Annotated in this window: 57 protein-coding genes (2 of these 57 running past the window's edge); 31 read left to right on the forward strand and 26 right to left on the reverse strand. The window is 71.5% G+C overall.

The features are described from left to right. The 3 genes in view from YWW_RS35660 to YWW_RS0102225 are tightly spaced (each overlapping or abutting the next) and all read left to right on the forward strand, a layout consistent with a single transcriptional unit that may run on beyond the window. On the forward strand, positions 1–88 hold the 3' portion of the coding sequence (locus tag YWW_RS35660; protein WP_155829827.1) for a hypothetical protein. It extends 71 nt beyond the left edge of the window; only the last 88 of its 159 coding nucleotides appear in the window; the start codon falls outside the window, past its left edge; it ends in the stop codon at positions 86–88. Next, complete coding sequence (locus YWW_RS35665) at positions 85–312, forward strand: hypothetical protein (protein ID WP_155829829.1); 228 nt, start codon at positions 85–87, stop codon at positions 310–312. The genes YWW_RS35660 and YWW_RS35665 overlap by 4 nt, the downstream gene beginning before the upstream one ends. Continuing rightward, a complete protein-coding gene (locus YWW_RS0102225; RefSeq protein ID WP_026928811.1) occupies positions 309–1,604 on the forward strand; it encodes a type 2 periplasmic-binding domain-containing protein in 1,296 nt (431 codons plus the stop codon). Before YWW_RS35665 ends, YWW_RS0102225 begins: the two co-directional genes overlap by 4 nt. A gap of 302 nt (positions 1,605–1,906) precedes the next feature. Here the strand turns inward: YWW_RS0102225 and YWW_RS0102235 are convergent, their stop codons facing one another. Then, entirely contained in the window at positions 1,907–2,977 is a 1,071-nt protein-coding gene (locus YWW_RS0102235) for a flavin-containing monooxygenase (RefSeq protein WP_026928812.1), read from the reverse strand. Positions 2,978–3,040: 63 nt separating this feature from the next. On the opposite strand from YWW_RS0102235, the gene YWW_RS0102240 reads away from it, so the two are divergent. The 4 genes from YWW_RS0102240 (at position 3,041) to YWW_RS0102255 (ending at position 6,521) form a co-directional block, all read left to right on the forward strand. Further along, a complete protein-coding gene (locus tag YWW_RS0102240; RefSeq protein ID WP_026928813.1) occupies positions 3,041–3,355 on the forward strand; it encodes an ArsR/SmtB family transcription factor in 315 nt (104 codons plus the stop codon). Positions 3,356–3,747: 392 nt separating this feature from the next. Beyond that, entirely contained in the window at positions 3,748–4,545 is a 798-nt protein-coding gene (locus YWW_RS33650; protein WP_155829831.1) for a class I SAM-dependent methyltransferase, read from the forward strand. A 369-nt stretch (positions 4,546–4,914) separates the two neighbouring features. Next, positions 4,915–5,364, forward strand: coding sequence for a hypothetical protein (locus tag YWW_RS0102250; protein ID WP_026928814.1), 450 nt, complete (start codon positions 4,915–4,917; stop codon positions 5,362–5,364). Positions 5,365–5,396: 32 nt separating this feature from the next. Continuing rightward, positions 5,397–6,521: a hypothetical protein gene (locus YWW_RS0102255; protein ID WP_026928815.1), complete on the forward strand. Its 1,125-nt coding sequence runs from the start codon at positions 5,397–5,399 to the stop codon at positions 6,519–6,521. 263 nt (positions 6,522–6,784) lie between these two features. Here YWW_RS0102255 and YWW_RS0102260 read toward each other — a convergent pair whose 3' ends face one another. Beyond that, positions 6,785–9,517 (reverse strand): AfsR/SARP family transcriptional regulator, encoded by a 2,733-nt coding sequence (locus YWW_RS0102260; RefSeq protein WP_051325275.1) that lies wholly within the window; start codon positions 9,515–9,517, stop codon positions 6,785–6,787. 214 nt (positions 9,518–9,731) lie between these two features. Between YWW_RS0102260 and YWW_RS27855 the strand changes: the two genes are divergently transcribed. The 5 genes from YWW_RS27855 (at position 9,732) to YWW_RS0102285 (ending at position 14,049) form a co-directional block, all read left to right on the forward strand. Then, positions 9,732–11,234: an FAD-dependent monooxygenase gene (locus YWW_RS27855; protein ID WP_051325276.1), complete on the forward strand. Its 1,503-nt coding sequence runs from the start codon at positions 9,732–9,734 to the stop codon at positions 11,232–11,234. Then, positions 11,231–11,851 carry a TetR/AcrR family transcriptional regulator gene (locus YWW_RS0102270; RefSeq protein ID WP_026928817.1) on the forward strand — a complete coding sequence of 207 codons (621 nt, stop codon included), beginning with the start codon at positions 11,231–11,233 and terminating at the stop codon, positions 11,849–11,851. The genes YWW_RS27855 and YWW_RS0102270 overlap by 4 nt, the downstream gene beginning before the upstream one ends. A gap of 386 nt (positions 11,852–12,237) precedes the next feature. Continuing rightward, complete coding sequence (locus YWW_RS0102275) at positions 12,238–12,564, forward strand: YbaB/EbfC family nucleoid-associated protein (protein ID WP_026928818.1); 327 nt, start codon at positions 12,238–12,240, stop codon at positions 12,562–12,564. A gap of 4 nt (positions 12,565–12,568) precedes the next feature. After that, positions 12,569–12,901, forward strand: a complete 333-nt coding sequence (locus tag YWW_RS0102280; RefSeq protein WP_026928819.1) for a hypothetical protein — start codon at positions 12,569–12,571, stop codon at positions 12,899–12,901. Then, the gene (locus YWW_RS0102285; RefSeq protein ID WP_026928820.1) at positions 12,898–14,049 is read left to right on the forward strand and encodes a hypothetical protein; all 1,152 of its coding nucleotides are present in this window, start codon (positions 12,898–12,900) and stop codon (positions 14,047–14,049) included. Before YWW_RS0102280 ends, YWW_RS0102285 begins: the two co-directional genes overlap by 4 nt. Before the next feature lie 186 nt (positions 14,050–14,235). On the opposite strand, the gene YWW_RS0102290 is transcribed toward YWW_RS0102285, so the two are convergent. Then, positions 14,236–15,312, reverse strand: a complete 1,077-nt coding sequence (locus tag YWW_RS0102290) for a bifunctional NAD(P)H-dependent oxidoreductase/GNAT family N-acetyltransferase (RefSeq protein ID WP_035697428.1) — start codon at positions 15,310–15,312, stop codon at positions 14,236–14,238. A gap of 31 nt (positions 15,313–15,343) precedes the next feature. Here YWW_RS0102290 and YWW_RS0102295 point away from each other — a divergent pair, with 31 nt between their 5' ends. Further along, the gene (locus YWW_RS0102295) at positions 15,344–15,820 is read left to right on the forward strand and encodes a MarR family winged helix-turn-helix transcriptional regulator (protein WP_081687128.1); all 477 of its coding nucleotides are present in this window, start codon (positions 15,344–15,346) and stop codon (positions 15,818–15,820) included. A gap of 120 nt (positions 15,821–15,940) precedes the next feature. Here the strand turns inward: YWW_RS0102295 and YWW_RS0102300 are convergent, their stop codons facing one another. Together YWW_RS0102300 and YWW_RS0102305 are read right to left on the reverse strand one after the other, a co-directional pair. Then, positions 15,941–16,141, reverse strand: a complete 201-nt coding sequence (locus YWW_RS0102300; protein WP_026928823.1) for a hypothetical protein — start codon at positions 16,139–16,141, stop codon at positions 15,941–15,943. Between the two features lie 80 nt (positions 16,142–16,221). Then, positions 16,222–17,061 (reverse strand): helix-turn-helix transcriptional regulator, encoded by an 840-nt coding sequence (locus YWW_RS0102305; protein WP_026928824.1) that lies wholly within the window; start codon positions 17,059–17,061, stop codon positions 16,222–16,224. A 129-nt stretch (positions 17,062–17,190) separates the two neighbouring features. Here YWW_RS0102305 and YWW_RS0102310 point away from each other — a divergent pair, with 129 nt between their 5' ends. After that, a complete protein-coding gene (locus YWW_RS0102310) occupies positions 17,191–18,015 on the forward strand; it encodes an oxidoreductase (RefSeq protein WP_035697426.1) in 825 nt (274 codons plus the stop codon). Between the two features lie 54 nt (positions 18,016–18,069). Here the strand turns inward: YWW_RS0102310 and YWW_RS37675 are convergent, their stop codons facing one another. Continuing rightward, the gene (locus YWW_RS37675; RefSeq protein WP_035697424.1) at positions 18,070–18,423 is read right to left on the reverse strand and encodes a MerR family transcriptional regulator; all 354 of its coding nucleotides are present in this window, start codon (positions 18,421–18,423) and stop codon (positions 18,070–18,072) included. 86 nt (positions 18,424–18,509) lie between these two features. Here YWW_RS37675 and YWW_RS0102320 point away from each other — a divergent pair, with 86 nt between their 5' ends. Next, on the forward strand, positions 18,510–19,229 hold the full coding sequence (locus YWW_RS0102320) for an SDR family oxidoreductase (protein ID WP_026928826.1): 720 nt from the start codon (positions 18,510–18,512) through the stop codon (positions 19,227–19,229). A gap of 76 nt (positions 19,230–19,305) precedes the next feature. Here YWW_RS0102320 and YWW_RS27865 read toward each other — a convergent pair whose 3' ends face one another. After that, entirely contained in the window at positions 19,306–20,721 is a 1,416-nt protein-coding gene (locus YWW_RS27865; RefSeq protein WP_051325277.1) for a glycoside hydrolase family 6 protein, read from the reverse strand. 296 nt (positions 20,722–21,017) lie between these two features. Here YWW_RS27865 and YWW_RS33655 point away from each other — a divergent pair, with 296 nt between their 5' ends. The 3 genes from YWW_RS33655 to YWW_RS0102340 all read left to right on the forward strand — a co-directional run bounded on the left by YWW_RS33655 (position 21,018) and on the right by YWW_RS0102340 (position 23,123). Then, positions 21,018–21,929: a hypothetical protein gene (locus YWW_RS33655; protein ID WP_155829833.1), complete on the forward strand. Its 912-nt coding sequence runs from the start codon at positions 21,018–21,020 to the stop codon at positions 21,927–21,929. Positions 21,930–22,041: 112 nt separating this feature from the next. Further along, positions 22,042–22,398 (forward strand): VOC family protein, encoded by a 357-nt coding sequence (locus YWW_RS0102335; RefSeq protein WP_026928827.1) that lies wholly within the window; start codon positions 22,042–22,044, stop codon positions 22,396–22,398. Between the two features lie 74 nt (positions 22,399–22,472). Beyond that, on the forward strand, positions 22,473–23,123 hold the full coding sequence (locus YWW_RS0102340) for a VOC family protein (RefSeq protein ID WP_026928828.1): 651 nt from the start codon (positions 22,473–22,475) through the stop codon (positions 23,121–23,123). A 140-nt stretch (positions 23,124–23,263) separates the two neighbouring features. Here the strand turns inward: YWW_RS0102340 and YWW_RS0102345 are convergent, their stop codons facing one another. The 3 genes from YWW_RS0102345 to YWW_RS0102355 form a co-directional block, all read right to left on the reverse strand. Further along, positions 23,264–23,548 (reverse strand): hypothetical protein, encoded by a 285-nt coding sequence (locus YWW_RS0102345; RefSeq protein ID WP_155829835.1) that lies wholly within the window; start codon positions 23,546–23,548, stop codon positions 23,264–23,266. A 92-nt stretch (positions 23,549–23,640) separates the two neighbouring features. After that, positions 23,641–24,063: a hypothetical protein gene (locus YWW_RS0102350; protein WP_026928830.1), complete on the reverse strand. Its 423-nt coding sequence runs from the start codon at positions 24,061–24,063 to the stop codon at positions 23,641–23,643. Next, complete coding sequence (locus tag YWW_RS0102355; RefSeq protein WP_155829837.1) at positions 24,060–24,482, reverse strand: hypothetical protein; 423 nt, start codon at positions 24,480–24,482, stop codon at positions 24,060–24,062. The genes YWW_RS0102350 and YWW_RS0102355 overlap by 4 nt, the downstream gene beginning before the upstream one ends. A gap of 297 nt (positions 24,483–24,779) precedes the next feature. Between YWW_RS0102355 and YWW_RS27875 the strand changes: the two genes are divergently transcribed. The 3 genes from YWW_RS27875 to YWW_RS0102370 all read left to right on the forward strand — a co-directional run bounded on the left by YWW_RS27875 (position 24,780) and on the right by YWW_RS0102370 (position 28,137). After that, on the forward strand, positions 24,780–26,063 hold the full coding sequence (locus YWW_RS27875; RefSeq protein ID WP_035697420.1) for a hemolysin family protein: 1,284 nt from the start codon (positions 24,780–24,782) through the stop codon (positions 26,061–26,063). Between the two features lie 126 nt (positions 26,064–26,189). After that, positions 26,190–27,359, forward strand: a complete 1,170-nt coding sequence (locus YWW_RS0102365) for a hypothetical protein (RefSeq protein ID WP_035703918.1) — start codon at positions 26,190–26,192, stop codon at positions 27,357–27,359. Positions 27,360–27,510: 151 nt separating this feature from the next. Then, positions 27,511–28,137, forward strand: a complete 627-nt coding sequence (locus tag YWW_RS0102370; protein ID WP_211228400.1) for a CatB-related O-acetyltransferase — start codon at positions 27,511–27,513, stop codon at positions 28,135–28,137. A 19-nt stretch (positions 28,138–28,156) separates the two neighbouring features. Here YWW_RS0102370 and YWW_RS0102375 read toward each other — a convergent pair whose 3' ends face one another. Further along, positions 28,157–29,170 carry a LacI family DNA-binding transcriptional regulator gene (locus YWW_RS0102375; RefSeq protein ID WP_026928834.1) on the reverse strand — a complete coding sequence of 338 codons (1,014 nt, stop codon included), beginning with the start codon at positions 29,168–29,170 and terminating at the stop codon, positions 28,157–28,159. Positions 29,171–29,304: 134 nt separating this feature from the next. Here YWW_RS0102375 and YWW_RS36760 point away from each other — a divergent pair, with 134 nt between their 5' ends. Together YWW_RS36760 and YWW_RS36765 are read left to right on the forward strand one after the other, a co-directional pair. After that, a complete protein-coding gene (locus tag YWW_RS36760) occupies positions 29,305–30,012 on the forward strand; it encodes a ThuA domain-containing protein (protein WP_026928835.1) in 708 nt (235 codons plus the stop codon). Then, a complete protein-coding gene (locus tag YWW_RS36765) occupies positions 29,997–31,079 on the forward strand; it encodes a Gfo/Idh/MocA family protein (RefSeq protein ID WP_026928836.1) in 1,083 nt (360 codons plus the stop codon). The genes YWW_RS36760 and YWW_RS36765 overlap by 16 nt, the downstream gene beginning before the upstream one ends. Here the strand turns inward: YWW_RS36765 and YWW_RS0102390 are convergent. Together YWW_RS0102390 and YWW_RS0102395 are read right to left on the reverse strand one after the other, a co-directional pair. Further along, a complete protein-coding gene (locus tag YWW_RS0102390) occupies positions 31,076–32,062 on the reverse strand; it encodes an LLM class flavin-dependent oxidoreductase (protein WP_026928837.1) in 987 nt (328 codons plus the stop codon). The genes YWW_RS36765 and YWW_RS0102390 overlap by 4 nt on opposite strands. A gap of 174 nt (positions 32,063–32,236) precedes the next feature. Next, positions 32,237–33,169 (reverse strand): NADP-dependent oxidoreductase, encoded by a 933-nt coding sequence (locus YWW_RS0102395; RefSeq protein ID WP_026928838.1) that lies wholly within the window; start codon positions 33,167–33,169, stop codon positions 32,237–32,239. A gap of 129 nt (positions 33,170–33,298) precedes the next feature. Between YWW_RS0102395 and YWW_RS0102400 the strand changes: the two genes are divergently transcribed. The 4 genes from YWW_RS0102400 to YWW_RS0102415 all read left to right on the forward strand — a co-directional run bounded on the left by YWW_RS0102400 (position 33,299) and on the right by YWW_RS0102415 (position 36,744). Beyond that, positions 33,299–33,814 carry a MarR family winged helix-turn-helix transcriptional regulator gene (locus YWW_RS0102400; protein ID WP_026928839.1) on the forward strand — a complete coding sequence of 172 codons (516 nt, stop codon included), beginning with the start codon at positions 33,299–33,301 and terminating at the stop codon, positions 33,812–33,814. Positions 33,815–34,103: 289 nt separating this feature from the next. Beyond that, positions 34,104–34,937 carry a CPBP family intramembrane glutamic endopeptidase gene (locus tag YWW_RS0102405; protein ID WP_026928840.1) on the forward strand — a complete coding sequence of 278 codons (834 nt, stop codon included), beginning with the start codon at positions 34,104–34,106 and terminating at the stop codon, positions 34,935–34,937. Then, positions 34,934–36,088 carry a histidine kinase gene (locus YWW_RS0102410; RefSeq protein WP_026928841.1) on the forward strand — a complete coding sequence of 385 codons (1,155 nt, stop codon included), beginning with the start codon at positions 34,934–34,936 and terminating at the stop codon, positions 36,086–36,088. Before YWW_RS0102405 ends, YWW_RS0102410 begins: the two co-directional genes overlap by 4 nt. Beyond that, a complete protein-coding gene (locus YWW_RS0102415) occupies positions 36,085–36,744 on the forward strand; it encodes a response regulator (protein ID WP_026928842.1) in 660 nt (219 codons plus the stop codon). Before YWW_RS0102410 ends, YWW_RS0102415 begins: the two co-directional genes overlap by 4 nt. A gap of 2 nt (positions 36,745–36,746) precedes the next feature. Here YWW_RS0102415 and YWW_RS0102420 read toward each other — a convergent pair whose 3' ends face one another. Beyond that, positions 36,747–37,667, reverse strand: coding sequence for an RNA polymerase sigma-70 factor (locus YWW_RS0102420; RefSeq protein WP_026928843.1), 921 nt, complete (start codon positions 37,665–37,667; stop codon positions 36,747–36,749). Positions 37,668–37,860: 193 nt separating this feature from the next. On the opposite strand from YWW_RS0102420, the gene YWW_RS0102425 reads away from it, so the two are divergent. Continuing rightward, positions 37,861–38,346, forward strand: coding sequence for a carboxymuconolactone decarboxylase family protein (locus YWW_RS0102425; protein WP_026928844.1), 486 nt, complete (start codon positions 37,861–37,863; stop codon positions 38,344–38,346). Here YWW_RS0102425 and YWW_RS27880 read toward each other — a convergent pair. Continuing rightward, positions 38,310–39,692 (reverse strand): MATE family efflux transporter, encoded by a 1,383-nt coding sequence (locus YWW_RS27880; protein WP_081687129.1) that lies wholly within the window; start codon positions 39,690–39,692, stop codon positions 38,310–38,312. The genes YWW_RS0102425 and YWW_RS27880 overlap by 37 nt on opposite strands. A gap of 157 nt (positions 39,693–39,849) precedes the next feature. Here YWW_RS27880 and YWW_RS0102435 point away from each other — a divergent pair, with 157 nt between their 5' ends. Beyond that, positions 39,850–40,761, forward strand: coding sequence for a hypothetical protein (locus YWW_RS0102435; protein WP_026928845.1), 912 nt, complete (start codon positions 39,850–39,852; stop codon positions 40,759–40,761). Here the strand turns inward: YWW_RS0102435 and YWW_RS0102440 are convergent. Then, the gene (locus YWW_RS0102440) at positions 40,749–41,486 is read right to left on the reverse strand and encodes a helix-turn-helix domain-containing protein (protein WP_026928846.1); all 738 of its coding nucleotides are present in this window, start codon (positions 41,484–41,486) and stop codon (positions 40,749–40,751) included. The two genes, YWW_RS0102435 and YWW_RS0102440, sit on opposite strands and share 13 nt — an antisense overlap. Positions 41,487–41,519: 33 nt before the next feature. Further along, the gene (locus YWW_RS0102445; RefSeq protein ID WP_026928847.1) at positions 41,520–42,386 is read right to left on the reverse strand and encodes a LysR family transcriptional regulator; all 867 of its coding nucleotides are present in this window, start codon (positions 42,384–42,386) and stop codon (positions 41,520–41,522) included. A 187-nt stretch (positions 42,387–42,573) separates the two neighbouring features. Here YWW_RS0102445 and YWW_RS0102455 point away from each other — a divergent pair, with 187 nt between their 5' ends. Next, positions 42,574–43,011 (forward strand): VOC family protein, encoded by a 438-nt coding sequence (locus tag YWW_RS0102455; protein ID WP_026928848.1) that lies wholly within the window; start codon positions 42,574–42,576, stop codon positions 43,009–43,011. 60 nt (positions 43,012–43,071) lie between these two features. Here YWW_RS0102455 and YWW_RS0102460 read toward each other — a convergent pair whose 3' ends face one another. Continuing rightward, positions 43,072–43,692, reverse strand: coding sequence for a VOC family protein (locus YWW_RS0102460; RefSeq protein ID WP_026928849.1), 621 nt, complete (start codon positions 43,690–43,692; stop codon positions 43,072–43,074). 134 nt (positions 43,693–43,826) lie between these two features. On the opposite strand from YWW_RS0102460, the gene YWW_RS0102465 reads away from it, so the two are divergent. Next, positions 43,827–44,210 (forward strand): helix-turn-helix domain-containing protein, encoded by a 384-nt coding sequence (locus YWW_RS0102465; protein ID WP_026928850.1) that lies wholly within the window; start codon positions 43,827–43,829, stop codon positions 44,208–44,210. Between the two features lie 7 nt (positions 44,211–44,217). On the opposite strand, the gene YWW_RS0102470 is transcribed toward YWW_RS0102465, so the two are convergent. The 8 genes from YWW_RS0102470 to YWW_RS33670 form a co-directional block, all read right to left on the reverse strand. Then, positions 44,218–44,805, reverse strand: coding sequence for a ClpP family protease (locus YWW_RS0102470; RefSeq protein ID WP_026928851.1), 588 nt, complete (start codon positions 44,803–44,805; stop codon positions 44,218–44,220). Further along, entirely contained in the window at positions 44,802–45,431 is a 630-nt protein-coding gene (locus YWW_RS0102475) for a ClpP family protease (RefSeq protein WP_026928852.1), read from the reverse strand. The genes YWW_RS0102470 and YWW_RS0102475 overlap by 4 nt, the downstream gene beginning before the upstream one ends. Before the next feature lie 90 nt (positions 45,432–45,521). Next, positions 45,522–48,431, reverse strand: a complete 2,910-nt coding sequence (locus tag YWW_RS33660; RefSeq protein WP_051325280.1) for an Hsp70 family protein — start codon at positions 48,429–48,431, stop codon at positions 45,522–45,524. 44 nt (positions 48,432–48,475) lie between these two features. After that, the gene (locus tag YWW_RS33665) at positions 48,476–50,695 is read right to left on the reverse strand and encodes an Hsp70 family protein (protein ID WP_051325281.1); all 2,220 of its coding nucleotides are present in this window, start codon (positions 50,693–50,695) and stop codon (positions 48,476–48,478) included. Positions 50,696–50,747: 52 nt separating this feature from the next. Further along, complete coding sequence (locus YWW_RS0102490; RefSeq protein WP_026928853.1) at positions 50,748–51,410, reverse strand: hypothetical protein; 663 nt, start codon at positions 51,408–51,410, stop codon at positions 50,748–50,750. A gap of 55 nt (positions 51,411–51,465) precedes the next feature. Then, on the reverse strand, positions 51,466–51,837 hold the full coding sequence (locus YWW_RS0102495; RefSeq protein WP_026928854.1) for a hypothetical protein: 372 nt from the start codon (positions 51,835–51,837) through the stop codon (positions 51,466–51,468). Next, on the reverse strand, positions 51,834–52,811 hold the full coding sequence (locus tag YWW_RS0102500) for a hypothetical protein (RefSeq protein ID WP_026928855.1): 978 nt from the start codon (positions 52,809–52,811) through the stop codon (positions 51,834–51,836). Before YWW_RS0102500 ends, YWW_RS0102495 begins: the two co-directional genes overlap by 4 nt. Positions 52,812–53,046: 235 nt before the next feature. Then, a protein-coding gene (locus tag YWW_RS33670) for a hypothetical protein (RefSeq protein WP_155829839.1) crosses the window boundary here: on the reverse strand, positions 53,047–53,763 show its 3' portion. 114 nt of this gene lie beyond the right edge of the window; only the last 717 of its 831 coding nucleotides appear in the window; the start codon falls outside the window, past its right edge; it ends in the stop codon at positions 53,047–53,049.

Below are 53,763 nucleotides of genomic sequence, written 5' to 3' on the forward strand. Positions count from 1 at the left end.
ACGCCTGCGTGAGCAGGAGCAGGAGATCGAGATCCTCGCAAAAGCGACGGCCTGGTTCGCCGGTCGAAACCCGAACGGTTCGCGTTGATCGCCCAGATCGACGCGGCGAACCAGGCCCGACCCGCCGACAAGCGGGTCTCGCTGCGGCGCGCCTGCGCGCTGCTGGAGGTCAGCGCCTCCGGCTACTACGCCTGGAAAGGCCGCGCTCCCTCCCGGCGCGACTCGCATCAGCCGCGGCCGATCCGGACCCGTCACAGCGCTGCTGACACGTCCCCGCCAGACCCCTACCCGATGATGAGGACACCACGATGACCACTCCTGCGAACCGATCGCCGATCAAGCGACGCTCCCTGTTCAAAGCCACCGGTATCGGCACCGCCGGAGCCGCCGGGCTCCCCCTCGCCGCCGGCTGCGGTGACGTCAGCGGTGGAGAAGGCAACGTCCAAGAACTCGACCAGACCCTCGACATCCTGCCCGAGTACAAGGAATGGCCGCTCCCGGCCCAGCCCGACCTGATCGGCGAACCCCCGCACCACCCCAGCGCCTTCCTGAGCTTCCCCGATCCGGTGCCCCAGGCGATCCCGAACCCGCCGAGCAACTCCGGCACCTACCAGGTGTACGTCCCCGACTGGGGTCCGGCGATGAGCAAGGACGACCCGTACTTCGACGCCATGCAGGAAGCCGCGGGCGGGACCAGGATGGAGTTCGTCCAGAACCCGGCCGGCACTTACGGCGACGCCGCCGTGCAGTGGATCAGGGCCGAGGAGTTCGGCGACGCGATCTTCCTGCAGGCCTACATGTCCGGGGCCGACGCCAACTTCAACGAGACCGTCATCAACCGGTTCGCGAACCTCACCGACCACCTCTCCGGCGACATCTCCGAGCGCTGGCCGCTCCTGGCCGATCGCGGCGACGACGCCGGGAGATGGGCCGTCTCCGGGACCGACTGGATGCCCCCGGCCTGGTTCGGCCTCACCGCCGGCAGCGGCTGGATGTGGGACGGCTCGGGCATGGTCCACAACTTCGAGCGACCCGAGTACAAGGACTACGTCGAGTTCCACCGCACCCTGACCGACGGGCAGCTCCGGCACCCGGGCGTGGGCACCGCGGACTTCGACCACCGGGCCGCGCAGCGGTCCGGTGAGGTCGTCTTCGACCAGGACGGCTGGAACCGCTGGCCCGAGCTCACCGCGGAAGTGCGCACGACCGGTGAGAACCCCGACTTCGAATACGACGCGGACGGCAAGCCCGCCTTCACCGAGGCCGGGAACCTCTCGAAGCAGGACTCGTTCGCCTACACCGCGATGAGCGGCGTCACCCAGGTGTTCATCGGCGGCCCCGCCGACGTCGTCGAGGCCCGGTTCGCGTTCGACGAAGCCATGCAGCCGTACCTGGACGAGAACCTGTTCAAAGGGCTCCGGCTCACCGCCCCCGAAGCCGGCGGCAACGCCACGACCGTGTTCAACGAGAAGGTCCAGAACATCATCTACGGCCGGGCCGAACTCAGCGAGTTCGACGCCGCGGTCGAGACCTGGAAGGCCGAGGGCGCTGAGGAATCCCGCGAATTCTACGAGCAGGCCTACAGGCAGCTGCACGGCGAGTAGCCGCTGCCGACCGTCACCGCGAAGGAGAGACCATGAGTGCGAGACCACTCGCTCTGGCCGCCGAACTGCGTCGCCGCACCGTCCTGGCTGGCGCCGCCCTCGGCGTGCGCGACCTGCGACGGGTTCTTCTTCCGCGACCAGCACATCGCCGTGGTCGGCGGTGATGTCGCCGAGCAGGACCGGGAGGGCGTAGAAGAGCGCGCCCCAGCTGGTGACCTGGGTGGCGCACAAGGCGACGAGCACACGCCGCGGCACCGGTCGGTGGTCTCGGGGGCGCGGTGCGGGCGGGCATGGGGTCAGGCCTATCCGATCTCCTTGCGGGAGTTGAACACCAATGGCGCCAAGGAACGGACGACGCGGGTGGCGTCACGTCCGACGCCGCGGATGCTCGCTGAGGAGAGGCTGCGTTGCCATTCCAAACCCACGAATCCGAGGCCGGGTACGTCGGTGGCGAGTCCGCCCCGATGGCGAGGGTGTCCGTGCGCGTCGAGGACGTCGAGCCCGGTGAGGTAGTCGAGGGCGGGGCGGTAGCCGGTGGCGAGGATGAGGGCGTCGATCCTCTCGCCGGTGCTGTCGCTCCAGCGCACCTGGTCGGTCTCCAGCGAGTCGAACATGGGCCTGTGGTCGGGGCGCCGGTGGGCGATGGCGGCGCGGTAGCGGCCGGTGTCCAGGACCGGGACGGTCGGCGGGTGGGTCAGGAAGCGGCCGACGGGGGCGGTGTCCAGACCTGTGACGGTGTACCAGAAGTGCAGGTCCCGGCCGAACGGTCGCTGTGGCGCGAAGCGAAGTCTCCCGCGGGTGGTGACAGTGACTCGGGCGTGCTCGGCGAGTTCGGCGGCGATCTGGACTGCGGAGTTGCCGCCGCCGACGACCACGACCCGCTGACCGGTGAACGGCTCGGGCCGCTTGTAGTCGGCGGCATGTATGACCGTTCCGTTGAATCCTTCGATGCCGGGCAGGGCGGGCCGGTAGGGGTTGGTGAACCCTCCGGTCGCGGCGACGACGGTGCGGGCGTGGAGCTCTCGACCATCGGCGAGATGGGCGGTGAAGATCCCGTCGTGGTGTTCGACCGTTCGGACGTGGTGGCCGGTGCGGATGTCGGCGTCGAGCTCCTTGGCGTATGCAGCGAGGTAGTCGATGACTTCGTCGCGGTGGGGGTAGCGGTCGGGATCTCCGGGGAAGGGCTTCCCGGGCAGGGATGAGTAGCGGGCTGGGGAGAAGAGGGTCAGGCTCTCGTAGTAGTGGGGCCAGGCGCCGGTCGGGGCGTCGCCGGCTTCGAGGACGACTGATGCGACCCCCGACTTGCGGAAGGCGTGGGCGGTGGCGAGGCCGGACTGGCCGGCGCCGATGACGAGGGCGTCGATGGGGTCCATGGCCGCATCATATCGTCATTCCATGATTTCACGAAATGATGATATGAAGTTAGGCTGGGACTCATGGCGACTGCGACCACTGACCCGGCCCCACCCGTTCCCGACGAGCCGACGGCGCGGTTCTTGAAGGCTCTCGCGTCCGAGGCCCGCCAGCAGGTGATGGTGCTGTTCGCCGACGGTGCCGAGCTGAGCGTCGGCGAAGTGGCCGAGCGGTTGGGCATCGGCCAGTCCACCGCCTCGCAGCAACTCGCGCAGCTCAAGGACGGCGGGCTGCTCACCAGCCGCCGGGAGGCGAAGACGGTCTACTACCGGGCGGACAAGGTCCGGATCGGTGCCGCGCTTGATCGCCTCCGCGCCTTCCTCGACGGCTGCTGCTAGCCGCCGTGACGCTGTGTTCGCAGTCGCTCGGGGTTGCATCCGGTATTGAGGTGCGGGTTTGCGGCTATTGCCTGCGGTGCGATGCCTCCGCTTTTCCGGACACCCCATGTGGTCGGGGTTGCGGTATGGTCTCGCGTTTTGTGGCAGCCGATCCGAAATCCGGCCGGCCCGAACCCCGGAACGCGCCGGGAACCCGACTTCGGCGCCGGTGACGTCGGCACAGACCCCGGTAGCGTGAAGAACAACACAGTCGTCCGCCGCCGACCCGACTCGCACGGAACCGGGCACGCTCATCACCGCGCGGGTATGGCGCCGGGATCAGGCCGGCGCGCCGTGGGCACGGGCCCGATATTCCTCTTTCGCTATGGGTGCGTCGCGGGTACGCTGTCGCCGTGAACGATGACGTTTATCGATACAACGAGGCCCGCTGGGAAGCCCTGGTAGCGAGGGACGCCTTGTTCACCCGACCGATGCTCGACCTGGACGCGGCGAAGGCTCGGGAATACCTGGGCCTGACACGGCTGGGCCTGCCCGGTGACCTGGCGGGCCGCACAGTGCTGTGTCTCGCCGGCGGCGGCGGGCAGCAGTCGGCGGCCTTCGCGCTGCTGGGGGCCGAGGTGACGGTGCTGGACATCGCCGCCGGGCAGCTCTCGCGCGACCGCGCAGCCGCAGCGCATCACGGGGTCGACGTCCGTACCGTCCAGGGCGACATGCGAGACCTGTCGGCCCTCTACGGCTCCTCGTTCGATCTGGTCTGGCATCCGTACTCGCTGACGTTCGTCCCCGACTCGCGGGTGGTCTTCGGTGAGGTCGCGAAGGTCATCGGCAGCGGCGGCCACTACTACCTGATGTGCGCCAACCCCTGCTTCTCCGGGCTCACGCATCATGCGTGGAACGGGGAGGGCTATCTGTTGCGGCAGCCCTACACCGATGAGGCCGTGACCAGTTACCCCGACCAGGACTGGGTCTACGACCAGACCGCCCACGACCAGCCCGTCGACCGGCCCGTGGAGTACCGGCAGACGCTGAGCCGGATCGTCAACGGCCTGATCGGGGAAGGCTTCACGCTGACCTTCCTCTCAGAGGTCCGAAACGATGCCGACGCCGGCGCCCCGGCACCGCAGCCGGGCAGTTGGGAGCACTTCACCTCGGTGGCACCACCGTGGCTGGAGTTCGTCTGGCGGCACTGACCAGGTGTCCCGCGGCGGAGCCCGCGGATATGGCGCCAGGAGGCGGCCGAAACGCTCGCGAGTCGCGGGACCGCCGCCGACACTTGATCGAGGCCGTCACCTTGTTGTGGATCAGATCCAGGCCTGACTCGCCAACCGCTGGGGACGCTATGCCGTAGGCCGCTGCGAGTCTCTTCTGAAGTGCCGTTGCCGAACGCCAGGGCGAGCTGCCGGCGTCGGTCGGCCGTCGACTGCCCCTGGCCGCTCGCCTTTCCAAGACCCTCACAGCGGGACCTTCGGTGCTCCGCGTCCGGCGAGCCCGTATCGAGTTCGTAATGGATTCGTATCGCCGGTGTGCAGGCTGCATACAGCAAGCGAAGGAGTGCGGCCATGGGTGGCAGAAAGATCGATCCCGACGAGATTCGAAGCGTAGCGGACAAGGAGGTCGAACATGTCGCCGAGCTCTACGACGACTTGGTCAGCCTGACGGCGGGGGCGGGAGTGGCCCGCGACGGCGCGTTCAGTGATTCGAAGGGGAAGATCCACGCCTTCGGCGACACCTGGGACCAGTGCTTCAAGCTGTTCTACAACTGCCTGTACGAGACCGCTGCCGCGAGCGAGTCGTACAAGAAGGCCCTGAAGCAGGTCGCCGAGGTCGCCGAGGACGACGAGGCCATGTTCGAGCCCAGCTTCGAGGACGCCATGGACGGCGAACTCCACTCCGAATACGAGACCGCCGAAGAGCAGGTGAAGGACCAGGGCATCGACCCGGGGACGGAGGAGGCCGACATCTACGACCTGGAGGAAGCCCCGAATTCGCAGAACGAGGGCCCGAGGTAGCCGGAACGGCCCGTGACGGAAGGAGACGGAAGATGGTCGAAGGAGCAGGCGGGGAGGACCTTGACCTGGACGAGGTCCCGACCAAGGAGGAGATCCTGGAGCTCATCGAGAAGCTCCGGGAGGCGTTCATCGCCATGAAGGTCAGGGCGCTCTGCAAGAAGCAGTGGAAGGACCTGACGATCACCGAAGAGGATCAGGCGCCGATCGGAGCGGTCGGCGAGACCGTGGACCGGGGTCACATCTTCGAATACTCGGATGATCAGTACGCTCATGAGTTCGACTCTCCTGATGGGGAGTCGGCCACGGGCCAGGACCGCCGTTGGGAGCGGGTGTGGAAGGTCAAATGGTCGTCGTACACCGATTGCCCGGTGGACGCGGACTGCGATGACCAGACCGCCTGGGGGCTCGGCGTCCAGGCGAAGGAATGGGCCGACACGGAGCTGCAGGAGTGGTCCGAGCGCTTCTCCGAGCTGCTGGAGGACGGCGACATCGCCTCGACCGAAGTCCTCTACCTCGGGATGGAGAAGGTCCATTCGACGCTTTACTCCGCCGCCGACTCCGGTGCGGACGGCTCCTACCAGGCCATCTACGCGCTCAGTGAGGACGGCAGCGAGGACTGGCAGGGCGAGGACGCGAAGCTGGCCCATGAGGAGTACGGCGGAGTGATCAAGCAGGCCGGGGACAATCACACCGCCATGGCGCAGATCCTGCGCGACCATGCGAACAACGACCTGGCACTCCAAGCGGCCGTGCATTGCGCCCTCCGCGACTGCGTCAAGCAGGTGCACAACACGATTCGCCAGAAGACGTATCTGGACCACTACGAGGAATGGGACGTTCTCGGCCATGCGAGCGTGTCCGTCGGGGGCGTCGCGCTGAAGTTCGCCACCAGAGCACTGGGGTGGGTCGGCTTCATCCTGACCGTGGCCGACTTCGCCGGTGTCAAGGTGACGATCGAGACCACGATCGAACGGGAGCTGAACGAGAACCAGTTCGAGGAGATCAGGTCCACCGTGATGGACGTCCTGGACGAGACGGAGTCCCTGATCGAGGACACCCGTGAGGAGCTGAAGCGGGAGATCGAGACGGCCTTCGATCCCTTCTTCTACGGAGTCGCCAGCGGCGACCCCGCCTATATTCCGGGCGGGGGCATCTGATGACCGCCTTGCCGCTCGGCGATCAACCGCCCCGAGCTGGCGACCGCATTCCCCGGGCCGCTGCGCGGGAATGGATGCGGGCAGGCGTGAGTTCGCCCGGTGACCTCTGGGATGGTTTGATATCGCTTGGGGCGCAACGGCAGTGCGGGACCGGTTCAAGCGACCATATGAGTGGCGAGATCTGGTGAGCGCCGAGGCGAACCGTGCCCGGCCTTGATGCGGCCGGTCAACCTGCGGTTTCTTGATCGGCGCTGCGATGAGGGTCAGCCTTCTTGAAGGCGTCGGAGTTTATCCTGCAGTTCCTCGTGGAGCTGAGGTGAGATGCCGGCCCTCACGAGGCCGACCGCTTTGCGCCACACCGCTGCCGCGGCGTCCAGATTGCCGAGTGCGAGGTGAGCGTCGCCCAAGCGTGAAAGCGCCTCCGCTGTGGCCTTCTCGTCTCCGAGCTGCTCGAACCGCTCGATCGACTCCTCGAAGAATCCGATCGAGCGCTCCGCATCGCCGTTGTGCAGGTGGATGTACCCGATGGTGTCCGCGACGTTGGCGATGTGGTTGACGTCGTCGAACCGGTAGGAGGCCTGGTAAGCGCGGGTGGCGTACTCGAGTGCGTTGTCGTACTCACCGCTCGCCGCGAGATACCACCCGACCGTATTGAGCATGACCGCCTCACCGTGCCCGTTGCCCAGCGACTCGACGGTCCGCAGTGCCCGGTGCGCGTGTTCAAGGGCTTCGGCGGTCCGTCCTTGCGCGTGGTACATCATGGCGAAGGTCCGGTCGATGTGGGCCGAAAGCACCGGGTCGAGGTCGGCGCACAATGCCGTGGTCTCGCGCATGAGCGCGAACGCCCGGTCGTGATCGCCGTTCCTGGAGTAGGACTGGGCCAGGTAGCGCAAGAGATGCGCCTGCCCCGTGAAGTCCCCGAGGCGTCTGGCCGCATTGACGCCGAGTTCCGTGAGTTTTATGCCTTCGCGCCAGTGACCGCACCCGTCCGAGAAGTGGACCACCGCCCAGGCCAGCCGCCATGCCGGGACGTCGAACCCGGTCGCCGCCGCGGACCGGATCAGCGCGCTGATCACCGCGTACTCGGCCGTGAACCAGGCCAACGCCGCCTGCCTGTCCTCGGCCTCCTCATGCGCGACACCGGGGACGGGCGGGGCGTGCTCGATCGGGTCGCGAGTCGGGTCGATCGCGAGTGCGCAGTCGTGAGCGGACCGCACATAGTGGTCGAACATCCTGTCGAGCGCCGAAGCGCGCTCATCCTCGTCGAGTTCGTGCGCGAGTTCGGCCGTGTAGGTCCGAACGAGGTCGTGGCAGGAGTACCGGCCGGGTTCGTGCTCGCGGACGAGCTGCGCGGATTCGAGTGCCCGCAGCAGCCGCCGCGCCTTCCCCCGGTCGATCGCCGCGAGACTCGCGACCGCCGCCACCGTGTAGTCGGGGCCGGGATGGAGCCCGAGGAGTCGGAACACCCTGGCGCTCTCGGGATCGAGGGCCCGATACGACGAGGCGAACACCGTCCGCAGGTCCGCGGCGGGGTCGCCTCCGGCGAAGGCGTCGAGGTCGGCGCTGAGTTCGTCGGCGAGGGCGTCCAGTGGGAAGTCGGGCCGAGTCGCCGCCCGCGCGGCCGCGATGGCCAAGGCCAGGGGGAGGCCGCCACACGCTCTCGAGATCCGTTGCACCGCTGAATGGTTCGCTGCGACGGTCGCCTTGCCCAGGCGGTTCTCGAGCAGTGTCATCGACTCGCCCTCCGAGAGCTGTCCGAGGACGACGGGGCGGGCCGAGTGGGTCGCGGCGAGGCCTGCCAGAGAATTCCGACTCGTCACCACGGTCACGGCGAGTGCGCCGCCCGGCAGCAGTGGCCGGACCTGGGCGGCGTCGCGGGCGTTGTCGAGGACGACGAGCACGCGGCGGTTCGCGACCAGGCTTCGATAGAGCTCGACCTGGGCCTGAGGGTCGGAAGGGATGCGCGAGGGCGCGACGCCGAGGGGTTCGAGGAAGTGCCGTGCCGCGTCGCCGGGTTCGAGCGGTTTGCTCTGCGGGTCGAAGCCGCGGAGGTTGACGTGCAGTTGACCGTCGGGGAAATGCTCGGCGACCTGGCGTGCCCAGTGGACGGTGAGGCTGGTCTTCCCCGCACCCCCGGCGCCGGTCACGAGCGCGACGAGCGGCTCGCCCTCCGATTTGAGCATGGCGTCGAGTCGCCGCAGGTGTTCGGTGCGGCCGGTGAAGCCGCCGATGCCCGCCGGGAGCTGCGCGGGGATCGCGGCGGGTTCGGTGCGGGCGGGGTCGAGGCCGGAGTCTTCGCGCAGGAGCGCCGTGTGCAGCTCGCGCAGGTCGGGAGTCGGGTCCACACCGAGGGCGTACCCGAGCCGCTCGGCGAGTTCGGCGTAGGCGGTCAGGGCCTCAGGGGTGCGGCCGGTGCGGTGGAGCGCCAGCATGAGCTGCGCGGTGAACGGCTGGCGCAGTGGGTGTTCGGCGACGAGGCGGCGCAGCTCGGAGGTCAGTCCCTCGTGGAGTCCCAGGTCGAGTTCGAGTGCTATCCGCTGTTCCAGCAGCGAGAGCCGCTCTTCTTCGAGTTCGGCGGCGAGGCCGCCGACGAGCAGCCCGCCGATGCCGCCGAAGGCGGGTCCGCGCCACTCGGCGAGCGCGGAGCGGACCGATTCGAGGGCCCCCGGGAGATCGCTCCCTTCGCGGCGGTGCCGGGCCTCGGTGGCGTGCGCGCGGCTGCGGAGCAGGTCGAGTTCTTCCGCGGCGACGTCGAGGCGGTAGCCCTGGCCGACCGTGCGGAGCCGGTCGCGGCCGGCTCCCAGGGCGCGGCGGAGGCCGCTGACGACGTTCCGCACCTGCTGGCGCGCGGTCTCGGGCGGGGTGTCGTCCCACAGGGCCCGTTCGATCCGGTCGATGCCGACCAGGCGGCCCGACTCGTGGAGCAGCACGGCGAGCAGCCGCCGTTGGTGGGGGCCGCGCAGGGGGAGGACCCGGTCGCCGCTGCGGACCTCCATCGGCCCGAGTATCCGGAAATCCACGGCGCCCCCATTGTTCCGATTCTGCCGCTCATGAGGAGTTTCCCATGTCGGGCAGGTGAACGGGGGACGAGCGGGCGGTGGTGTCCATCTGCCCGGCCGCGGCGCCGCGGGGCGGTGTTTGACCCGGGCGGGATCTTGCGCCTAGTATTTGTATACGCAGTCGTTTGCGTATTCAAATTGAGGTGATGCCATGGACGGTGCACGAGTCTTGGTGGCCGGAGCCGGGCCGAGCGGGCTGACCCTCGCCTGCGGGCTTGCGGCCCAAGGAATTCCGGTGACAGTGGTCGACGGCGCCGAAGGCCCCTCCCCGACCTCGCGCGCCAACATCCTCCACGCCCGGGGCGTCGAGGTCCTGACCCGGACCGGGGCCATCGGCGATCTCGTCGAGCGGTCGCTCGAGCCGATCGGCATCACCATGCACGCGGGTGCGAAACCGCTGGTGACCATGCAGTTCTCCGAGGACGACAAGGAGCACTTCCAGGCGCTGTTCATCTCGCAGGCGCTCATCGAGGAGGAGCTGCGGAGGCGGCTCGGCGAACTCGGCGTCGCGGTCGAGTGGGGCCGCCGGGTTCTCGGCGCGGACCAGGGCGGCGACGGCGTCACCGTCGCGTTCGAGGGCGGGCGGAGTGAGCGCTTCGACTGGGTCGTGGGCTGCGACGGCGCCCGCAGTGCCGTCCGCGAAGCCGCCGGAATCGCCTTCCCCGGCGTCGAAGTGGTCGAGCAGTTCCTCCTGGCCGACGTCCACGCCGACTGGGACCGCGAGCGGAACCGCTCGGCCGGCTGGTTCCACGACGACGGCCTGTTCCTGACGATCCCCATGCGCGACAAGGAAGACGACCTGTGGCGCCTCATGGCCTCGGTCGAGAAGAGCGACCGCCGGCTCGAGCCCGAGGACATCGTCGCCGCATTCGAGAAGCTGGTGCCCGAGCGCTCCGGGGACCACGGCCTGCGCATCAAGAGCGCCGTGTGGACCTCGGTCTTCCGAGTCCAGCGCCGCCTCGCCGACGACTACCGGCGCGGACGCATCCTGCTCGCCGGGGACGCCGCGCACATTCACAGTCCCATCGGCGGACAGGGCATGAACACCGGCATCGGCGACGCCGAGAACCTGGCGTGGAAGCTCGCCCTGGTCGCCTCCGGCCGGGCCGGCGAGGAACTGCTCGACACGTACGGGGCCGAGCGGCGCCCGCTCGCGACCGAGGTGCTCAAGCGGACCACCGACAACACGAAGCTCCTGGTGGGGGACACCGCGGTACGGCGAGTGCTGCGGGACCTGTTCTTCGTGCCGCTGCTGAACCTCGATGCGGTGCAGCGCCGGGCCACGCGCGTCAACTCGCAGCTGTGGGTGACGTACCGGAAGGGCCCGCTCGGCGGCGGGGGCCGCGGCCGGGGCGCCCGGCCCGGCGACCGGATCCCCGACCGCGACTGCACGCGGGCCGACGGCGCGAAGACCCGCCTGTTCGACGTCCTCGGACCGGCCTGGGCGCTGCTCGTCCCCGGTGCGGAGGGCGACGATCCGCAGGTCCCCGCGGTGATCCGCGCGTGCCTCGGCGACAATGTCGAAGTGCTGCACACCGACACCGATGACCTCCTGCTGGTGCGCCCCGACGGCCATCTCGCCTGGCGCGGGACCGACCCCGCGGAGGCCGCCGCCAGGCTCCGCGACGCCTTCGCGCTCGGGGGCGGGCGATGAGCGGCTCCCCGGCGGTGCGGAACGACGGCCCCGGCCGCCCCCGCGATCCTGCTGCCGACCAGGCGATCCTCAAGGCCGCCATGGACCTCCTCGTCGAGCGCGGCGTCGAGCACACCAGCATCGAGCAGATCGCCAAGCGCGCCGGGGTCGCCAAGGTCACCGTCTACCGCCGCTGGAGCTCTAAAGAGGACCTGTTCGCGCAGGCCATCGAGGCCGCGCGCGACGAACTCCCGAACGTCACCGACGCCCGCCGGCCCGGCCAGAAGCTTCCCGACCTCATCGGCGAACTCCTGCCTCGCTGGGGCGAGCTGCTGGCCGAGCCGCGCTTCCGCGCCCTCACCGCGCGGCTGCTCGGGGCGGGACCGAGCCACCCGCGGCTGCTCGAGGCGTATGTGAAGCACCACGCCGAGCCGCGCCGCCTGCGAGCCCGGGCCGCGATGCTCCAAGCGCAGGAGGACGGCGTGCTCGAGGCGGACGCCGACGTGGACATGCTCATCGACATGATGACCGGGGCGGCCGTGCAGCGGCTGCTGCTCAGTCCGGAGCCCGCGACCCCGGAGGAGATGACGGCGTACCTGCGCCGACTCCTGCGCCAATGCGGGTTCACCGTCGCCTGAGCGAAGCCGCATCGGTTCGAACGCGCTGGGGCGGCGACCGGGTCGACCCGGTGCGCCCGAGCGAAGAGGCGACCACGTCCGCCCGCATGCGGGGTCGCCTGCCGCCCGGTCGGTCCGTGCATCAGATTCTCAAGGCGGCCGGTGGCCGGGTCCTCGGCCGGCCGCGGGCCCGGCACGGGGCCTCGGAGCGATCTGTTGCAGTTCGATAAAGAAAACCGATGGGAGCGTGACCGGTCTACCTGCCACGGGGCCCGCGCCCCCGCTTCGAAAGGCCGCGAAGCGCACCAAGCTGTAACCACGGATGGGTAAGTTCACGCCGTCGCAGACCCGTTTCGAGAAAGGCGCGCGGAAACATGCCATCCGTGTTCGAAGACCCAGAAGGATACATGCGGGAATTCGAGAACCGCATAAACACCATGGTCGAGAAGGCGTCCTCCCTGGACGAGGCGCTCGGGGCGACCGCGGCCACCGCGAGATCCGAAGGCGGCGAGGTGCGCGTCACGGTGGGCGTCGGCGGCGCCCTCCAGGAGATCCACCTCAACTCCAAGGCGCAGACGCTGAGCCCCAGGGCCCTCGCCGCCATGATCAAGGAGACCTACGACGAGGCGGCGGTCCAGGCCGGCGACGCCTCGGCCCGGGCGCTCTCCGACGTGTTCGGGGAGGACAGCGAGATCGTCCAGCAGGTCAGAGCGAACCGTCCCCCCGAGGAGTAGCCGCGTGCAGGACCGCAACGACATCCCCTCCGCCGAGGCGTTCGAAACCCACGCCGCGGGCATCAAGTCCAAAGTAGTCGAACCTGTGGCGCAGGCCTTCGACGCCGCCCAGCAGAAGGGGTTCGGCGACGTCCTCGACTTCGGGATCGTCAACCTGCCGTTCGCGGGCGGCGCCGCCGACCTGGCGGGCAAGGCCACCGAGGCCGTCGGCCTGGCCCGCGAAGGCACCGAGGAGCTCGCCGCCAGGATCAAGGAGACCGGCCAGGCCTACCACGACAACGACGACGCCGTCGCGGACGCGTTCAACAAGTTCACCAGCGAGACGGAGCAGCAATGAACGACCTCATCGTCGAACCCGACAAGTCCGTGCCCGGCGCCGGCACCTTCACCGGCGCGAAGGCCCTGCACAGCGCGCAGCTCCTCGCGAACTCCGAGACCGACCTGGAGAAGGGCCTCAACGGCACGGTCATGGCGCTGGACATCATCGGCATGGTCCTCAACCCGCTCATGGGATTCATGAAGGCCGGCGTCGGTTTCCTCATCGAGCACGTCGGGCCGCTCCGGGACTTCCTCGACATGCTGGCGGGCGACCCCGTCTCCATCAACGCCACCAAGGACACCTGGAAGAACATCCAGGCCGCGCTGGACCAGGCGGCCACCGACCTCATCGGCGACGCGGGCACCGTGGCCGACTGGACCGGCGACGCCGCCGACGCCTACCGGGGCAGGATCGCCGACTTCGAGGCCGCGATCCGGGCCGGAAGCTCCGCCTCCGGGAGCATCGCGAAGTACATGGAGGTCATGGGCATCTGGACCGCGGTCACCCGCGCGCTGGTGCTGGAGCTCATCTGCGAGTTCGTGTCCCGCGCCATCATGTACGCGCTCGCGGCGCTGGCGGCCTCGTGGTTCACCTTCGGCGGTTCACTCGCGGCCATGGTCGCGGGGGTCATCGCGGACGCCATGGTCCTCATCGCCAAGATCTCGACGCACTTCGTCAAGCTCGGCAACGCCATGTCGAAGCTCGCGGGCCGCTTCCCCAAGCTCGCCGGCTCGCTCGACGACGCGGGCAAGGCCGTGTCGAACTTCGGGACGAAGGGGTACAACAGCAGCGTCAAGAAGAACATCGCCATGCACAACAAGATGTTCAATCAGCAGCAGACGGCGATCGAATACGGCGACATCAGCAAGGGAATCGGCGGCTGGATGGGGGGCCACCAGGGTGCCAACCAGAAGACGATCTACGACACGCTTCGAGGCCCCTTCGGCTCCGGCAACATCCCCGGCACCGGCGGTCTCAGCCCCGTCTACAAGGACAAGGTGATCCCGCCGACGTCCATCCGCGGGCACGAGGTCACCGGCGGCAAGAGCGTTGCCGAGATCATCGGCGGCTACCCGCTGACCGGTGTCAAGGGCGGCATGAAAGGCGCCCCCGCCGCGACGCAGGACCCTTCGCAGGGCGAACCGCAGGGCCAATCGCAGCAGTGACCGGCGGCCCGGCGGCGGAACGAAGGGCCCGGGGCCGCCGAAGGCGGCCCCGGGCCTGATCGCGGCCGGACGCGGAACAACCGTCACCCGACCGGGTTGAAGACCCGGCGACCGGGCGGACTGTCGGCCGACGTCGAACCGTTCGCGAGCGAGCCGGTCAGAGGGCGGCGCCGCTCCGCCGAGGAGTCATCGCCGCTCACCGGGGAGGTCTTTGGCAAGGCAGATCGTCCCCTCCGGTCCGGCGAGTGATGTCGGCCGGTAGCCCGTGTTCCGGTAGAGGGCGATGTTCCGCAAGCTCTTGGCCCCGGTGAACAGCACGGCTCGGCGGCAGTCCGGTTCGGCGGCGAGCTCGGCGGCGCGCAGCAGCCACCGGCCCAGACCTCGGCCTCGCAGGTCGGGAACGACGGCGAGCCGACCCAGGTGCCAGTCGGTCCCCACAGGGCGGGTCCGCACCATGCCGAGCAGTCGGCCGTCGAGCCGGATGCCGGTGGCGTTCCAGCTCGTGAGCCACTCGCGCACCTCCTCCGGCGACTCGCGCAGTGCCGGAATGGCCGTGGTGTCGTTGGCCACGGCCTCTTCGACCCAGCAGCACCGTTGCAGCACAGTGACTTCCGGGGCGTCGTCCGGGGTCAGCCGCCTCGCGTGGGACCCTGCCAACGGGCCGGGCACGGCCCCGGCTCGGGCGTGTTCGCGCATCGGCCGCAAGGCGTGGGCGAGGCGGACCAGCTCGTCCAACATGGCGGCACCCGCCGCGTCGCGGGCGGCATCCGGCCGCAGCCGCCCGTGCTCCACCGAATCGCCGATGCGGATCGCGACCGTGGCGCCCAGCGGGACCAGGCGCAAGGCGCTCACCACCTGCTTGGCGTGCTGGACCGACCGGGTCCCGGCCGAGGTGTTGCCGTAGCCGACGAAGCCGATCGGCTTCCAGGCCCACTCGTCGCCGAGGCAGTCCAGTGCGTTCTTCAGCGTGGCGGGCATCCCGTGGTTGTACTCCGGTGTGACCGCGATGAACCCGTCCGCCGCGTCGACGATGGCGCTCCACCGGCGAGTGTGCTCGTGCCGGTAGACGCCCGAGGAAGGATGTTCCTCCTCGTCCAGGAACGGCAGGTTCAGATCGCCGAGGGCCACCGGTGTGAGCTTGACGCCGATTTCCGCGGCCCGAGGGGCGATCGCGTCGATCAGCCATCGCCCCACGGCCGGGCCGAGGGCGCCCGGACGGGTGCTGCACGTCAGCACGGCGACCCGAAGCAATTTCATTGACATGGAAACGAAGTGTACGTGGTAAGTTGATTACATGTCAACGACATCGTCGGCGAGGACCGTGCCCTGGTTGAACCCCGACGAAGACCGGGCCTGGCGGGCCTTCCGGCGGCTCATGGTCGCGGTCCAGACCGGCACGGCCCGCGACTTGGCCGCGATCGGGCTCTCCGAACCCGACTACGAGGTGCTGAGCACACTGTCCGAACGCGACGCCCACACCAGTACGCTGAGGGAGCAGGCGGAGAAGATGGGCTGGTCGCGGAGCCGGCTGTCCCGGCACGCGAGCCGCATGGAGGCGCGCGGTCTGCTGCGGCGCGCACCCGACCCGGCCGACGGCAGGGGCTGCCTGCTCGTGCTGACCGCGCGGGGCCTCGAAGTCCTCGAGGACGCCGCGCCCGCCCACGTCGAGTCGGTGCGGCGCCACTTCATCGATCGGCTCACGCCGGAAGACCTCGCCGCCCTCGAGCGAATCGCCGGGAGCGTCCACGGAGCTCGTCGGCATTTCCCTTGAGTCACCGACGTCGACGAGCGGCGCGGATGTCGTCGGTGAGGTCCACGATCCGCCGGTGGCCCGAAGCCGCCTGGCGCGACAGCCGCATTTCGTTGCGCCTTCGGCAGCGGGGTTGCCGTGTCAGTCATCGCCGATGGCGGTGATGACGGCTTGGACGACCTGGTCGATCCGCCGCGGGGCCTCGTCCGGGTCCGGGCTGCCCGCGTCGAGCCAGATCATGATCGCCTCGACGGCGACGGTGAGCGACAGCCGTGAGGCCCACAGCCGCCACCGCTCGTCCGCGCCGGCCTCGGCGAGGTGGCCGTAAACGAACCGCGCCATCTCGTCGCGGAGCCGGTCGATGTCGTCGCGGAACTTCCGTTCCCGCCGGCGAGTCGAGCCTTCCGAGGGCCGGCCGCGGGTCAGCCGGTCCGGCGTTCGCGGTCGCGGGTGGCGGCCAGCGTGCCGAGCAGCGAGAGCGCCTCGGCGCTGGCCGAGCCGGGCTCGGCATGGTAGACGATCAACTCCTGCCCGGGCGCGGACTTGACGTCGAAGGCGTTTATCCGCAGCGTCAGCTCTCCGACCTCCGGATGGTCGAACCGCTTGCTCTCGAGCCGTTTGCCGCGCGCGTCGTGGCGTTCCCAGATCTCGGTGAACGCCGGGCTTCGGTCCAGCATGGTCCGCAGGACCTCGCCGACGCGCGGGTCTTCGGGGAACATGCCGTGCAGGATCCGGAAGCCGGCGACCGTGTAGGACGCGGTGCGGTCCCAGTCGGAGTAGAACGTTCGGGCGTTCGGGTCGAAGAACATCTTCATCAGCAGGTTCGGTCCCTGCCGGAAGCCGTCGAACAGCGCGTACGCCAGGCGGTTTCCGGCGAGCACGTCATAGGCGCGGCCGAGCACGATCGCGGGGTTGTCGGACCACATGTCCATGAGCCTCAGCAGACCGGGGTCGACCTGCTCGGCGGCGGCCGCGTCTGTCGGCTTCGGTCCGAGACCGGCGATTCGGAACAGGTGCAGCCTGGCGTCGTCGTCGAGCCGCAGCGCCCGGCCGAGGGCGTCGAGGACCTGCGCGGACGGCTTCCGCTCCCGGCCCTGTTCGAGCCGCACGTAGTAGTCGAAGCTCACCTTCGCCATGGCCGCGACCTCTTCGCGGCGCAGCCCGGGGACCCGCCTGACCCCGTGGGACGAGACGCCGGCCGTTTCGGGGTCGACCTGGGCGCGGCGGGCGCGCAGGAACTCGCCGAGTTTGTTCTCGACCATGCCTCCATGGTAGGTCCGCTCGGCCGAACGAGCCTGGGTGCGGCACTCCCAGGCGGATCGCTGCCTTCCCCGGCGGCGCGGACCGTGTGAGTGTGGTTCGCGCAACCACAGAGCCGAGAGGATTCGATCATGAAGAGTTGGCTGATCACCGGCGCGTCCAAGGGCTTCGGGCGCGCCTTCACCGAGGCCGCGCTGGAGCGCGGTGACCGGGTCGCGGCGACGGCGCGCGACATCGCGGCGCTGGCCGACCTCGAAGCACGGTATCCGGAGCTGGTCGCCCTGCGACTCGATGTCACCGACGCCGCTGCGGTCCGGGACCGGGTCGCCGAGGCCGAGGAGCGGCTCGGGGCCTTGGACGTCGTGGTGAACAACGCCGGATACGGTCACTTCGGCGCCGTGGAGGAGGTCACGGACGCCGAACTCCGCGACCAGCTGGAGACCAACGTGTTCGGCGCCATGCGCGTCGTACGGGCCGCGCTTCCCCGGATGCGGGAGCGGGGACGCGGGCGCATCGTGCAGGTCTCCTCCATCGGCGGCGTGGGCGCATTCGCCAATCTGGGCGCCTACCACGCGTCGAAGTGGGCGCTCGAAGCGCTCAGCGAGTCACTCGCGAACGAGGTCGCGCGGTTCGGCGTCGAGGTCACCATCGTCGAGCCGGGCGGATTCGCGACCGACTGGGCGGGCCCCTCGGCGCGGTGGAGCGAGCCGCTCGCGGCGTACGACCCGATGCGGGACGAGGCGGCGGCCAGGCGAGGCACGCAGGCGCCCGGCGATCCCGCCGCGGCGGCTCGAGCGCTGCTGGAGGTCGTCGACGCTCCCGAGCCGCCGCTGCGCGTCCTGTTCGGGGCGCTCGCGCCGGGGATCGTCTCCGGCATCTACGAGCGTCGGCTCCAGGAGTGGGAGGCGTGGAGGGAGATCGCGGACCGCGCGCAGGGGACGGCCCCGCCGGCGTAGGCCCTCTGGGGCGGCCGCGTGCGGTCGCGGCGTCCTGGAACGACGGTCGACGGCTCAGTCCGATCGCCGCTCGTCTCCGATGAAGGCGAGCACCGATTCGAAACGGTCCTTCGTCTCGGCGATGGCGCGGTACTCGGCCTCGATGCGGGCGTGCTCCTCGTGGATGACGGCCCTCTGCTCGGGAGTGATCTCGTCGGGGCCGCCGCACCTGCGGAGCTTCGCGATGGCCCTGCTGGGGAAGCCGTTCCTGAGCATCATCCGGATCCAGAGGACCTGGTCGACCGCGTCCCGGGTGTAGATCCGCTGGCCGCTCGCGGTCCGCTCGGGCCGGAGGAGTCCTTGCTCTTCGTAGTACCTGATGGCGCGTACGGTCGCGCCCGTCGCCTCGGCCAGTTCCCCGATGCGCATCCGCGTCCTCCCGAGTCCTCGATCGATGTGGCGTCTGCCACTGCTGCTTGCCCCTGACGCCGACGTGAGGTCATAGCTTCGACCACATGGAAATCCAAGGATCAATCGCACTCGTCACCGGCGCCAACCGCGGCATGGGCCGCCATTTCGCGCGGCAACTCCTAGAACGCGGCGCGGCCAAGGTCTATGCCGGGTCGCGCCGGACCGAATCGATCGACCTTCCCGGGGTCGAGGCCGTGCTGCTCGACATCACCGATCCGGCGTCGGTCGCGGCGGCCGCGAAGACCGCCGCCGACGCGACCCTCCTCATCAACAACGCGGGGATCGCGACGTTCGAGAACCTCCTCGACGGTTCCGAGGACACGATCCGGCGGGAGATGGAGACCAACTTCTTCGGCACGTTGAACATGGTCCGGGCCTTCGCGCCGGTGCTCGGGGCGAACGGCGGCGGAGCGGTGCTCAACATGCTGTCGGTGCTCTCGTGGCGCTCGGCCGGGATCGGGCACGCCTACTCCGCGGCCAAGGCCGCCTCGTGGAGCCTCACCAACGGCGCCCGGCTCGAACTCGCGTCGCAGGGGACGCAGGTGGTCGGTCTGCACGTCGCCGGGGTCGACACCGACATGCTCGCCGGCATCGAGGCGGACAAGAGCGATCCCGCGGACGTCGTTCGGGCCGGACTCGACGGCATCGAGTCGGGCGCCCTGGAAGTCTTGGCCGACCGGAACGCGGTGGAGCTCAAGGCGGTCCTGAACGCCGACCCGAGCGTCGTCTACCCGGAGCTGGCCCCGGCCGGACCGACGCGCTGACCTCGACTGCTCCGCGCCGTCGGATGGGAAGTCCGGTCGGTCCGCGCTCGACGGACCGGGCCGGTCCGGGTCCGTCTCATTCGGCGGCGGGGCTCAGCGGCGGCCAGGCGTTCGCCAGGAGCTGCTCGAAGTGCCCCTGGAACCACTCGCCGCGCGGCGGGGCGTCCCGCAGCGAGCCGTATTCGGGGGCGCAGGTCGCATTGTAGCCAGAGCCGGGGACGAGGATGGGGCCGTCGGTGCCGTCGGACAGGCCCGGCGGCTGGATCCAGGCGTAGGCGTGCAGGTTCGGGTCGGCGGTCGGTTCGGCCTGCGGCCGGGCGCCGAGGCCCGCGCCGGCCTGGTTGCAGCGGTGCTGCTTGCTGATCCGGCGGTCGATGCGCGATTCGTCCACATAGGTGGTGGGGTCCGAGCTGCCGCTGGTGGCGGTGGGCCGGTCGGGTCCGCCCCAGCCGTTGCGCGAGGTGTCGATGACCACGCCGAGGTCCTCGTCGAAGCCCGCGCCGACGAGCGCGTCGCGGAGGTCGAGGGCGAAGCCCTGCTCGTCGATGTAGGAGTTGTAGTCCACCCAGTGGGTCTGCTCGACCGGCATGCCGCTGACCACGTCGTCGGCGTCGAAGTACGGTTCGACGGTCGCGGCGTAACCGGCGGTGTTGGCGGCGATCCCGGTGACGTCGCCGGGGTCGACGCCCATGGCGAGCAGCTGGCCGAACAGCTCGACGGCGTTGCCGAACTCGTCGTAGGCGGGGTTCGCGTCCTGCCATCCGATCACGGCGTGGTCGGCCGCGTCGAGGTAGTTGTGGACGCCGACGGCGGCGAGCTCGGTGACGGCGTAGGCGATGCCCTCCATGTAGTTCCCGTTGTCCCGCATCCTGTTGCACTCCTCGGTGGCGTAGGGGCTGGGATCGGTGTGGGCGGCCAGGTTGGGGATCGCGTACGGCTCCACCACCGCCACGACGTCCAGGTCGTCGTACGCCGGGTCGCCGATGATCTCGGCGATCGGGTCGACGAACTCGGATTTGTAGCGGTCGATCTCCTCGGGGCCGAGCTCCCCGTACGAGCGCAGTGCGGCGCAGTCCCGGCCGGGGAGGTTGTGGAGGACGATCTGGACCAGGTCGTCGCCTTGGGCCGTCGCCACGTCGAGGTGGTCCGCCAGTCCCATGCCGGAGGGGCCCTCGCCGGGGACGGCGCCGATGCTGTCGAGCCACACGGCCGTCGCCTGCTCGGCGACCTCGGCGGTCGCGCCGCCGCTGTAGGCCTGGGCCGACCATTCGGGATCGATGTAGACGTCGGCGCCCTCGTACGGGTTCGCCGCCTCGGGTCCGGGATCGCCGTGACCGCAGTCCTCGCCGGTGTCGGCTTGGAGGTCCGGGCCCCGGTCGCGGCAATGGCCGTTCGCGCCGACCGGGGCGGCGGCCGAGAAGACCGTGATGAGGCTCGCCGCGAGTACGGCGGCGGCGAGGAGGGACGCGTATTTTCGACCACAAGGGAACATCAGTCGAGTGTCGCAATCTTATTGATGTTTGTCAATCTGTAGTGGTCATCCGCGTCGCTCGACGAGCGCCGGGGGGCTTCGGCGGCTCTGGACAGGCTTGACGACCACCGGCGCGGTGCCTCCCGTCGACGGCGGATGCAGCTGTCGGCCCGAGACGCCGATCCGCTGGTCGCGCTGAGCCGCGAGCCCACCGCGTCCCGACGACGCCGCACCGGGCGCGGCCGTCACCTGCACGGGGGGCGCGGTCCCCCTCCCAGGGGAGGCGCGAGGCGCGGGCCTCCCTGAAGGCTTGCCCCATGCCATTGCGACGCTTGACGCCGTTCCTGCTCGCCGTGTACGCGGCCATCCACGTGTGGTGGGCCGTCGCCGGCGCGCCGGACTTCGACTCCTTCGGCGAGTCGTTCATCCCCGGGGCCTGGACGCCCGTCGCCATCGCCGTGGCGGCCCTGGCCGCGAACCTGCTCTTCCCGCGGGCGTCCCGCCGCCCCTGGGCCGGGGTCGTCCTCGGCTGGGCGGCCGGGGGCGGCATGGTCCTCTACTCGTTCATGTTCATGCTGGACCTCGCGTCGATGCTGTTCGGCGAGTTCGCCGCCGCGGACCGGACCGGATTCCTCATCCGCGGCCTCGGCGTCACCTGCGGGCTGCTCACCGTTCTCGGCACGATCGCGGCCCAGCGCCGGGCCCGCGGCGCCTGCCCGCGGTGCGGGCGGTCGCCTGCCGCGCATCCCGGCGCTCCCTGGGCCGGCCCGGCCCCGTGGTGGGCGTACGCCGGCGCCTACGGCGCACTGGCCGGGGCCGCCGCGCGGCTCGCCGCCGAACTGCTCGTGGGGCTGCCGTGGTCGCCGACGGAACCGGCGGTCATCGTCTTCCTCGTCGTCTACCTGGCCGCGGGGTCGCTGCTCCCGCTGGCCCTCGCGCACCGGTGGGGCCGGATCTGGCCCCGGTGGGTCGTGCCGCTCGCCGGACGGAAGGTGCCCCGATGGGTCGTGCTGGTACCGGCGTTCCTGGTGGGGAGCGGACTGGCGGCCTACTTCGGACTCGTCGGCGGCACCTACATGATCCGCGGCGAGTTCGGCTCCGAGTACCCCGCCTGGTGGACCCTGATGGTGATCCCCGGGTACACCGTATGGGGCCTCGGTCTGCTGGTGGCCGCCGTGTTCTACCTGGAGGCCACGAAACCGCCGTGCCCGGAGACGTCATGGGCGTGATCGCCTTCGGCGATCCGGAGCCGGCGCAGCGCCGCTCGGCTGAGGCGTTCGCCGAGTTCTGTCGGTGGTCGGTGACAGGATGAAGGCATCGACTTCCCGATAGGAGACAGCAATGCGCGGAAAACCCTCATGGTGGGACATCCTGGTCGACGATCTCAAGGTGGCCCAGGACTTCTACGGCGCCGTGTTCGGCTGGACCTTCCCGATGTCCGGGCCCGACTTCGTGGTCGTGTTCGACGGCACCGAGCAGGTCGGCCAGCTCTATGAGTCGAGCGAGCGGGTCGGTCGCGGGATCCGGATGTACTTCGACACCGACGATCTGGAAGGCGTCCTCGCGAAGGCCGCGAACGCGGGCGGCACGGTCAAGACCGAACGCACCCTGATCAGCCCGGAGATGGGCTGGTACGGCGAATTCGTCGATCCGAGCGGGGTGACGATCGGCCTCCACACCGACGTCCCCGCCGAATAGCGCGGAGGCGGAGCGGCCCGACCGGCGCCCATTCGAACGGGCTCTGTGTCGGTGGGCCTTCCTACGATGACGCCATGACGGTTTTCATCACTCCGAAGCAGTTCCACGAGGCCGACGGCGTCGACGACTGGCGGGTGCTGTGGTCGGTGGCGTTCGCGCTGTATCGCACGGGCGATTTCGCCACCGGCGTGCGGCTCGTCGCGGAGATCGGCCGCCTCGCCGAGGCGGCCGGACACCACCCCGATCTGAACCTCCGCTCCACGGTGCTGGAGGTGCGCCTGGTCACCAGGGAGCGCTGGGCGCTGAGCGAGGCCGACCTCGAGCTGGCCCGGCGGATCTCCGCGGCGGCCGAGGCGCTCGGCGTCCGGGCCGACCCCGGCTCCACCCGCACCTGGGAGTTCGCGATCGACGCGCTCGATGTGGACAAGGTCCGGGCGTTCTGGTGCGCCGTGCTCGGCTACGAGATGGTCGGCGAATGCGACATCGCCGACCCGGACGGGCTGTACCCGCCGGTCTTCGTCCAGCAGATGGACGTCATGCGGGAAGGGCGCAACCGCATCCATATCGATGTCGGTGTCCCGCACGAGCAGGCGGAGGCGCGGGTCGCCGCGGCGCTGGCCGCCGGAGGCAGGATCGTCACCGACCGGTTCGCCCCGATGCATTGGACGCTGGCAGATCCGGAAGGCAACGAGGTGGACCTCGCCACCTGGGTCGGCCGCGACTGACCGGAACGCCGGCCGGCCGCCGAGACGGCGGACGCGTCCGAGTGCCGCGGCGCGGGGAAGCCGCCGCGGACGGCGGGCGTGTTCTGCCGGTCGTTCGCGGTGCGCAGTGGCGCTGCCGCGCGGCTCGCGAGGCGAACGGCTCACGCCTCGGGCCGCGAGCCGCCCCGCATCCTCGCCCACGCCTCCCGGAGCCGCCGGCGCGTGAAGTAGACGCCGCCGAGGATCAGGACCACGAACGGGATCGCGATGGGCAGCACCGTCGTGAAGCCGATGACCAGCGCGACCATCTCGATGCCGATGAAGGACGCGGCGCCCATGTAAGCGAGCGTCGAGACCGTCTGGAGGCGGTAGACGACCAGTGCCATCCGCTCTCTGAATCCGACTGGACGCGAATCCGGGGGAGCGGCATCGCCATCTGGTTCCATCGGTCATGTATACGTGCGCGACGCGGCTCGCCGCCACCTCGTCCCCCCGCGTCGGCGACGGAGAGGCCGCCCTGCGCTGAACGGACGTCCGCTCACGCTCCGGCGCGCGGCGCGGCCGCGGCGTTCCCGCGGATCCTGTTCCGCACCAGGACTCCGGTGCGGTGGGCCAGGATGATGAGGGCCAGTCCGTTGAGGGCGTGCACCAGGAACAGCGATTGGCCCCACAGCGTGCCGGGGACGTTGACCAGGGCCATGCCGTGCTGGAGCAGCACGAGGAAGGCCCCCAGGGCGGTCAGCCACACGATCCCGGCACCGAGCCGCGCCGCCAGCGCGAGGAGGATCGCGGCCGAGTAGAGGTACAGCAGGGCGTCGCCGTTCAGGAAGTGCATCTCGAAGCCGTCCTCCAGCGCGCCGCCGTAGCCGACTCCGAAACCGGCCAGGGCGAACTGGACGACCAGCAGCGCCAGCAGCAGCATCATCCAGACCCGCAGGATCTTGGCGAAGACGGGACTCATGCCGGGACCTCGCTTCCTTCCGACTTCAGGGCGCGCTTCTCGTCGACCGCCCGCTTGGCCAGCCGGGCGACGGTCGCCTGCACGGCGAGGACGCCGAGGCCGTTGAGCGCGTGGAGGGCGATGCCGACGCCTCCGCCGACGCCCTCGGTGCCGAAGCCGTGGGCGAAGACGCTCTGCATCATGATCATGAAGGCCGACAGGGCCGTCAGCAGGACGGCCTTCCGGCCGGGCCGGGCGATGAGGGCGAAGACGACCGACAGCATGAGCCAGAGGATGAGCATGCCGCCGTTGCCCGCGTGGGCTATGAAGCGCATGATGCGCTCCCCGCCCTCCGAGACGGCGCCCCATCCGGCGAGGCCGACTTGGAGCACGAGGAGGACGACGACGAAGCGCGTCCACCCCAGGAAGAACAGCTTCACCGCGACCGCCTCCCGCATCCGGCCGCCAGGACAGACCGAAGTGGGCAATGCTGCCGAGTGCCGGGGTCTCCGGCCGGTGAACCGATGGATCTTCGCCGTTGCATGCGGCCGAGTCTGCGGGCGCCCCCATCCCTCCGGCATCGGCTCAGGGGAGGCAATCGGCCTACTCCTCGGGAGGTAAGGCGGGGAACGGCCGTACCTCCCGCGAGGTCACCCCCCCGGCCGGGGAGGCCGGGGGTCCGGCGGGCCGCCGGGTAGCGTGTGGTTTCCGACGACCGAGGCCGGAGGCGCGACACGATGGGTGGCTATGGGTTCAACCTCGCACTGGTATTGCTGCTGGTGGTGTTGAACGCCCTGTTCGCGGGCAGCGAGATGGCGCTGGTGTCGCTGCGGGAAGGGCAGCTGCGGGCGCTGGAGCGCGAGAAGGGCGCGGGGGCGCGCACGCTCGCGCGCCTCGCGAGGGACCCGAACCGGTTCCTGGCCACCATCCAGATCGGCATCACGCTCGCCGGGTTCCTCGCCTCGGCCACGGCCGCCGTGTCGCTGGCCGAACCGGTCGCGCCGCTGCTGGAGTTCCTCGGCGGCGCCGCCGAACCGGTCGCGGTCGCCCTGGTCACCGTCGTGCTGACGTTCGTGACGCTGGTGTTCGGCGAGCTGGCGCCCAAGCGGCTGGCCATGCAGTACTCGCTGCGGTGGGCGCTGCTGGCCGCCAAGCCGCTCGACGTGCTGTCGACGATCTCGCGGCCGGTGGTGTGGCTGCTGAGCGTCTCGACGAACCTGGTGGTGCGCGTCTTCGGCGGCAGGTCCGAGGACGACGAGGGGCAGATGAGCCCCGAGGAGCTGCGCGAACTGGTCGCCGGGCAGCGGGCCCTGAACCCCGAGCAGCGCGAGATCATCGCCGGGGCGCTGGAGATCCACGCCCGCCGCCTGCGCGAGGTGCTGGTGCCCAGGCGCATGGTGTTCATGCTGCGCTCCGATCTGGACGTGGCCGAGGCGCGGGCCGCGCTGGCGGCGTCGGGGCACTCGCGCGCCCCGGTGACCGGCGAGGCCGGCCTGGACGACGTCGTCGGCGTGGTGCACCTGCGCGACCTGCTCGACGACGAGCGGTCGCTGGCCGAGGCGATGCGCCCGCCCGTGCTCTACCCCGAGTCGCTGCGCGTCTCCGACGCGCTCCAGCGCTTCAAGGCCGAGCACGAGCAGTTCGCGGTGGTCGTCGACGAGCACGGCGGCATCGAGGGCATCGTCACCCTCGAAGACCTCCTGGAGGAGGTCGTGGGCGAGATCTACGACGAGACCGATCGCGACCTCATGCCCATCCGCCGCCACGAGGACGGCTCGCTGACCCTGCCGGGGACCTTCCCCGTCCACGACCTGGTGGACCTGGACATCGAACTGCCCGCCATGCCCGAGGGCAACTACACCACGGTCGCGGGCCTGGTGCTGGCCGCGCTCGGCCGCCTCCCCGAGCGGACCGGCGACACCGTGCACGTCTCGGGCTGGCTCTTCGAGGTGATCGGGGTCAGGGGCAACGCCATCACCCGCGTCCGGGCCCGCCGGGCCAACGAGCGGGACGGGTCCTGAGCTCCCGCCGACCGCGCCGAGCCGCTTCGAGCGGTCCTCGGGTCCGGCTCGCCGAGCCGGATGCACTCCAGGCGAAGCATGCAATCGGGACAAATGGGTACCATGCGCTGTATGACCTCGGAGGGCATGGGTCGATCAGCAGCGCCGGCGCTTCCCGTCGGCACCCGTCTGGTGCACATCGGGCCGCACAAGACCGGGACGACCGCGATTCAGGGGGCGCTGCACGGCGCCCGCGAGGAGCTGTCGAAGTACGGCACGACCGTGGCCCACAAGGAGCGCAACCCGATGCGGGCGGTGCTGGGCCTGACCGGAGAGCCGGGCATGAAGGGCGTCGGGCGGCAGGACGCGAGCGAGTGGGAGCGGCTGGTCGCCGACGTCGAGGCGGCCCGGACCGATCGGGTCGTCATCTCCAGCGAGTTCCTCGCCGATGCCGACGACGCCGCGATCAAGCAGGCGGTCGCCGACCTGGGCGGCCCGGCCGTCCACATCGCGGTGACGCTGCGCTCGCTGGCGAAGATCCTGCCGTCCCAGTGGCAGCAGTACGTCCAGAACGATCTGACGGTCGACTACCCGACCTGGCTGGACCTCATGTTCAACCGGCCCGCGCGGGAGCACCCGAACCGGAGGTTCTGGCTGCGGCACCGCCACGGCCGGCTGGTGGAGCGGTGGGCGGCGGCGGTCGGGCCGGACCGGCTCACGGTGATCGTGCCCGACGAGTCCGACCGCGGCATGCTGCTGCGGTCCTTCGAGGAGCTGCTGGCGCTGCCGCGCGGCGTTCTGCGTCAGCGGCCCGACCAGGCGAACCGGTCGCTGACCTGGGACGAAGTGGAGCTGGTGCGCCGCTGCAACGAGTTGCTCGCGGAGCAGAAGCTGCCTCCGGCCGCCTATTACACCTATTTCCGGAACGGCGCGGTCAAGCGCATGAAGACCGCCCGCAGGCCGGGCCCGGACGAGCCGGCCATCGCCACTCCCGGCTGGGCGCTCGACCGGACCGCCGAGCTGGGCGAGGAGACGGCCCGGCAGGTGTCGAAGCTGGGGGTCCGCGTCCTGGGCGATCTGGACCGGCTCGCCGAGCGGCCGGTCTGCGGCGAGCCGCCCGAGGAGGGCGATCCGGCGCTGGTGGAGGCGGCGGCCGAGGCGATCGTCGGAGCGGTCGACGCCGCCGCCCGCAGGCAGCCGAGCTCCAGGCTGTCGTCGCCGGTGGACGAGGCGCCCGCGAAGGAACTGGCGAAGGTCCTGGCGCGGCGGGCGTCTCGGCGCGTCTCCCGCCGGTTCAGGGCGTGGCGGAGGCGGTGAGGGCGCCGCCTGGCGGCTCGCGATCGTTTTCGGAATCGCCGTTGACGACGGCCGCTCCCGTGTGCAGACTGGTCGGTCGGGACCGGCCGGTCCCGACGCTCGCCGACCAGGAGGCACTCCGTTGATCCCCGATCCCACGATCCTGCACCCCATGACCGGCCAGTCGCGCGTGGTCTTCCTCAAGCCGCTGATCGAGTCCGAGAAGATCGAGGTCGGCGAGTACACCTACTACGACGACCCCGACGCGGCCACCGAGTTCGAGGAGCGCAACGTGCTCTACGCCTACGGCCCCGAGAAGCTGCGGATCGGCAGGTACTGCGCGCTGGCCGCCGGCACCCGGTTCATCATGGCCGGGGCCGACCATCCGATGGTCGGCGTCTCGACCTTCCCGTTCGCGATCTTCGGCGGCGACTGGGCCGAGGCCACCCTCGACATCGTCATGAACGTCGAGAGCCGGGGCGACACGACCGTCGGCAACGACGTCTGGTTCGGCTACAACACGACGATCATGCCCGGCGTGACCGTCGGGGACGGCGCGATCATCGCCTCCGGGGCGGTCGTCACCGCTGACGTCTCGCCGTACGCGATCGTCGGCGGCAACCCCGCCAAGACGATCCGGCGGCGCTTCGACGACGCCGACGTCGAGCGGCTGCTGCGGGCCGCGTGGTGGGACTGGCCGGTCGAGCTGGTCACCGAGCACGCCCGCACGATCATGGCCGGCTCCCCGGCCGACATCGCGGCCGTGGCCGCCGACCACGGCCTGGAGCGCGCCGTCTGAGCCGCGTCCGCGGGCCGTTCTAGGAGACGGCCGCCGTGGATTCGCGCACGATGAGCTGGGTCGCCAGCTCCTCGCGCGGCGCGTCGCCCGGCGGTTCGGCCATGATCCGCAGCAGCATCCGCATCGCGGCCTCGCCCATCTCGGCGATCGGCTGGCGCACCGTGGTCAGAGCCGGGCGCAGCCACTGCGCCTCGGGCAGGTCGTCGAAGCCGACGACGCTGACGTCCTCGGGGATGGCCAGGCCCAGCGACTCGGCGGCGTCGTAGACCCCGACCGCCATGTGGTCCGAGCAGGCGAAGACCGCCGTCGGCGCCGCCGGTCCCTTGAGGAGCCCGGCCGCCGCGTCGGCGGCGCTCGAACGCCGCCAGTCGGTGTGCACGACCCGCTCCTCGGGCAGTTCGATCCCGGCCTGCGAGGCGCCCGAGCGAAAGCCGTCCATGCGGGCCTGGCTGTAGAGGTGCCTGCGCCTGCCGCCGATCACGGCAAGGCGCTCGTGGCCGAGCGCGGCGAAGTGCTCGGCGGCGGCGCGGCCGCCGTCCCAGTTGGCGGCTCCGACGCTCGCGACCGTGCTCGGCGGCTGCGTCACCGGGTCGAGCAGGACCACCGGGACTCCGGCGGCGGTGAGCGTCGCGAGCTGCTCGGCGGTCGCGTCGACCAGCGTCAGCACGGCGCCGCGCAGTCCTCGTTCGAGCAGCCGGGTCAGCCACGCCCCGTCCGGGCCGCGCGCGACGGAGACGACGATGTCCACCCCGGCCGCCGTGGCGGCGCGCTCGACGCCGCTGAGCGCCCGGTTCGCCCATGCGCCCTCGACGCCGCTGAGCACCAGGTCCACCAGGGCCGGGCGGTCGGTCCGCGGCACCGCGCCCCGGCCGGAGCGCCCCCGGTAGTCGAGCTCGGCGACGGCTCGCATGACGCGGGAGCGGGTCTCGACCGAGACGTCAGATCGTCCACTGAGGACTTTCGAGGCCGTCGGCACCGTCGTGCCCGCCGCCTCGGCCACGTCGGCGAGCGTCGTCCGTCGACCGTTCCGCATGGGCCGATCCTATCTGGAAGACTAAAAGTTGCGCAACTTCGCTTGAGAATGATGCTTGCCACCTGTGGAAAGCGCTGAAATAATGTACAGCGAAACCACGACCAGTGCAGAATTTGCGCAACTTTGGAGCGAACATGCCAACAGCAGGGAACCAGCGCGCGCTCGTCGTGCGCGGCGGATGGGACGGCCACCAGCCCGTCGAGGCCACCGACTCGTTCCTCCCCTTCCTCGCCGAGCACGGCTACGAGACGCGCGTCGAGGACACCACCGCCGTCTACGCCGACGCCGGCTACATGGCGACGGTCGACCTCGTCGTCCAGACCAACACCATGAACAAGATCGACGCCGACGAGCTGCGCGGCCTCATCACCGCGGTCGAGAACGGCACCGGCATGGCCGGGTGGCACGGCGGCATCGCCGACTCCTACCGCGACAGCTCCGACTACCTCCAGTTCATCGGCGGCCAGTTCGCGACCCACCCCACCAGGGCCCCGCGCGAAGAGCTCAAGGGCGAGGCCGCCGACTGCTTCGTGCGCTACACCGTCAACATCGTCCCCGAGCGGGCCGACCACCCGATCGTCCAGGGCATCGAGGACTTCGAGCTCGACACCGAGCAGTACTGGGTCCTCTCCGACGAGTACAACGACGTCCTCGCGACCACCACCATCCCCGTCACCGACTACCACCCGTGGCACCGCCCGGTCACCTGCCCGGCCGTGTGGACCCGCCTGTGGGGCCAGGGCCGGATCTTCGTCGCCACGCCCGGCCACGACATGGGCGTGCTCGCCGACCCGAACGTCCGCACCATCATCGAGAGGGGCATCCTGTGGGCCAGCCGCTGAGGATCGGCGTCGTCGGCCTCGGAGCGATCTCCGGCGCCTACCTGTCCACGTTCGAACGGCTCGACGCGGTGCGCCCGGTCGCCGTCGCCGATCTCGACGAGGCCCGCGCGAAGGCCGTCGCCAAGGAGCGGGGCCTGCGCGCCCTCACCGTCGACGAGCTCGTCGCCGACCCCGAGGTCGAGCTCGTCCTCAACCTCACCGTCCCCGCCGCGCACGCCGAGATCGCGCTCAAGGCCATCGCGGCGGGCAAGCACGTCTACGGCGAGAAGCCGCTCGCGGCGACGCTCGACGAGGCCCGCGCCGTCGTCGAGGCGGGCCGCCTGGCGGGCGTCCGCGTCGGCTGCGCGCCCGACACCGTCCTGGGCACCGGCGTGCAGACCGCCCGCAAGGCCGTCGACGACGGCCTGATCGGCGCCCCGGTCGCCGCCACCGCCACGATGGTCACGCCCGGCCACGAGCGCTGGCACCCCGACCCCGATTTCTACTACCGGCCGGGCGGCGGGCCGCTGTTGGACATGGGCCCGTACTACGTGACCGCGCTGGTCACCCTCCTCGGGCCGGTCGCCTCGGTCGTCGGCGCCGCCAGCCGCACCCGGACGACGCGCACCATCGGATCGGGCCCCCGCGCGGGCGAGGTCATCCCCGTCGAGATCGACACGCACGTGACCGGCGTCCTCCGCCACGAGTCCGGCGCGCTCTCGACGCTCGTGATGAGCTTCGACTCGGTCGCCACCCGGGCCTCCAACATCGAGGTCCACGGACAGGCCGGCTCGCTCGTCGTCCCCGACCCGAACCGCTTCGACGGCGAGGTCCGGATCCACCCGCTCGACGGCGAGTGGGAGGCGCTGCCGCCGAGCGCCGGATACCGCGACGCGGCGCGCGGCTACGGGATCGCCGATCTCGCCGCCGCCGGGGCCCGCGTCCCGGCCCGCGCGAACGGCGAGCTGGCCTACCACGTCCTCGACGTCATGAGCTCGCTGCTCGACGCCGCCGAGGGCGGCGCCGCCGTCGAAGTGGCGAGCACCTGCGAGCGGCCCGCGGCCGTCCCGCTCTCGGACTTGACCTAGTCGAAGGCCTCGGCGGTCAACTCGACCGAGCGGACGCGGTCGGCGAGCTCCTCGGCGTGGTGGGCGGTGATCAGCTCGTCGGCGCCCGTCGAGGAGGCGAACTCCTCCAGGTAGGCGCGGACCTCGCCGGGGCCGCCGACGGCGGTGTACTCGGTCATGGCCGAGAGCTGCCGCCCGTTCGGCGAGGCGAGGAAGGCGTCGATCTCGGCGTCGGTGAAGTCCCGCCCGCCCTGGCCGCGCGAGACGAAGGCGCGCGTCCGGTTGCGGTACGAGACCTCCTTCTGCGCCTCGGCCGCGCCGCGGTCCTCGGCCGCGAACACGTTCACCCCGGCGATCAGGTACGGCTCGGCCAGCTGCTCGGACGGCTCGAAGCCCTCGCGGTAGGCGGCCGCCGCCTCGTGGAGGTGGGTCGGCGCGAAGTGGGACGCGAAGGCGTACGGCAGGCCGAGCCTGGCGGCCAGCTGCGCCCCGAACAGGGAGGAGCCGAGGATGTACAGCGGCACCGCGCCTTCGGCGGTCGGCACGGCCTGCACGCCCGGCACCCGCGACTCGCCGCTCAGGTAGCCCTGGAGCTCCAGCACGTCCTGCGGGAACGAGTCCGCCGAGGAGGCGTCCCGCCGGATGGCGAGCATGGTGGCCCGGTCGGTGCCCGGCGCGCGCCCCAGGCCGAGGTCGATCCGGCCGGGGAAGAGCGTCTCCAGCGTCCCGAACTGCTCGGCGATGACCAGCGGCGAGTGGTTGGGCAGCATGATCCCGCCCGCGCCGAGCCTGATGGTCTCGGTGTGCTCGGCGACGTGGCCGATGACCACGCTCGTCGCGCTCGATGCGATGGTCGGCATGTTGTGGTGCTCGGCGTACCAGACCCGCCGGTAGCCGCCGCGCTCGGCGGCGCGGGCGAGCTCGACGCTCGCCGCGAAGCTGTCGCGCGCGGACCGGCCCGGCGCGATCGGCGCCAGGTCGAGGATCGAGAGGGCGACGGGCATGTGGGCCGCCTTTCTACGCAGATCGCGGTGGAGCGCCCCGGCGGCGGCGCGGAGGCGCGCCCTGTTGCGCCGGTGGCGGATCCACCGGCGGTGTTCCGAAGCTATCCCGCCGCGTCGCGAGCGGCACCATGACCCTGGTCACGGGCCCATGGCGCCGCTCTGCGGCGGGCCCGGTCAGGGGACCAGCACGGTCTTGCCGGGGAGCCGCCCGGAGACCGCCGCGTCGTGGACCTCGGCCAGCTCCGACAGCGGCCTGCGCTCGGCGACGTGGATCCGCAGCTCGCCGCGGTCGACGTCGGCCACCAGCTCGGCGAGCCGGGCGGCGTCGCCGCGGACGAAGACCTGCGCCGTCCGCACCCCGCGCCCGGGCTCCTCGGGGCCGGGGCCGGTGGTGCTGACGAAGGCCCCGCCGTCGGCGACCAGGTCCGCCAGGCGCGCGGTCGCCTCGGGGTCGGTGCGCACCAGGTTCAGCACGGCGTCGAAGCGCCGCCCCGCGAGCGCCTCCGTCACCGGCGTCGCGGTGTGGTCGACGATCTCGTCCGCGCCGTAGGAGCGGAGCCGCTCGGCGCTGCGTTCACTGGCCGTCGCGGTCACGCTCGCTCCCGCCCGCGCCGCGAGCTGGACCGCGTAGCCGCCGACGGCGCCTCCGGCGCCGTTGATCAGGATGCTCTGGCCCGCTTCGAGTTCCGCGTGCTCGAACAGCGACTCGCGGGCGGTCAGCGCCACCGACGGCAGCGCCGCGGCGTCCACGAGGTCGACCTCGCGCGGAGCGGCGGCCAGCAGCTCGGCGGACGCGGCGACGTACTCGGCGGCCCCGCCCGGCGCGGTGGCCGGCAGGAAGGCGACGACCCGGTCGCCGAGGCTCCAGCCGCTCACGCCCTCGCCGAGTTCGACGACGACGCCGGAGACGTCGTAGTTCGGGATGTGCGGGAACGCGACCGGGAACACCTCCCGCATCAGGCCCGCGCGGATCGCCAGGTCCAGCGGGCTGAACGCGCTGGCGGCCACCTCGATCACCACCTGTCCCGCCGCCGCTTCCGGGCGCTCGGCCTCTTCGTGGACCAGGACGTCGCTGTCGCCGTAGGAGTGGTAACGAACTGCCTTCATGATTCCTCCTCTATTTTGCTTCGAATTTGAAGCATGAGGCGAGCATATATGCTTCGAATTCGAAGTTCCAGTGCTCGCGCGGTGACGCTCGACACAATGCTTCGAATTCGAAACAGGTAGGATTCGGGGATGTCCGATTCCCCGCCCGACGACGACCGGCCGCTCGACCCGCGGCAGCTGAGCGCCTACTTCGCGCTCTCGGAGGTCGGCAGCCTGCTCCAGCACGAGGTCGAGCGGCACCTGCGCGCCGAGGGCGGCCTGAGCACCGTGCAGTTCCAGCTCCTGGCGAGCCTCGACGCCTCCGACGGGCGGCTGACCATGACGCAGCTGGCCGACGGCGTCGTCTACAGCCGCAGCGGCCTGACCTACCAGGTCGGATTGCTGGAGAAGGCCGGGCTCGTGACGCGCGGACCCAGCCCCGACGACGAGCGCTCCACACTGGTCAGCATCACCGACGAGGGCCGGGCGCTCGTCGAGCGCATCCTGCCCGGCCACATCCGCGTGGTGCGCGGCCGGCTGTTCGAGCCGCTGTCCGACGAGGACCTCGACCGCCTGGGCGACATCATGACCCGGGTGCGCGACCACATGCGCGCCAGGCCGCCCCGCTCCGCGGCGCCCCGCAGGCGCCGCGGCCCGGCGGATTGAGGCCCGGGCCCCGACTCAGGCGGTCGCGGCGAGGTACTCGACGCGCGGGATCCGGCGCGGCGCCCGCCGGGCTCCGGCTCCTCGTACTCGCCCGCCGCCGCGAAGCCTGACCGCGGCAGACCGGGGCCGGCTCCTCGCCGCCGGCCGGCGCGATCGCGCGCGGCCCGCCTTGTCCCCCATGCGAGCTACGCGCAAGTGCCCACTTCACGGTGACGACTCCGCGCCCCCTGATCCGTAGCGTTCAGACCAGGCCCGGCGCCCCGGCCGCGGCACTGAGGAAGGAGTCTTCATGAGACTGGTCTGGCAGCTCCTGGCGGTGGCGGCGGTCGCCCTCGTCGGCGGGCAGGCGACGATGGCGTTCGAGGACCACCAATGGCTGACCCTGGCGATCGGACTCGCCACGGTCGCGGCCTCGATCCTCGTCTACCGGTGGATCGTCAAGCTGACCGAGCGCCGCGACGTCGTCGAACTCGGCCGCGAGGGCGCCTGGTCCAAGACCGGCTGGGGGACGCTCCTGGGCGTCGCGCTGTTCAGCTCCGTCATCGTGAACCTCGCCTTCCTCGGATACTACGAAGTGGACGGCATCGGCACGCCCGAGGCCATGATCGGCCTGTTCGGCTTCATGGCCGCCGCCGCCGTGACCGAGGAGATCATGTACCGCGGCGTCCTGTTCCGCGTCATCGAGCAGTGGTGGGGGACCTGGCTCGCGCTGGCCTTCACCAGCCTCCTGTTCGGATTCGCGCACATCATCAACCCCAACGCCAGCCTGTGGGGCGCCGTCGCCATCACCATCGAGGCCGGCGGCATGCTCGGCGCCGCCTACATCGCCACCCGGAACCTGTGGGTCCCCATCGGCATCCACTTCGGATGGAACTTCGCGGCCTCGGCGATCTTCAGCACCGAGGTCTCCGGCAACGGCACCCCCCAGGGCCTGCTCGACGCCGCCACCTCCGGCCCGATGCCGGTCTCCGGCGGCGACTTCGGCCCCGAAGGCAGCCTGTACTCCGTCGTCTTCGGCGTCGTGACGACCATCGTGTTCCTCTGGGTGGCGAAGCGCCGCGGCCACCTGGTGCCCCTCCGGCGCGCCGCCCGCGCCGAGGCCGTCGCTAGACTGCCCCGGTGATGGATCTTCGGCGGATCCCCCAGCTGTGGCGCCGACTCGACGTCACGGTCCGGGACCTCCCCTTCGGACTGCTCCTCGCCGTCGTCTCGTTCATCCCCGCCTTCCGCGGCTACGAGACGCAGGTCGGCGACCTTCCATCGAGTCCCTTCGGCCCCATGACGGTCGTGGTGGTCGCCCTCCTGACCCTCCCGCTGGCCGTGCGCCGCCGCCGGCCCGCGGCCAGTCTGGCGCTCGTCTCGCTCGGATTCCTCATCGCGACCCTCGGCACCTACCACACGGTCGCCGGGACCGCGATCGCCTTCGCGCTCATCAGCGCGGGCGCCCACCTGGAGCACCACCGCCGCACCGCCGTGGCCGTCCTGACGGCCGTCTACATCGCCGTCGTGTTCGCGCTCATCGGCCTCGGGTCCACCGAAGGCGCCAGCGACTTCGCCCTCTTCTACGTCCTGACGGCCGTCGCCTGGGGCATCGGGGCCTGGCTGCGCCGCACCCGCGCCGCCGAGGCCGAGCGCCGCCGCCTCGTCGCCGAGGCCACCCGCACCGCCGAGCGCACCCGCATCGCCCGCGAACTCCACGACGTCGTGACCCACCACGTGACCGCGATGGTCGTGCAGGCCGAGGCGGCGCGGTACCTGACCGCCGCGCCCGAGCGCCTCGACCAGGCCCTGACGGCCGTCAGCGACACCGGCCGCCGCGCCACCACCGACCTGCGGCACCTGCTCGACCTGCTCAACCCCGACCACGGCCCCGAGGCCAGGACGCCGCCGGTGGGCAGGCTGCTGACGCTCGTGGAGCAGACGAGGCGGGCCGGGCAGCCGGTGGAGTTCTCCGAGGAGGGCACGCCCGCCGAGTCGACCGGCAGCGCCGACCTCGTGGCCTACCGGGTCGTCCAGGAGAGCCTGACGAACGCCCTCAAGTACGCCCACGGCAGCCGCACCGAGGTGCGGGTCCGCCACCGGCAGAAGGAGATCACCGTGGAGGTCAGCACGGACGAGGTGGCCGCGCAGCCCGCGGTCCGCGGCGGGAGCGGGCGGGGCCTGGCGGGCCTGCGCGACCGCGTCGACGTCCTCGGCGGCGAGTTCAGCGCCGACCGGCGGACGGACGGCGGCTTCCTCGTGCGGGCGCGCATCCCCGCCGGGAGCGCCTCGTGACCGACCCGATCCGAGTCCTCGTCTGCGACGACCAGATGCTGATCCGCACCGGCCTGGTGACGATCATCGACGCCCAGCCGGACCTCGAGGTGGCGGGCGAGTGCGGGGACGGGAAGGCCGCGGTCGAGCTCGCCGAGCGGCTGCGCCCGGACGTCGTCGTGATGGACGTGCGCATGCCGGTGCTCGACGGCATCGAGGCCACCCGCCGCCTCGCCGGGTCCTCGGTGCCGAACCCCGCCAAGGTGCTCGTGGTGACGACGTTCAATCTGGACGAGTACGTCTACGAGGCGCTGCGCGCCGGGGCGAGCGGCTTCCTGCTCAAGGACGCGCCTCCCTCCCAACTGCTGCACGGGATCCGCACCGTCGCCATGGGAGCGGCGCTCCTGGACCCCGAGGTGACGCGCCAGCTCGTCGGCAAGTTCGCCGCCCGCATCCGGCCCGCCGAGGAGACGTCGCCGGAGACGCCGCTGACCCCGCGCGAGATGGAGGTCCTGCGCCTCATCGCCGACGGCCTCTCCAACGGCGAGATCGCCGCGGCCCTGGTGATCAGCCAGGAGACCGTGAAGACCTTCGTCTCGCGCATCCTCGCCAAGCTCGGCCTGCGCGACCGCGTCCAGGCGGTCGTCTACGCCTACCGCCGGGGCCTGGTGAACTGAGCTCAGGCCCCGCGGCTCACGGCGACCTCGCGCTCCAGACGGGACAGCTTCTCGGGGTTGCGCACGACGTAGAGTCCGGCGACGAGGCCCTCGGCGACGCGCACCGCCATGACGGAGTCGACCTCGGTCTCGCCCTCGCGCCGGACGAGCAGCGCCAGGCGGCCGTTGACCTGGGCCGGTCGCAGACGCGCGTCGGTGACGCCGCGCAGCACGGCCGCGACGGCCTCGGCCCCCGTGATCGGCGCCAGCGCGGCCCGCACGAGACCGCCGCCGTCGGTCAGGAGGACCACGTCCGGCGAGAGGACGTCGAGCAGCCCTTGGAGATCGCCGGTCTCGACCGCCCGCTGGAAGGCGTCGAGCGCCCGTTCGGCCTCGGCGGCGGAGACGGTGGCGTGCGGTCGCCGTGCGGCGACGCGGGTCCGGGCCCGGTGGGCGATCTGGCGGACGGCGGCGGGGGTCTTGTCGACGGCGCGGGCGATGTCGTCGTAGCCGAGGTCGAAGACCTCTCTGAGGACGAAGACCGCCCGTTCGGTGGGGGCGAGGGTCTCGAGGACGAGGAGCATCGCCATGGAGACGCTGTCGGCGAGCTCGACGTCCTCGGCCACGTCGGGCGCGGTCAGCAGCGGCTCGGGCAGCCACGGGCCCACGTACGACTCTCTGCGGCGGCTGAGCGAGCGCAGCCGCATGAGCGCCTGCCTCGCGGTGATCCGCACCAGGTACGCGCGCCGGTTGCCGACGCCGCCGAGGTCGACTCCCGCCCACTTCAGCCAGGTCTCCTGAAGGACGTCCTCGGCGTCGGCGGCCGAGCCGAGGATCTCGTAGGCCACGGTGAACAGCAGGTTCCGGTGGGTCAGGAACACCTCGGTGGCGGGGTCCGGGCGGTCCGCGCGATCGTCGGGCGCCGCGGGCGGTGTGCCGTCCATGGGTGGTTCCTCCTGTCGCTCGACGGTATCGCCCATCAGATGCCGGCCGCCGTGGGTCCGTGACACCGGGGCGCCGTGCCGTTCGTCACGGGGCAGCGGTGTCACGAAGCCGGGCCCACCGGCATCCCATGTCCGTCAAGACGTCGCGCGGACGGTCCGCGCGGCCCGCAACGCCGCAAGTGAGGACGAGACCATGGAACAGCGTTTGGACATGTTCGGCAACGCGCTCGGCGCGAGGATCAGCAAGCGGTTCGCCGCCGTCAGCGCGGCGGTCCTGGAGGCGTCGCTGCCGAAGACCCTGGTGGAACTGGTGCTGCTGCGCGTCAGCCAGATCAACGGCTGCGGTTTCTGCGCCGACGCCCACACCAAGGAGGCCGCGGCCGCCGGTGAGAGCGCGGTCCGGATCAACCTGGTCGCCACCTGGCGCCATGCCTCGGTGTTCACCGAGGCCGAGCGGGCCGCCCTGGCGCTCGCCGAGGAGGGCACCCGGATCGCCGACGCGGCCGGCGGCGTGTCCGACCGGACCTGGGCGCTGGTGCGCGAGCACTACGACGAGGACCAGACCGTCGCGCTGGTCTACCTGGTCGCCATGATCAACGCGGCCAACCGGCTCGGCGTGATCTGCAACCAGGTCGGCGGCTCCTACGAGCTGGGGGCCCTCGCCGCGGCGTCGAGCTGACCGCGCGCCGCCCTCCGTCGCCCGTCATGCCGTCGCCACTTGAGGGCGGCGAGGGCGACGGCCGCCGAGAGGATCTCGCCGACGGCCAGGCCGATCCACACGCCGGTGACGCCCGCGGCGCCGAAGGCGAGGACGGCGGGGATCTTGACGGCCACGAGCGTGCCGATCGAGATCACATAGGACGGCATGGGCCTGCCGAGCGCCTGGAAGTACGCCGACACCAGCGGCGGCAGGCCCGCCACGGCGAAGGAGGCGGCGATCAGCCGCAGCGCCGTCTCGGCCTCCGGCGAGGGCGCGCCGAGCAGGGCCGTGGTCACCGGCCCGGCGAACAGCGCCGCGGCCGCGGCGGCGACCGCGCCGTAGACCAGCGTCGCGCGCAGCGCCAGGCTCCTGGCGCGCAGCACCCGCTCGCCGCGCCCGGCCCCGGCGTTGTAGCCGACGATCGGCTGCATGCCCATGCCGATGCCCAGCTGCGGCATGGTCGCGAAGGTCTGGACGCGGGCGCACACCGCGTAGGCGGTGACCGCCGCGGCCGCGCCGAGCCCGGCGAGCATGCCGTTCACGACGGCCGTCAGCAGCGTCGCGCCGAGACCGGCCATCATGGACGGCGAGCCGACGGCGAGGAGCGCGCGGATCGTCGGCCAGCGCGGTCGCAAGTGGACCAGTCGCACCCGGTAGGGCCGCTCCCGCTGGACGAAGAAGAACCACATGCTCATCGCGGTCGAGACCGCCTGCCCGCCGATCGTGCCGAGCGCCGCGCCCCGCACGCCCATGTCGAAGCCGAAGACCAGCAGCGCCTCGAGCGCGATCTGGACGAGGATGGGCACCACCCAGGTCATGGTCGCGAAGCGCATCCGGCCCTCGGCGCGGATCAGGCTGGAGAAGCCGGTGCCCACGAGCGTCCCGGCCAGGATGACCACCGCGTAGTCGCGGGCGTAGGGGCGCATCTCGCCGTGCGCTCCGAGGAGGTCCAGCAGCGGTTCGAGGGCTGCCAGGCCCGCGACGGCGACGGCGACCGCCCCGGCCCAGAACACGATGAACGCGCTGCCCGCCGCCCGCGCGGCCCCTTCGGCGTCCCCCGCGCCGAGCCGCCGCGACACCAGGGAGGCGCCGCCGGAGCCGACCGTCGTCGACAGCGCCCCGAGCGCGAGCACGACCGGCGCGACGAGGTTGACCGCGCCCATCGCGGCGGGGCCGACGCCGTGGGCGACGAACCAGGCGTTGGTGAGCGCGTAGATCCCGTAGACGCCCACCGACATCGTCGACTGGGACGCGTTGTGCCACAGCAGCCGCCCGACCGGGCGCTCGCCGAGCGCTTCGATGCCGTCGACCGCGGTCCGCGCCATGGCCGCTACCGGGCCGTGAGCGCGGTCGGCTCGGCGCTTCGCCGGTGATCGGTGACGTTCTCCATCAATGAACCTCGGTCGGGGGGCGGGGCGGACGCCGTCGCGGATGTCCGATTCGTTCAAGACTAAAGCGCTTCTCGGGCCATAGCCTCGGCTCATGGCACGCATCACCGACACCATGATCGAACGGTCCGCCGAGTTCATCTGGCTGACCGGCGGCGTCCTCGACCAGCGCCGGATGGCGCTGTTCTCGGGGAGCGGGAGCCGCGAGGCGGCGCTGGCCGCCCTCGCCGCCCACCGCACGGACGACGGCGGCTACGCCTTCGCGCTCGAACCCGACGTCAAGGGCCCTGAGCCGCAGCCGATCGCGGCCATGACCGCCCTGGCGCTCCTCGACGAGATCGGCGCGCTCGACCAGGGGACGGCCGCGCCGATCTGCGACTGGCTCGCGCGCGTCACCGCCGCCGACGGCGGCGTCCCCGACCTGCTCCCCACGATCGACGCCTACCCCCGGCCGCCGTGGGTGGCCGCGCCCCCGCAGGACCGGGGCGGCCTGCTGACCACGGCCCGCACCGTCGGCCTGCTCCTCAAGCACCGCATCGACCATCCGTGGATCGAGGGCGCGACCGCCTTCTGCCGCGAGGCGATCGGCGCGATCGAGGCCACGCACCCCTACGAGGTCCTCAGCGTGGGCGTCTTCCTCGACCACGTCCCGGACCGCCCGTTCGCGCGCGCCGCCTCGAAGCGCCTCGGCGAGCTCGTCCGCGACATGCGCCTGGTCCTGCTGGACCCGGCGAACCCCGAGGGCGTGCCCTCGCCGCCCGGCTACGCCGAGGAGGAGTTCAGCTTCGCCTGCGACTTCGCCCCTTCGCCGCGCAGTCTCGCGGCCGAGTGGTTCAGCGAGGCCGAACTGCGCACCTCCCTCGACCATCTGGCCGCCGAGCAGCGCGAGGACGGCGGCTGGCCGATCCACTACCGGCTCTGGAGCCCCGCGATCGAGCAGCAGGCGCGGCCGGGGTTCACGCTGGTGGCGCTGCACGTGCTGCGCGCGTGGGATCAGGCGGCCTGAGCGGCGAGCGCGCGCGGCGTCGCGCCCGACCAGCGCCGCACCTGGCGGCTCAGGTGCGCCTGGTCGGCGTAGCCGGCCTCGGCCGCGACGCGGGCCCAGTCCACTTCGGGGCCCGAGGCCGCCATGGCGCGGCGGAACCGCAGGACCTGCTCCAGCGTCTTCGGGCCGTAGCCGACCGCCGACACGACGCGGCGGCGCAACTGGCGCTCGGAGAAGCCGAGCTCCCAGGCCATGCCGGCGACGGAGGGAAGCCGGGGGCGGTCCAGCGCCTCGGCGACGGCGACCGCGACCCGGTCGGGGCCGTACCGGCCCAGGCGGGCGCTCAGCGCACCGGCCAGGGTCTCGGCGACGCGCCACGGCTCGGGCTCGGCGGCGAGCCGCCCGGCCAGGCGGCGGGCCTCGTCCCCCCAGAGCCGGTCCAGGCCGGGCTGGGCGTCGAGCACCGCCGCCGCGGGCGTCTCGCCGAGCAGCAGCGGCGCGGCGCCGGGCCGCAGCCGCACCCCGGCGATGCGCTCGCCCGCCTCGAGCCGGACCCGGCGGTGCGCCGAGTCGGGACCGGCGACTTCGAGGCGCCCCCGCATCCAGATGAGGTCCACGCACCCGTCGGGGACGACGCGGCTCTCGGCCGCCCCCTCCTCGGGGACGCGGCGGACCCACAGGCAGGGCGCCCAGGCGCCCAGCGCCCCCGGTGCGGCGCGCTCCTCATAGGCCGATCGGACCGCCATGCCTCCACGCTAGCGCGGGGGTCCGACCGGTGCTCACGTGTAGTGCCGCGCCGCCTCGCGGAGGGCGGCCACGAAGGCCGCCGTCGCCGGGGGATCGGGCGGCTCGCCGTAGGTGACGAGGTGGACCCGTCTGCGGAAGTGGTCGATCACGGTCGCCTCGACGTCGGCGCGGCGATGGGTCCGGAGCGCGAGGCCCGGGTTGGTGGTCACGCCCAGCCCCGCCGCGACCAGCGACTGCTGGACGATGATGTCGTCGCTGGTGTACGCGATGTCGGGCGTGAAGCCGACCGCGCCGCACGCGTCCAAGAGCTCTCGCCGGCAGCGGGCGCAGCCGGCGATCCACGCGGAGTCGCGGTGGTCGAGCAGCGTCTCGCCGGCCCGGAGGCCGACCAGGTACATCGGGTCGTCGAACAGGTGCGTGCCGTTGACGTCGTCGGGCGGCTCGTCGTCGTAGCGGAAGACGACGGCGGCGTCGACCTCGCCCGCGCGCAGCTTCGCGAGCGCGATCTCGGGGTGGCATTCGATCAGGTTCAGTTCGACGCCGGGGTGGTCGCGGCGCATGACGGCCGTCGCCTCGGGGACCAGTAGCGCCAGCGCCGACTGGAAGCCCGCGAAACGCACCCGCCCGGTCCGCAGGCCCACCATCTCCCCCAGTTCGGCCTCGGCCGCGTCCACGCGGCCGAGGATCTCGGCGGCGCGCCGCGCCAGCATCTCGCCCTCCGGCGTGAGCCGGATGCCGCGGCCCACGCGCTGGACCAGCCGCGCCCCGGTCTCGGCCTCGAGCCTGGCGAGGTGGTGGCTGACGGACGGCTGCGCGTAGTGCAGGTGCTTCGCGGCCTTGGTGATCGAGCCGTGCGCGGCGACCGCCGCGAGGACGCGGAGCCGCACGATATCAAGCATTCATCGACTGTATCTATAGGTTTCCACGAGTACTGGCATTGGACTGATGAATCGATCGGAGGGATCCTGATCCCATGGACGCATTCACGATCAGCGCACCGCCCGCGCTCACCGACATCACCCGGATCGGCGGCACCCGCCGCTCCCGCGAGCCCGTCGACGCCGAAGGCCGGAGGTGAGCGGTTCCATGGCGCTGAAGCGACTGGACCACGTCGGCATCGTGGTCGAAGACCTCCCGGCCGCCATCGCGTTCTTCGTCGAACTCGGCATGGAGCTGGAGGGCGAGGCGACGGTCGGGGGCGAGTGGGCGGACCGGCTCACCGGACTGGANGGACTCCAGTCGGACATCGCCATGCTGCGGACCCCGGACGGCCACAGCCGGGTCGAGCTGTCGACGATCCGCAGCCCGGCTCCCACCGGCCGCGCCCCGTGGGANCCGGTGAGCACGCCGGGCATCCCCCGGCTCGCGTTCGTCGTCGACAGCGTCGACGAGGTCTTCGAGCGGCTGCGCCCCCACGGCGCCGAGCTCGTGAGCGAGATAGTGGAGTACGAGGACATCTACCGCTACGGCTACGCCCGCGGCCCCGCCGGCGTCATCGTCGGGCTGGTCGAGGAACTCCGCTGAACCGGGCCTGCCGGTGATGGCGGAGGAGGACGCCGGTCTCGTGCCGCGGGCACCCCGCGGCTAGCCGGCGTTCGCGGCGGTCTCCCACTCGAAGCCGTCGGGGTCGGCGAAGGGCTCGGTGTCGCCGCCGACGACGAGCCGGTGGGAGCCGCCGCCCTCGGCGTCGACGCCGACGGTCTTGGCCAGGCCCTTGCGCTTGTACATCGCCAGCGTGACCTCGCCCGGCCGCGAGGCGAACTCGATGTACTTGCTGCCGTAGCTCTTCTCGACCGCGAGGCCGTGGTCGACGTAGAACTGCTTGCTCGCCTTCATGTCGGAGACGCCCAGCAGCAGCACGATGTCGTCGATCTCGCCGCTGTCGGGCCCGGTGTCCTTCTTCGCGGAGGTCGCCACCTGCCAGACCGTCCCGTCGGGGGCCCTGAGGACGCTGCCGTGGCCCCACATCGACTTCGTGACGGGCTTGATCGACTCGGCGCCGGCGTCCATCGCGGCGTCGTAGAGCCGGTGGACTCCGGCGGGCTGGGAGACGATGAGCGAGAGCGTGAATCCGCGGAAGCCGCTCGTCGGGGCCTCCGACTCGCGCAGGGCCAGCCGGTCCCCGAGGCCGAAGGCGGTGTCGTAGAACGTGCGGGCGGCCGCGATGTCGGCCGTCTCGAGCGTGATGGTCTTGATGGAAGTCATGGTCACCACGTTAGATTCGCCGCGTGGCCTGCGCTTCTCGATTCCTGACCGGTCGGTCCTCTTTTCCCGGCCGCCGGATTCCGCCCTGGGCGTAACGGGCGGAATCCGGCGACTCGCCCGCCATATGATGAGGCATGGCCGAGACTCTTCCCCCAGCACAGCCGCCGACCGAGCAGCCGCCGACGGACGGGGCGCCGGACCGCCCGCGCGAACCCGAGGACGGCTGCCGCGAGCCGCTGTGGCGCGACGCGCTCGGCCACTGCCTGCGCGACCGCCGCCGGGAGCGCGGCGAGAAGCTGTCCGACACCGCGAGCCGGGCCGGCATCTCGCCGCAGTACCTTTCGGAGATGGAACGCGGCGTCAAGGACCCGTCGAGCGAGATGATCGCCGCCGTCGCGGGCGCCCTGGACCTGACGCTCGCCGACCTGGCGATCGCCGTGGCCGAACGCACCCGCGCCCCGCAGTTCACCGCCTACGCCGCGATCGGCGCCCGGGCGGCCTACGCGCTGGCGGCCTAGCCGCGCCTCACCGCTCCTCCATGACGTGGTCGATGAGCCCGTACTGCTTCGCCGCCTCGGCGGTGAAGACGCGGTCCCGGTCGGTGTCGACGCGCAGCGCCTCCGGCGTCTGCCCGGTGTGGCGCGAGAGGATGCCCTCGATCTCGCCGCGCACGCGCACGACCTCGTCGGCCTGGAGGATGAGGTCCGGGATCGGCCCGCGACCCTGGGCCGCGGGCTGGTCGAGGACGATGCGCGCGTGCGGCAGCGCGGCCCGCTTCCCCGGCGCCCCCGCCGACAGGAGCACGGCCCCGGCCGCGACGGCCTGGCCCACGCACGTGGTCGCCACCTGCGGCTTGATGTAGCGCATCGTGTCGTACACGCCGAGCATCGCGCTCGGGTCCCCGCCCTCGCAGTTGACGTAGAGCTGGACGTCGCGGTCGGGGTTGTCGGCCTCCAGGTGCAGCAGCTGCGTGATCAGCGCGTTCGCGACGCCCGTGTCGATGGGCGTGCCGAGGTAGACGATCCGCTCGCTGAGCAGGTGCGAGTAGACGTCCATGACCCGCTCGCCGCGCGGGTGCTGCGTGATGACGTTGGGAATGGTGTAGGTGCTCATCGCGAGGCTCCTTCGGAGGTGAGGCCGATGCCGATGTTGCGGCGGCTGTGCGGGGCGATCTCGTCGAAGGAGCTCGCCACGGCGTCGATGAAGCCGTAGTCGAGCGCCTCCTTCGCCGTGTACCAGCGGTCGCGCAGCGAGTCCTCGAAGATCCGCTCGATGCTCTGGCCGGTGTCCTCGGCGATGATGCCGAGCACCGTGTCGCGGGTGTGCCGCAGGTCGTCGGCCTGGAGTTCGATGTCGACGGCGGCGCCGCCGATCCCCGAGGAGCCCTGGTGCATCAGGACGCGGGAGTGCGGCAGGGCGCGGCGTTTGCCCTTCGCGCCCGCCGACAGCAGGAACTGGCCCGCGCTGCACGCGATGCCGAGAGCCAGTGTGGACACATCACAGGGGATGATCCGCATGACGTCGCGGATGGCCAGCATCGAGGGGACGGACCCGCCCGGCGAGTGGATCCACAGCGCGATGTCGGCCTTGGCGTTCTCCGCGGCGAGGCTCATCAGCTGGGTCGCCAGCAGGGTGCCGTTGTCGTCGGTCAGGACGCCGTCGAGCACGAGGACGCGCTGCTGGTACAGCTCGCGCCTCGCGCGGTCGTCGAACAGCGGTGGTCTGGTGTCTTCGCTCATGCCACCACGGTGCGTCCGCGCGCGCCCGGCCCGCCACCGAATCCGCCCTGAGCGGATCCGCTCAGAGCAGCGTGGCTCTCCGCGGCCCGGTCAGCGCAGCGCGGAGGCGTCGAGCACCAGGACGGTGCGGTCGGCGTTCAGCACCGCCACCGTGGTCCCCGCGAGCGCGACCTGCTCGGGGACCTCCGTGCCGAGCCTGTACAGCGCGGTCCGCTCGCCGGTGGCGATGTCCGTCGCATAGAGACAGTAGATCGTCTCCTCGTCGTACTCGGTGATGTGGGAGACGGCGAGGCCGCCGCGGACCGCCCGGGTCTGGAGGGAGAGGTCCATCTCGTCGTCCTCCTCCCCGGCGATCAGGCCGCCGGTGAAGTCGAGCAGCCGCGTCGTGTCGACGGTCTCGAAGACCTGCTCGCCGTAGACCATGCCGTCCGGGGCGGTGTACCAGTTCTCCTCGAAGGCCCAGTCGACGGAGCGCGACCACGCCTCGAGCCCGCTGTCGATGTCGACGGCGATGGTCCGGTACCGCTCGTTGTCGTTGTCGTGCTGGATCGCGGCGCAGACCAGCCTCGGGCCGCACGGCTTGACGTGCGCGATGTCGTTCCCGGCGTCGAGCGGGAGCTCCCACGCCTGGCCGAAGTCGTCGAGCGAGCGGGCGGCCAGGACGGCGCGCCCCGGTGAGGCGTCGTCCGAGAGCCTGCCGATCGCCAGGCCCTCGAACGCGGTCCAGACCGACGGGGTGAAGGGGAGCTCGCCGCTGCCTGCGGCCTCGCCGCTGTCGGCGTCGCGGACGCTGCCGGTGCCCTCGTCGGGGACGAGGTCGACGAGCCGCGTTCCCGCGGTGAGGTTGTCGTACAGGGACCACGAGTCGGGCGGCACGAGCCCGGTCCCCTCTTCGGCCTCGCCGTCGTCCCAGAGGGTCTCGGCCCTGATGCGCTCGTCATCGCTGCTGAACAGGTCGTAGGGCCCGCTTTCGCTCCACACCTCGTCGCCGGTGGCGAGGTCGATGCGGATCACGGCGTTCTCCTCGAAGGCCTCGCGCTGTTCGACGACGAGCTCCCCGCCGTAGTAGGCGACGTCGCGGCGGTTCTCCCACGGCTGCTTCCACAGCAGCTCGCCGTCGGCGAGGGACACGACCGCGCGCATGTACTGGCCCTCGTCGGTGGCCGACTCCTCGGCGTCGACGACGAGGTACTCGCCGACGGCGGTCAGGTGCAGCGCGGTCGGTTCGAGCTCGTAGGTCCCGGTCCAGGCCTGCTCGCCTCCGGCGGCGCTCAGCGCGGTGACGACCGTCTCCTGGCTGCCGACCTCGGCGACGAGCACCATCTCCTCGGTGGCGGTCACGGCGGCGACGCCGTCGCCGGTGAGCGCCCGCTCATAGACCAGCCGCAGCTCCGCCTCGTCGGCGCCGGTCTGCCCGCCGGCGGCGTCGCCGACGCCGAGGCCCTCGGTGAGGCCGTCCAGGCCGCCCCAGTCGTTCACGCGGTAGACGATGACGATCGTGGCGATGAGCGCGACGGTCAGCGCCCACGACAGGAGGGCGAGCGTGCGGGTACGGGGCGGCTGGAAGGAGGGCGCGACGACCGGCGGCGACGGCTCGGCGGGCGGCGTCGTCGGCGGCGTGGTCGGCCGTGTGCCCGGTGATGCGGTCGGCGGCTCGGACGGCTCGGCCGCGCCGTCCGGCTCGGCCGCCTTTGGCGGCTCGGCGGCGGGAGGCGAGACGGACTCGGCGGCCTGCTCGGCAGGAGGCGCGGTCGACTCCGCGGGCGGCGTGTCCGCTTCGGCGGGCGGCGGGGACGGCTCCGCCGCCGGCGGCGTCGGAGGGAGGTCGAGCCGCGTCGGCGGTCCGTCGTCCCGGTCCGGCACCGGGTAGGGCGCGTACTCGATCGGGCCCAGCGGGTCGGCGGCGGCCTCCGGCTCCGGCTCGTCGGGCTCCTCGTACAGCAGCGCGCCGTAGGCGACCGGCAGCTCCGGCTGCTCGGGCACGGACGGGGCGATGCCGAGGCGGGCGTGCAGGCGGGTGGCGACGTTCGGCATCCGGCTGGCGCCGCCGACGAGGAGCAGCACCGACGGTTCGGCCCCGGAGCGCTCCAGCGTCCGGCGGGTCTCGTCCACGGCGCGGGCGATGAGCGGGTCGGCCAGGCCCGTCAGCTCGTCGCGGGTCAGGTGGAGGTGTATCGCGTCCTCGCCCGGCACGGCCACCGGTGCGGTGGAGGACCGCGAGAGCATCTCCTTGGCGGCGCGCACTTCGGACCAGAACGCCTGGCGGAGGCGGCGGTCGGCCGCGCTGGAAGGCCGGTCTATGCGCCGCCAGCGCTCGGAGTCCCGTTCGGCGACGATGCGGCCCAGGTGGGTGACGAGCAGGTTGTCGACGTCCAGGCCGCCGAGGTCGTCGAGCCCGCCGACGGCGAGCGTGCGCCAGCCGGGGCGGCCGGGCGCGTCGCACTGGACGACCGCGACGTCGAAGGTGCCGCCGCCGAAGTCGAACACGGCGACGCTGCCGCCCTCGGGGACCTCCTGCTCCAGTTCCCGTGTGCAGTAGGCGGCCGCGGCGATCGGCTCGGCGAGCATGCGCACGGGGCCGAGCCCTGCCGCGGCGGCGGCCCGCTCCAGCAGTGAGCGGCGCACCGGCCCCCAGTCCGCCGGGTGGGTGAGGACGACCTCGGTGGGGCGGATGCCCGAGCCCTCGGCCTCCTCGGCGACGCGGCGCAGGACGGTGGCGAGGAGGTCCTCCACCGGGATCTCCTGCTCGCCGAGCAGGACGTGCCCGTCGTCGACGCGCCGCTTGGGGTGCGGTTCGAAGCGGTCGGGCTCAGTGGCGGCCAGGCGCTGCGCATCGCGTCCGGCGTGGAGGGTTCCGGCGGTGTCGAGGAAGACGCCGGAGGGCAGCAGCGGCGAGCCGTCGAACAGCAGCGAGCGGGGACGCTGGGAGCCGCGGGCGACGACGGCGACGGTGTGGGTGGTGCCGAGGTCGACGGCCAGCCGAGTGGGGGGCAGAGGCACACCGCGAGAATACCGCGACGCCGCCCGGCTCGGAGGGCTCGCGGTCACGCCCTGAAGTCGTAGTCGAGGTAGCGGGCCTCGTCGCCGGTGGTGGCGTAGAGCAGCACTTCGCGCCCCGTGTCGTATATCTCGGCGGGGGGTTCGAAGACGATCTGGAACGCGGTCAGGTCGGCCGGGACCGCGAAGGTCACCGTGAAGTACCGCCCCAGCCCGGCCGTGTCCGGATCATCGGTTTCGCGCTGCTCGTCGCGGTAGTCGACGTCCTGTGGGGCGATCGTCCCGGCGTCGGTGCTGATCCACATCTGGTTCGCGGGGTCGTAGGGCCAGTTCAGGTTGTGCGCGGGAATCTCGATCAGGTGGTCGAACTCGACGGTGATGAGCGCGAGTTCCGGATCGCACAGGTACCCTTCCTCCTCGCCGAAGACCGCCCTGGTGGCGATGAGCTCGTAGCTGAGCACGGCGTCGTCGATGGTCCAGTAGCCGTCGCCGGAGGCCAGGTGCATGTCGCCCTCGAACTCGGCGGTGCGCTCGCCGAACACGCCGTGGTAGTAGGCCGCGACCTGGTCGGCGATCTCGCCGGTGACGAGGTCGAGGGTCTGGGTGCGCTCGGCGTCGGTGACGCTGACCGTCGCCTCGCCTTCCGCGGCTTCGCCGTCGACCACGGCCACGTAGGCCGTGTCGCCTTCGGGGACGCCGTCGGCCTCCCATGCCCCGCTGCCGAACGCGATTCCGGTCAGCACCGTGTGGGCGCTGTCCTCGGGCAGTTCGAACCTTCGTCCGTCCGAGGAGAAGTGCACCACCATGGCGCGCTCGGACTCCGACAGTTCGAGTTCCTCGCCGAGCAGGTCGGTGAGGAGCGGGGTCTGGCCGGAGTCGAAGAGGGCGACGCAGGAGACGCGCAGATCGAAGTGCGGGCCGCGCAGCGCGGTGGGCGCCGACTCCAGCAGTTCGGCCTCGCCGAGGCAGGCCTGCTCCTCGGTGGCGGTGACCGTGGCCGAGAACGGCTCCGGCTCGGCGCCGCCCGGCGGACCGGCGAAGAACCAGATCAGCGCGGCGGCGGCCACCACCGCGGCCGCGGCGCCCGACCACATGGCGATCAGGCGGCCCCGCCCGGACGGCCCCGTGTGCGGCGGCAGGACGGCCGTGGGCGCTTCGGGGGCCGCATCGGCCGCGTCGGCGTCGGCCGCGTCGGCGGTCGGGACGCCGGGTGTGGCCGCGCCTTCGGCGACGGCCAGCTCGGGCTGCTCGACGCCCACCGGCGCGATGTCGAGTTCACTGTGGATCATGCTCGACACCAGGGGCATCCGCGAGGCCCCGCCCACCAGGAAGACGTCGCCGAGGCGGTGGCCGCCCGCCTCTGCCGCGGCCTTGAGCCGCTTGAGCTCCCGGACCACCGGTTCGAGCAGCGGCCGGGCCAGGGTGTCGAGTTCGGACCGGGTGAGGTGGAGGCCGGCCTCGATGCCGGGGATCGAGATCGGCGCCACGGCCGTGCGCGACAGCATCTCCTTGGCCTCGCGCACCTCGCTCCACAGTGTACGTCTGTGGCGGCCGTGCTCGGTGGTCTCGGGGTGTTCGAGCCGGGACCAGACCTCCGGATGAGCGACGCCGACGGTCTCCCGCAGGTGGTCGACGACGGCGGCGTCGACGTCCACGCCGCCGAAGTCGTCCAGGCCGCCTTCGGCCACGATGGACAGGTTTTCGCCGCTGCGGACGAGCAGCGCGATGTCGACGGTGCCCGCTCCGACGTCGACCACGGCGAGCGCCTCGCCCTCGTCGAGGGTGTGGTCGAGGACCGCCTGGTAGTAGTGCGCGGCGGCCACCGGCTCGGTCACCACCGTCACCGGCGGGAACCCGGCCTTGGCCGCGGCCGAGACGAGCACCTCGCGCCGCTGCTCGCTCCAGGTCGAGGGGCAGGTCAGCACGGTCTCGGGGAGCGCCCCGGTGGTCTCGGCGCAGGTGGCGGCCACTCGGCGGAGCACGGCTGTGAACATGGCCTCGACGCTCACCTCGTGCTCGCCGAGGAGCACCGGGCCGCGCCCGATGTGCCGCTTGGGGTGCGGCTCGAAGCGGTCGGGGGCGCCCGTCGCCAGCCGGATCGCGTCGCGGCCGACGACGAGCTCGCCCGCCTCGTCGCGGAACACGCCGACGGGCAGGATCGGCTGGCCGTCGAACAGCAGGGGCCGCGTGCGCCCGTCGGGCCAGCGCAGCACGGCTACGGCGTGCGAGGTACCGAGGTCGACACTGAGGAGGTAGGAGGGGGACACCGTTCGAATATATCGCCGTCCCGCTGGCGCCGTTCGCTACCGAGTTCCGGCCTCAGCTCTCGCCGCCGCGCACGGTCTCATCACGACGCTCGCGCCAACGCTCCATATAGGGGTATGCGGTGTCGGTGGCGTGTACGGCGCGGACGGCGGCCACCGCGGGCGCGAGCGCGTGCGCGTCCGGGCCGTCGAGATTGTGCGCGAAGGGGAACGGATGCCGGGTGCCGAAGTCGTCCATCCACAGCAGGACGAGATCGCCGTCGGCCGCCAGCGTCTGGGTGGTGCGGCTGCCGCGCTCGTGGCGTTCGATCTCCCAGCCGCCCGCGGCGAGCGGCGTGGCGGTGAAGTCGGGATCGTAGCCCCAGTCCCACTTGCCCGTGTCGTAGCCGCGCGGCACGTCCTGCCTGCCGAGCCCGGTGAGCGCCTGGGAGAGGGCGGCGGGCGTCCACGGCGCGGGGAAGAAGCTCGCGAGGCTCACCTGGAGTTCGAGCCGGGTCAGATCGCCGGACTCCACCGGCTTCTGCGGCCAGGACCGCCCCAGCAGCTCGCAGAGGATCTTGGTGGACAGCGAAGGCGCGCCGTCGTCGATGAGCGCGACATGCAGTGCCAACATGCGCAGGTAGCGGCGGTGGTCGTCCGCGGTCGCGAACGGCGGCAGGGGGATGTCCGGAACGGAGGGCCGTCCCCAAGGAACGGTCGGGGAGAGGAAGGATCGCATCCCGCCAGTCTGCCGGGCGGTGCGCCTGCGACGGCGCACCGCCCGGTGTTTCTGCTCAGCTCTCGCAGGTTTGTTGGCAGGTGAACCAGACTATGGCTGCGGCTTCTTTGAGGCGGGGCGTGTGGTCGCGTTCGAGGACCCAGTCGCGGTGGGCCGTCTCGCACAGCCATAGTTCGGGTTCGCCGATGATGAGGCCGGTCATGTAGCCGATGAGGGCTGGTGTGCGGTCGGCGAAGGCGAGCCATAGGCGTGGGGCGCTGGCCATGGTGGCGAAGTTGACGGTGCGGTCGGCGATGGTGTGGGTGCCCAGGACGGTGAGCCGGTCGACCTCGATCGGGTGGGCGAGTTGGACGGTGAGCGGCAGGGCGTTCAGGGCGCGCAGGTAGCGGGATCGGATGCGGTCGGGTGCGGTGCGGGAGCGGCTCATGCCAGGCTGCCTCCGATCGCTGCGTGGCGGGCGTCGAAGGCCAGCTCCCAGGAGGCGATGTAGCCGTTGCCGGTGCGCGGCTTCGCCAGCGGCGGGTTCGCGGGGACGTGGCGCAGGCTCGGGGCCGGTTCGGCCGATGGCTCGGGTGCGTCCGGCTCGGGTGCGCCCGGTCGGGGCACGACTGGTCCGGTCGGTGGCTTGGGTGTGCCCGGGTCGGGCACGGCCGGTCCGGGTGCGGCCTCCTTTTTCGTGTGGTGGGCGCCGGTGAACAGGGCGATGATCCAGCCGAAGAGGAGAAGGATCGCGGCGGCGAGGCCGCCTTTACGGCTGCGTGTGGTGTGGGCGGCGGCCAGGGGTGCGGAGTCGACCAGCCAGCGGTCCCAGGCGTCTTCGCGCAGGCGCGAGAACCGGTAGGGCTCGTCGGTGTCCTCGGCTTCGGGCGCGGGTGCGGGTGGGAGCCAGCGGCGGCGGGGACCGGGGCCGGGGTTGGGGCTGGGTCGGTCGGGTTGGGTCGGGAGCTGCGGGATGCGGTTCGGCCGGGTGGGCGCTTCGGCCTCGGCTTCGGGCGGGAGGGGGTCGGGCAGTTCGCCGCGCCGGTGGCGACCGGTGCGGGTGTCGGGGTACCAGCCAGGGGAACCGTAGGGGCCGGGGTCGGCCGGGTCGTGGGGTTTGCCGCCGATTTCCCAGGTGTCGCCGGGCTGGTGGCGCAGGTGCGGCGGCTCATAGCGCGGTGAAGCGGGATCGGAGTCGGGGGCGGCGGTGTCGGTGCAGTCGGGGTCGTGCTGGTACCGGTAGGCGCCGGGCGTTGCCGGGTCGGGAGAGCCGTGGGGCAGGAACAGGCGGCGTCCGGCCCAGTCGTAGAAGCCCTCGCCGGGGATCTCGGTCAGGGGGCTGCCGGGGCCGTGTGCGTGTCGCTCGAAGGTGTTTTGCTCGGTTGCGCTGCGCCGATTTTGGCGTAGGCTGATGTGCACCATGGGAGGTTCGCCTCTCTGGTTGAGGAGGCGGGCCGCCGATCTGTTTGGCGATGGAAGGGCGGCCCGCCGTCCGTATTCGGTTGGTTCTATGGTTCGCGCACTGCGCGATTGGAGCACCATCGCATATCGGCGATGCCCGCGCAACCATCAACACGCGCGATCTTCCGATTCCAACGGCTACAGCGCGGTTATTGTGGTCACATCGAATTGGCGTAATGCAAAACTGTTCGAGGCGTTAGCAATCTGCATTGGGGAACTTGCTCAAGGCGCGGCCGAACTCGGTGCCCTGCAAGTAGCCCTCGACTTCATGCCTCAGGAGAGTGTCGACCCGGTCATGGCGGTGGTCGTCAAGGCCCTTGAAGCGATCGCGGACGCCGTTGCGGGGCGCCGCCACGAAGTCTTCGGGGTCTGCGATGTTGATCCACCGCTTGACACCTGGAGGCCGAGTTCCGAAGTCGTCAACCGGTGCCGGTGTCAGGCGGGGAAAGATCATCGGCATCGCCAGCGGCGAACCGAGGGTGATGAGCAGGGGCACTTCGGTCCGGTACTTCCAGAGCGCCTCGTAAGCGACGAGCGAGCCGAGGGAGTGCGCCACAACAACATCGGCTTCGTGGACGGCCGACCCGACCGTGGTCAGGACATGCTGCTTCGGCATGAAGTCGCCATCAACGCGGAGGAACGCGGCGACCTCGCGGAAGAACACCTCAAGGAACGCGACAGACGCCCGCTCGTTCCGCCCAAGCGCCCGAGCCATCTTTGCTGAGGCGGCATGCAAGGCGGAACGGATCGGCCCTTGCGGATATCGAGGTAGGTACTCGGAGACGTACTGAGCCCACATCTCCGCAGCATCATCATCGAGCTCGGCCGCGCCTTGCTTCCCTGGTGGCTGAAGATGATGAGCGTAATAGGCGACCTGCAAGTCGATCTCAGAAGCGGCAATAGAAAGGTGTTC

The sequence above is a fragment of the Glycomyces tenuis DSM 44171 genome (genome assembly GCF_000427885.1).
GTDB lineage: Bacteria > Actinomycetota > Actinomycetes > Mycobacteriales > Micromonosporaceae > Glycomyces > Glycomyces tenuis.

What these genes read in the sequence shown, in the direction of transcription:
- YWW_RS0102275 (WP_026928818.1), top strand. Translation starts at nt 12,238, where the DNA reads ATGCGGGAATTCGAGAACCGCATAAACACCATGGTCGAGAAGGCGTCC.
- YWW_RS0102235 (WP_026928812.1), bottom strand. Translation starts at nt 2,977, where the DNA reads ATGGACCCCATCGACGCCCTCGTCATCGGCGCCGGCCAGTCCGGCCTC.
- YWW_RS37675 (WP_035697424.1), bottom strand. Translation starts at nt 18,423, where the DNA reads ATGCGCATCGGGGAACTGGCCGAGGCGACGGGCGCGACCGTACGCGCC.
- YWW_RS0102250 (WP_026928814.1), top strand. Translation starts at nt 4,915, where the DNA reads ATGGGTGGCAGAAAGATCGATCCCGACGAGATTCGAAGCGTAGCGGAC.
- YWW_RS0102345 (WP_155829835.1), bottom strand. Translation starts at nt 23,548, where the DNA reads ATGGAACCAGATGGCGATGCCGCTCCCCCGGATTCGCGTCCAGTCGGA.
- YWW_RS0102425 (WP_026928844.1), top strand. Translation starts at nt 37,861, where the DNA reads ATGGAACAGCGTTTGGACATGTTCGGCAACGCGCTCGGCGCGAGGATC.
- YWW_RS0102300 (WP_026928823.1), bottom strand. Translation starts at nt 16,141, where the DNA reads ATGGCGCGGTTCGTTTACGGCCACCTCGCCGAGGCCGGCGCGGACGAG.
- YWW_RS0102295 (WP_081687128.1), top strand. Translation starts at nt 15,344, where the DNA reads ATGTCAACGACATCGTCGGCGAGGACCGTGCCCTGGTTGAACCCCGAC.
- YWW_RS0102240 (WP_026928813.1), top strand. Translation starts at nt 3,041, where the DNA reads ATGGCGACTGCGACCACTGACCCGGCCCCACCCGTTCCCGACGAGCCG.
- YWW_RS0102260 (WP_051325275.1), bottom strand. Translation starts at nt 9,517, where the DNA reads ATGGAGGTCCGCAGCGGCGACCGGGTCCTCCCCCTGCGCGGCCCCCAC.
- YWW_RS0102305 (WP_026928824.1), bottom strand. Translation starts at nt 17,061, where the DNA reads ATGGTCGAGAACAAACTCGGCGAGTTCCTGCGCGCCCGCCGCGCCCAG.
- YWW_RS0102335 (WP_026928827.1), top strand. Translation starts at nt 22,042, where the DNA reads ATGCGCGGAAAACCCTCATGGTGGGACATCCTGGTCGACGATCTCAAG.
- YWW_RS0102475 (WP_026928852.1), bottom strand. Translation starts at nt 45,431, where the DNA reads ATGAGCGAAGACACCAGACCACCGCTGTTCGACGACCGCGCGAGGCGC.
- YWW_RS27880 (WP_081687129.1), bottom strand. Translation starts at nt 39,692, where the DNA reads ATGGCGCGGACCGCGGTCGACGGCATCGAAGCGCTCGGCGAGCGCCCG.
- YWW_RS0102400 (WP_026928839.1), top strand. Translation starts at nt 33,299, where the DNA reads ATGTCCGATTCCCCGCCCGACGACGACCGGCCGCTCGACCCGCGGCAG.
- YWW_RS0102290 (WP_035697428.1), bottom strand. Translation starts at nt 15,312, where the DNA reads ATGTCAATGAAATTGCTTCGGGTCGCCGTGCTGACGTGCAGCACCCGT.
- YWW_RS0102500 (WP_026928855.1), bottom strand. Translation starts at nt 52,811, where the DNA reads ATGGTGCACATCAGCCTACGCCAAAATCGGCGCAGCGCAACCGAGCAA.
- YWW_RS0102320 (WP_026928826.1), top strand. Translation starts at nt 18,510, where the DNA reads ATGGAAATCCAAGGATCAATCGCACTCGTCACCGGCGCCAACCGCGGC.
- YWW_RS0102435 (WP_026928845.1), top strand. Translation starts at nt 39,850, where the DNA reads ATGGCACGCATCACCGACACCATGATCGAACGGTCCGCCGAGTTCATC.
- YWW_RS0102440 (WP_026928846.1), bottom strand. Translation starts at nt 41,486, where the DNA reads ATGGCGGTCCGATCGGCCTATGAGGAGCGCGCCGCACCGGGGGCGCTG.
- YWW_RS0102460 (WP_026928849.1), bottom strand. Translation starts at nt 43,692, where the DNA reads ATGACTTCCATCAAGACCATCACGCTCGAGACGGCCGACATCGCGGCC.
- YWW_RS0102375 (WP_026928834.1), bottom strand. Translation starts at nt 29,170, where the DNA reads ATGCGGAACGGTCGACGGACGACGCTCGCCGACGTGGCCGAGGCGGCG.
- YWW_RS27855 (WP_051325276.1), top strand. Translation starts at nt 9,732, where the DNA reads ATGGACGGTGCACGAGTCTTGGTGGCCGGAGCCGGGCCGAGCGGGCTG.
- YWW_RS0102405 (WP_026928840.1), top strand. Translation starts at nt 34,104, where the DNA reads ATGAGACTGGTCTGGCAGCTCCTGGCGGTGGCGGCGGTCGCCCTCGTC.
- YWW_RS0102420 (WP_026928843.1), bottom strand. Translation starts at nt 37,667, where the DNA reads ATGGACGGCACACCGCCCGCGGCGCCCGACGATCGCGCGGACCGCCCG.
- YWW_RS27865 (WP_051325277.1), bottom strand. Translation starts at nt 20,721, where the DNA reads ATGTTCCCTTGTGGTCGAAAATACGCGTCCCTCCTCGCCGCCGCCGTA.
- YWW_RS0102445 (WP_026928847.1), bottom strand. Translation starts at nt 42,386, where the DNA reads ATGCTTGATATCGTGCGGCTCCGCGTCCTCGCGGCGGTCGCCGCGCAC.
- YWW_RS36760 (WP_026928835.1), top strand. Translation starts at nt 29,305, where the DNA reads ATGCCAACAGCAGGGAACCAGCGCGCGCTCGTCGTGCGCGGCGGATGG.
- YWW_RS0102310 (WP_035697426.1), top strand. Translation starts at nt 17,191, where the DNA reads ATGAAGAGTTGGCTGATCACCGGCGCGTCCAAGGGCTTCGGGCGCGCC.
- YWW_RS0102340 (WP_026928828.1), top strand. Translation starts at nt 22,473, where the DNA reads ATGACGGTTTTCATCACTCCGAAGCAGTTCCACGAGGCCGACGGCGTC.
- YWW_RS0102350 (WP_026928830.1), bottom strand. Translation starts at nt 24,063, where the DNA reads ATGAGTCCCGTCTTCGCCAAGATCCTGCGGGTCTGGATGATGCTGCTG.
- YWW_RS0102465 (WP_026928850.1), top strand. Translation starts at nt 43,827, where the DNA reads ATGGCCGAGACTCTTCCCCCAGCACAGCCGCCGACCGAGCAGCCGCCG.
- YWW_RS27875 (WP_035697420.1), top strand. Translation starts at nt 24,780, where the DNA reads ATGGGTGGCTATGGGTTCAACCTCGCACTGGTATTGCTGCTGGTGGTG.
- YWW_RS0102255 (WP_026928815.1), top strand. Translation starts at nt 5,397, where the DNA reads ATGGTCGAAGGAGCAGGCGGGGAGGACCTTGACCTGGACGAGGTCCCG.
- YWW_RS0102370 (WP_211228400.1), top strand. Translation starts at nt 27,511, where the DNA reads ATGACCGGCCAGTCGCGCGTGGTCTTCCTCAAGCCGCTGATCGAGTCC.
- YWW_RS0102470 (WP_026928851.1), bottom strand. Translation starts at nt 44,805, where the DNA reads ATGAGCACCTACACCATTCCCAACGTCATCACGCAGCACCCGCGCGGC.
- YWW_RS0102390 (WP_026928837.1), bottom strand. Translation starts at nt 32,062, where the DNA reads ATGCCCGTCGCCCTCTCGATCCTCGACCTGGCGCCGATCGCGCCGGGC.
- YWW_RS0102495 (WP_026928854.1), bottom strand. Translation starts at nt 51,837, where the DNA reads ATGAGCCGCTCCCGCACCGCACCCGACCGCATCCGATCCCGCTACCTG.
- YWW_RS0102490 (WP_026928853.1), bottom strand. Translation starts at nt 51,410, where the DNA reads ATGCGATCCTTCCTCTCCCCGACCGTTCCTTGGGGACGGCCCTCCGTT.
- YWW_RS0102225 (WP_026928811.1), top strand. Translation starts at nt 309, where the DNA reads ATGACCACTCCTGCGAACCGATCGCCGATCAAGCGACGCTCCCTGTTC.
- YWW_RS33655 (WP_155829833.1), top strand. Translation starts at nt 21,018, where the DNA reads ATGCCATTGCGACGCTTGACGCCGTTCCTGCTCGCCGTGTACGCGGCC.
- YWW_RS0102365 (WP_035703918.1), top strand. Translation starts at nt 26,190, where the DNA reads ATGGGTCGATCAGCAGCGCCGGCGCTTCCCGTCGGCACCCGTCTGGTG.
- YWW_RS0102395 (WP_026928838.1), bottom strand. Translation starts at nt 33,169, where the DNA reads ATGAAGGCAGTTCGTTACCACTCCTACGGCGACAGCGACGTCCTGGTC.
- YWW_RS0102270 (WP_026928817.1), top strand. Translation starts at nt 11,231, where the DNA reads ATGAGCGGCTCCCCGGCGGTGCGGAACGACGGCCCCGGCCGCCCCCGC.
- YWW_RS0102285 (WP_026928820.1), top strand. Translation starts at nt 12,898, where the DNA reads ATGAACGACCTCATCGTCGAACCCGACAAGTCCGTGCCCGGCGCCGGC.